Origin of the sequence: Mesorhizobium sp. 1B3, assembly GCF_050958605.1 — a bacterium.
In the GTDB taxonomy this organism is placed as follows: Bacteria; Pseudomonadota; Alphaproteobacteria; order Rhizobiales; family Rhizobiaceae.
On sequence record NZ_JBJHDO010000017.1, the window covers coordinates 1 to 56,093 of the forward strand.

At 63.8% G+C, this 56,093-nt stretch carries 52 protein-coding genes and 1 riboswitch (1 of these 53 running past the window's edge); of the genes, 28 read left to right on the forward strand and 24 right to left on the reverse strand.

Annotation, left to right across the window (positions count from 1 at the left end):
• The first annotated feature begins 564 nt into the window (after positions 1–564).
• Positions 565–2,061 (forward strand): CoA-acylating methylmalonate-semialdehyde dehydrogenase, encoded by a 1,497-nt coding sequence (locus ACCO56_RS29900; protein ID WP_433644597.1) that lies wholly within the window; start codon positions 565–567, stop codon positions 2,059–2,061.
• 185 nt (positions 2,062–2,246) lie between these two features.
• On the forward strand, positions 2,247–2,555 hold the full coding sequence (locus ACCO56_RS29905; RefSeq protein WP_433644598.1) for a hypothetical protein: 309 nt from the start codon (positions 2,247–2,249) through the stop codon (positions 2,553–2,555).
• A gap of 7 nt (positions 2,556–2,562) precedes the next feature.
• Here ACCO56_RS29905 and ACCO56_RS29910 read toward each other — a convergent pair whose 3' ends face one another.
• Positions 2,563–3,222, reverse strand: coding sequence for a GntR family transcriptional regulator (locus ACCO56_RS29910; protein WP_433644599.1), 660 nt, complete (start codon positions 3,220–3,222; stop codon positions 2,563–2,565).
• A gap of 116 nt (positions 3,223–3,338) precedes the next feature.
• Here ACCO56_RS29910 and ACCO56_RS29915 point away from each other — a divergent pair, with 116 nt between their 5' ends.
• The 15 genes from ACCO56_RS29915 (at position 3,339) to ACCO56_RS29985 (ending at position 19,969) form a co-directional block, all read left to right on the forward strand.
• Positions 3,339–3,626: a hypothetical protein gene (locus ACCO56_RS29915; RefSeq protein ID WP_433644600.1), complete on the forward strand. Its 288-nt coding sequence runs from the start codon at positions 3,339–3,341 to the stop codon at positions 3,624–3,626.
• 39 nt (positions 3,627–3,665) lie between these two features.
• A complete protein-coding gene (locus tag ACCO56_RS29920; RefSeq protein WP_433644601.1) occupies positions 3,666–4,916 on the forward strand; it encodes an NAD(P)/FAD-dependent oxidoreductase in 1,251 nt (416 codons plus the stop codon).
• Between the two features lie 38 nt (positions 4,917–4,954).
• On the forward strand, positions 4,955–5,956 hold the full coding sequence (locus ACCO56_RS29925) for a 4-hydroxyproline epimerase (protein ID WP_433644602.1): 1,002 nt from the start codon (positions 4,955–4,957) through the stop codon (positions 5,954–5,956).
• Between the two features lie 328 nt (positions 5,957–6,284).
• Positions 6,285–7,187 (forward strand): branched-chain amino acid ABC transporter permease, encoded by a 903-nt coding sequence (locus ACCO56_RS29930; protein WP_433644603.1) that lies wholly within the window; start codon positions 6,285–6,287, stop codon positions 7,185–7,187.
• Positions 7,188–7,191: 4 nt separating this feature from the next.
• On the forward strand, positions 7,192–8,580 hold the full coding sequence (gene livM / locus ACCO56_RS29935) for a high-affinity branched-chain amino acid ABC transporter permease LivM (protein WP_433644604.1): 1,389 nt from the start codon (positions 7,192–7,194) through the stop codon (positions 8,578–8,580).
• Positions 8,580–9,695, forward strand: coding sequence for an ABC transporter ATP-binding protein (locus ACCO56_RS29940; protein ID WP_433644605.1), 1,116 nt, complete (start codon positions 8,580–8,582; stop codon positions 9,693–9,695). Before livM ends, ACCO56_RS29940 begins: the two co-directional genes overlap by 1 nt.
• Complete coding sequence (locus ACCO56_RS29945; RefSeq protein ID WP_433644606.1) at positions 9,695–10,423, forward strand: ABC transporter ATP-binding protein; 729 nt, start codon at positions 9,695–9,697, stop codon at positions 10,421–10,423. Before ACCO56_RS29940 ends, ACCO56_RS29945 begins: the two co-directional genes overlap by 1 nt.
• Before the next feature lie 19 nt (positions 10,424–10,442).
• Positions 10,443–10,790, forward strand: a complete 348-nt coding sequence (locus ACCO56_RS29950) for a DUF6867 family protein (protein ID WP_433644607.1) — start codon at positions 10,443–10,445, stop codon at positions 10,788–10,790.
• 150 nt (positions 10,791–10,940) lie between these two features.
• Positions 10,941–12,059 (forward strand): branched-chain amino acid ABC transporter substrate-binding protein, encoded by a 1,119-nt coding sequence (locus tag ACCO56_RS29955; RefSeq protein WP_433644608.1) that lies wholly within the window; start codon positions 10,941–10,943, stop codon positions 12,057–12,059.
• 254 nt (positions 12,060–12,313) lie between these two features.
• Positions 12,314–15,769 carry a pyruvate carboxylase gene (gene pyc, locus ACCO56_RS29960; protein ID WP_433644609.1) on the forward strand — a complete coding sequence of 1,152 codons (3,456 nt, stop codon included), beginning with the start codon at positions 12,314–12,316 and terminating at the stop codon, positions 15,767–15,769.
• Positions 15,770–15,810: 41 nt separating this feature from the next.
• A riboswitch (Fluoride riboswitch) is annotated at positions 15,811–15,873 on the forward strand.
• Positions 15,874–15,997: 124 nt separating this feature from the next.
• Positions 15,998–16,405, forward strand: a complete 408-nt coding sequence (gene crcB / locus ACCO56_RS29965) for a fluoride efflux transporter CrcB (RefSeq protein ID WP_433644610.1) — start codon at positions 15,998–16,000, stop codon at positions 16,403–16,405.
• Positions 16,402–16,896 carry a CrcB family protein gene (locus tag ACCO56_RS29970; protein ID WP_433644611.1) on the forward strand — a complete coding sequence of 165 codons (495 nt, stop codon included), beginning with the start codon at positions 16,402–16,404 and terminating at the stop codon, positions 16,894–16,896. The genes crcB and ACCO56_RS29970 overlap by 4 nt, the downstream gene beginning before the upstream one ends.
• A gap of 2 nt (positions 16,897–16,898) precedes the next feature.
• The gene (locus ACCO56_RS29975; RefSeq protein ID WP_433644612.1) at positions 16,899–17,237 is read left to right on the forward strand and encodes a DUF190 domain-containing protein; all 339 of its coding nucleotides are present in this window, start codon (positions 16,899–16,901) and stop codon (positions 17,235–17,237) included.
• Between the two features lie 128 nt (positions 17,238–17,365).
• Positions 17,366–18,703, forward strand: a complete 1,338-nt coding sequence (locus ACCO56_RS29980) for a hypothetical protein (protein WP_433644613.1) — start codon at positions 17,366–17,368, stop codon at positions 18,701–18,703.
• Positions 18,704–18,805: 102 nt separating this feature from the next.
• Positions 18,806–19,969 (forward strand): MFS transporter, encoded by a 1,164-nt coding sequence (locus ACCO56_RS29985; RefSeq protein WP_433644614.1) that lies wholly within the window; start codon positions 18,806–18,808, stop codon positions 19,967–19,969.
• Here the strand turns inward: ACCO56_RS29985 and ACCO56_RS29990 are convergent.
• A complete protein-coding gene (locus ACCO56_RS29990) occupies positions 19,959–20,849 on the reverse strand; it encodes a LysR family transcriptional regulator (protein WP_433644615.1) in 891 nt (296 codons plus the stop codon). The genes ACCO56_RS29985 and ACCO56_RS29990 overlap by 11 nt on opposite strands.
• Before the next feature lie 103 nt (positions 20,850–20,952).
• On the opposite strand from ACCO56_RS29990, the gene ACCO56_RS29995 reads away from it, so the two are divergent.
• On the forward strand, positions 20,953–21,909 hold the full coding sequence (locus ACCO56_RS29995) for an NmrA family NAD(P)-binding protein (RefSeq protein WP_433644616.1): 957 nt from the start codon (positions 20,953–20,955) through the stop codon (positions 21,907–21,909).
• Positions 21,910–21,916: 7 nt separating this feature from the next.
• Here ACCO56_RS29995 and ACCO56_RS30000 read toward each other — a convergent pair whose 3' ends face one another.
• From ACCO56_RS30000 to ACCO56_RS30035, 8 genes are all read right to left on the reverse strand, one after another.
• Positions 21,917–22,075: a DUF3309 family protein gene (locus ACCO56_RS30000; protein ID WP_433644617.1), complete on the reverse strand. Its 159-nt coding sequence runs from the start codon at positions 22,073–22,075 to the stop codon at positions 21,917–21,919.
• 140 nt (positions 22,076–22,215) lie between these two features.
• Positions 22,216–25,368, reverse strand: coding sequence for an efflux RND transporter permease subunit (locus ACCO56_RS30005; RefSeq protein WP_433644618.1), 3,153 nt, complete (start codon positions 25,366–25,368; stop codon positions 22,216–22,218).
• Complete coding sequence (locus ACCO56_RS30010) at positions 25,368–26,501, reverse strand: efflux RND transporter periplasmic adaptor subunit (RefSeq protein ID WP_433644619.1); 1,134 nt, start codon at positions 26,499–26,501, stop codon at positions 25,368–25,370. The genes ACCO56_RS30005 and ACCO56_RS30010 overlap by 1 nt, the downstream gene beginning before the upstream one ends.
• 361 nt (positions 26,502–26,862) lie before the next feature.
• The gene (locus ACCO56_RS30015; protein WP_433644620.1) at positions 26,863–27,987 is read right to left on the reverse strand and encodes a patatin-like phospholipase family protein; all 1,125 of its coding nucleotides are present in this window, start codon (positions 27,985–27,987) and stop codon (positions 26,863–26,865) included.
• Positions 27,984–28,766 carry a 3-hydroxybutyrate dehydrogenase gene (locus ACCO56_RS30020; protein WP_433644621.1) on the reverse strand — a complete coding sequence of 261 codons (783 nt, stop codon included), beginning with the start codon at positions 28,764–28,766 and terminating at the stop codon, positions 27,984–27,986. The genes ACCO56_RS30015 and ACCO56_RS30020 overlap by 4 nt, the downstream gene beginning before the upstream one ends.
• Positions 28,767–28,891: 125 nt before the next feature.
• A complete protein-coding gene (locus tag ACCO56_RS30025) occupies positions 28,892–29,815 on the reverse strand; it encodes a pseudouridine-5'-phosphate glycosidase (RefSeq protein WP_433644622.1) in 924 nt (307 codons plus the stop codon).
• A 77-nt stretch (positions 29,816–29,892) separates the two neighbouring features.
• The gene (gene pyk / locus ACCO56_RS30030; protein WP_433644623.1) at positions 29,893–31,329 is read right to left on the reverse strand and encodes a pyruvate kinase; all 1,437 of its coding nucleotides are present in this window, start codon (positions 31,327–31,329) and stop codon (positions 29,893–29,895) included.
• Positions 31,326–31,811 (reverse strand): DUF1036 domain-containing protein, encoded by a 486-nt coding sequence (locus ACCO56_RS30035; protein WP_433644624.1) that lies wholly within the window; start codon positions 31,809–31,811, stop codon positions 31,326–31,328. The genes pyk and ACCO56_RS30035 overlap by 4 nt, the downstream gene beginning before the upstream one ends.
• Before the next feature lie 240 nt (positions 31,812–32,051).
• Here ACCO56_RS30035 and ACCO56_RS30040 point away from each other — a divergent pair, with 240 nt between their 5' ends.
• Complete coding sequence (locus tag ACCO56_RS30040) at positions 32,052–32,849, forward strand: N-formylglutamate amidohydrolase (RefSeq protein ID WP_433644625.1); 798 nt, start codon at positions 32,052–32,054, stop codon at positions 32,847–32,849.
• 12 nt (positions 32,850–32,861) lie between these two features.
• The gene (locus ACCO56_RS30045; protein ID WP_433644626.1) at positions 32,862–33,170 is read left to right on the forward strand and encodes a DUF1244 domain-containing protein; all 309 of its coding nucleotides are present in this window, start codon (positions 32,862–32,864) and stop codon (positions 33,168–33,170) included.
• 90 nt (positions 33,171–33,260) lie between these two features.
• Here ACCO56_RS30045 and ACCO56_RS30050 read toward each other — a convergent pair whose 3' ends face one another.
• Entirely contained in the window at positions 33,261–34,127 is an 867-nt protein-coding gene (locus tag ACCO56_RS30050; protein WP_433644627.1) for an RNA polymerase factor sigma-32, read from the reverse strand.
• 131 nt (positions 34,128–34,258) lie between these two features.
• On the opposite strand from ACCO56_RS30050, the gene ACCO56_RS30055 reads away from it, so the two are divergent.
• A complete protein-coding gene (locus tag ACCO56_RS30055; RefSeq protein WP_433644628.1) occupies positions 34,259–36,049 on the forward strand; it encodes an acyl-CoA dehydrogenase in 1,791 nt (596 codons plus the stop codon).
• A 101-nt stretch (positions 36,050–36,150) separates the two neighbouring features.
• On the opposite strand, the gene ACCO56_RS30060 is transcribed toward ACCO56_RS30055, so the two are convergent.
• The 4 genes from ACCO56_RS30060 to ACCO56_RS30075 form a co-directional block, all read right to left on the reverse strand.
• The gene (locus tag ACCO56_RS30060; RefSeq protein WP_433644629.1) at positions 36,151–36,732 is read right to left on the reverse strand and encodes a CarD family transcriptional regulator; all 582 of its coding nucleotides are present in this window, start codon (positions 36,730–36,732) and stop codon (positions 36,151–36,153) included.
• Between the two features lie 373 nt (positions 36,733–37,105).
• Positions 37,106–37,444: a ferredoxin FdxA gene (fdxA, locus tag ACCO56_RS30065; RefSeq protein WP_433644630.1), complete on the reverse strand. Its 339-nt coding sequence runs from the start codon at positions 37,442–37,444 to the stop codon at positions 37,106–37,108.
• Positions 37,445–37,583: 139 nt separating this feature from the next.
• Positions 37,584–37,970, reverse strand: coding sequence for an RNA-binding S4 domain-containing protein (locus ACCO56_RS30070; protein WP_433644631.1), 387 nt, complete (start codon positions 37,968–37,970; stop codon positions 37,584–37,586).
• Entirely contained in the window at positions 37,970–41,194 is a 3,225-nt protein-coding gene (locus tag ACCO56_RS30075) for a helicase-related protein (RefSeq protein ID WP_433644632.1), read from the reverse strand. Before ACCO56_RS30075 ends, ACCO56_RS30070 begins: the two co-directional genes overlap by 1 nt.
• Positions 41,195–42,010: 816 nt before the next feature.
• Between ACCO56_RS30075 and aqpZ the strand changes: the two genes are divergently transcribed.
• Positions 42,011–42,700, forward strand: a complete 690-nt coding sequence (aqpZ, locus tag ACCO56_RS30080) for an aquaporin Z (RefSeq protein ID WP_433644633.1) — start codon at positions 42,011–42,013, stop codon at positions 42,698–42,700.
• Between the two features lie 79 nt (positions 42,701–42,779).
• Here the strand turns inward: aqpZ and phbB are convergent, their stop codons facing one another.
• Together phbB and ACCO56_RS30090 are read right to left on the reverse strand one after the other, a co-directional pair.
• A complete protein-coding gene (gene phbB, locus ACCO56_RS30085; RefSeq protein ID WP_433644634.1) occupies positions 42,780–43,502 on the reverse strand; it encodes an acetoacetyl-CoA reductase in 723 nt (240 codons plus the stop codon).
• A 120-nt stretch (positions 43,503–43,622) separates the two neighbouring features.
• Positions 43,623–44,807 (reverse strand): acetyl-CoA C-acetyltransferase, encoded by a 1,185-nt coding sequence (locus ACCO56_RS30090; protein ID WP_433644635.1) that lies wholly within the window; start codon positions 44,805–44,807, stop codon positions 43,623–43,625.
• A gap of 293 nt (positions 44,808–45,100) precedes the next feature.
• Here ACCO56_RS30090 and phaR point away from each other — a divergent pair, with 293 nt between their 5' ends.
• Positions 45,101–45,703 carry a polyhydroxyalkanoate synthesis repressor PhaR gene (gene phaR / locus ACCO56_RS30095; protein ID WP_433644636.1) on the forward strand — a complete coding sequence of 201 codons (603 nt, stop codon included), beginning with the start codon at positions 45,101–45,103 and terminating at the stop codon, positions 45,701–45,703.
• 290 nt (positions 45,704–45,993) lie between these two features.
• Here phaR and ppa read toward each other — a convergent pair whose 3' ends face one another.
• The 5 genes from ppa to ACCO56_RS30120 all read right to left on the reverse strand — a co-directional run bounded on the left by ppa (position 45,994) and on the right by ACCO56_RS30120 (position 49,428).
• Entirely contained in the window at positions 45,994–46,527 is a 534-nt protein-coding gene (gene ppa, locus ACCO56_RS30100; RefSeq protein ID WP_433644637.1) for an inorganic diphosphatase, read from the reverse strand.
• Positions 46,528–46,674: 147 nt separating this feature from the next.
• Positions 46,675–47,181, reverse strand: a complete 507-nt coding sequence (locus ACCO56_RS30105) for an N-acetyltransferase family protein (protein ID WP_433644638.1) — start codon at positions 47,179–47,181, stop codon at positions 46,675–46,677.
• A gap of 82 nt (positions 47,182–47,263) precedes the next feature.
• Positions 47,264–47,902, reverse strand: coding sequence for a TPM domain-containing protein (locus ACCO56_RS30110; protein WP_433644639.1), 639 nt, complete (start codon positions 47,900–47,902; stop codon positions 47,264–47,266).
• A 6-nt stretch (positions 47,903–47,908) separates the two neighbouring features.
• A complete protein-coding gene (locus ACCO56_RS30115) occupies positions 47,909–48,754 on the reverse strand; it encodes a TPM domain-containing protein (protein ID WP_433644640.1) in 846 nt (281 codons plus the stop codon).
• 44 nt (positions 48,755–48,798) lie between these two features.
• Positions 48,799–49,428, reverse strand: coding sequence for a LemA family protein (locus ACCO56_RS30120; protein ID WP_433644641.1), 630 nt, complete (start codon positions 49,426–49,428; stop codon positions 48,799–48,801).
• Between the two features lie 213 nt (positions 49,429–49,641).
• Here ACCO56_RS30120 and ACCO56_RS30125 point away from each other — a divergent pair, with 213 nt between their 5' ends.
• From ACCO56_RS30125 to ACCO56_RS30140, 4 genes are read left to right on the forward strand one after another with little or no spacing between them, the layout of a single operon-like run.
• A complete protein-coding gene (locus ACCO56_RS30125) occupies positions 49,642–49,890 on the forward strand; it encodes a hypothetical protein (RefSeq protein ID WP_433644642.1) in 249 nt (82 codons plus the stop codon).
• 10 nt (positions 49,891–49,900) lie between these two features.
• Positions 49,901–50,785, forward strand: a complete 885-nt coding sequence (gene pdxY / locus ACCO56_RS30130) for a pyridoxal kinase PdxY (protein ID WP_433644643.1) — start codon at positions 49,901–49,903, stop codon at positions 50,783–50,785.
• Complete coding sequence (locus ACCO56_RS30135) at positions 50,782–51,546, forward strand: DUF429 domain-containing protein (protein ID WP_433644644.1); 765 nt, start codon at positions 50,782–50,784, stop codon at positions 51,544–51,546. The genes pdxY and ACCO56_RS30135 overlap by 4 nt, the downstream gene beginning before the upstream one ends.
• Positions 51,547–51,599: 53 nt before the next feature.
• A complete protein-coding gene (locus ACCO56_RS30140) occupies positions 51,600–52,244 on the forward strand; it encodes a carbonic anhydrase (RefSeq protein ID WP_433644645.1) in 645 nt (214 codons plus the stop codon).
• Between the two features lie 24 nt (positions 52,245–52,268).
• Here the strand turns inward: ACCO56_RS30140 and ACCO56_RS30145 are convergent, their stop codons facing one another.
• Positions 52,269–53,507: a multidrug effflux MFS transporter gene (locus ACCO56_RS30145; protein WP_433644646.1), complete on the reverse strand. Its 1,239-nt coding sequence runs from the start codon at positions 53,505–53,507 to the stop codon at positions 52,269–52,271.
• Complete coding sequence (locus ACCO56_RS30150) at positions 53,504–53,980, reverse strand: MarR family winged helix-turn-helix transcriptional regulator (RefSeq protein WP_433644647.1); 477 nt, start codon at positions 53,978–53,980, stop codon at positions 53,504–53,506. Before ACCO56_RS30150 ends, ACCO56_RS30145 begins: the two co-directional genes overlap by 4 nt.
• Before the next feature lie 129 nt (positions 53,981–54,109).
• On the opposite strand from ACCO56_RS30150, the gene ACCO56_RS30155 reads away from it, so the two are divergent.
• Positions 54,110–56,093 carry the 5' portion of a M3 family metallopeptidase gene (locus ACCO56_RS30155; RefSeq protein ID WP_433644648.1) on the forward strand. Its footprint extends 68 nt past the window's final position, so 1,984 of the gene's 2,052 nt are visible here — the first part of the coding sequence; it begins with the start codon at positions 54,110–54,112; its stop codon lies off the right edge, out of view.

The window sequence follows — 56,093 nt, forward strand, 5'->3', positions numbered from 1 at the left end:
AACAATCACTTTCACATCATCCGAAGCAGATGTGTGCGCACGCTAGCCCACAAGGGGAGAAGGGGGAGTTTTGCAGAAGCGCTCCTGCCAATCGCCAGCGCTGGCGATTGGCGTTGGCGTTGCGACCGTCTCCCCTTCTCCCCTTGTGGGAGAAGGTGGCCGACAAGCTTGTGACGCGGCCAAGCCGCGGCACAAGCGCCGGAGGTCGGATGAGGGGTGTTCCAGAGACCGCCGACGATCCGTGAGATGTGTGAATGTCGTAGCCTACAGATGGGGAGATGGGCAGTTTCGACGCGGGCGCTTTCCCTACTATTGACGATTGGCGAAACTCGAGCGGCCGTCCAATCTCCCTCCTTGTAGGGGAGATGTCCGGCAGGACAGAGGGGGGTGCTGAGAGACGCAACATCGGACAACCTCCAACTTCTCGTAGTTCTACTATTTGCGATATTTCATGCACAGATACCACCAGCCTATTATTTTGCGCACAACGGATGAGATTCCCCTCGCGTTGCCAAGAGGGCCCGCCGGCGCGACAATGAGGAACACCAATCAGGGAGAGAAACCATGGTCGAATACGGTCATTTCATCGGCGGCAAGCGGGTCGCCGGAACGAGCGGCCGCAGCCAGGACGTGATGCAGCCGATGGATGGCACGGTGCGCGGCACGGTCGCGCTGGCCTCCGCGGCGGAGCTGCGAGCGGCGGTCGAGAATGCCAAGGCGGCCCAACCTGCCTGGGCCGCAACGAACCCACAGCGGCGCGTCCGCGTGCTGATGAGGTTCCTCGAGCTCGTCAACCGGGAATACGATTCCCTTGCCGAACTGCTCGCTCGCGAGCACGGCAAGACCATCGCCGACGCGAAGGGCGACATACAGCGCGGCCTGGAGGTCGTCGAGGTCTGCATCGGCGCGCCCCATATGATGAAGGGAGAGTACACCGACGGAGCCGGGCCCGGCATCGACGTTTTCTCCATGCGCCAGCCGCTGGGCGTGGTGGCCGGCATCACGCCCTTCAACTTTCCGGCGATGATCCCGCTCTGGAAGATCGCCCCGGCGATCGCCTGCGGCAACGCCTTCATCCTCAAGCCGTCCGAACGCGACCCCGGCGTGCCGCTGCGCATCGCCGAGCTCTTCGTCGAGGCCGGCCTGCCCGCCGGCGTGCTCAATGTCATCAATGGCGACAAGGAAGTGGTCGACGCGATCCTCGACGACCACGACATCAAGGCGGTCGGCTTCGTCGGCTCGACGCCGATCGCGCAGTACATCTATGCGCGCGGCTGCGCGGCGGGCAAGCGCGTGCAGTGCTTCGGCGGCGCCAAGAACCACATGATCATCATGCCCGACGCCGATATGGATCAGACCGTCGATGCCCTGATCGGCGCCGGCTACGGTTCCGCGGGCGAACGTTGCATGGCCATCTCGGTCGCCGTGCCGGTCGGCAAGGAAACGGCGGATCGGCTCGTGGAGCGGCTTATCCCGCGCGTCGAGAGCCTGAAGGTCGGCCCTTCGACCGATTCCTCCGCCGATTTCGGCCCGCTGGTCACCCGGCAGGCGCTGGAGCGCGTGAAGGGTTATGTCGATATCGGTGTGAAGGAAGGCGCCAAGCTGGTCGTCGACGGCCGCGGCTTTACCATGCAGGGCTACGAGAACGGCTTCTACATGGGCGGCTGCCTGTTCGACGACGTGACTCCGGAGATGCGCATCTACAAGGAAGAGATCTTCGGACCCGTCCTGTCGGTGGTCCGCGCGCCGAACTACGAGAACGCCATCAAGCTCGCCAACGATCATGAATACGGCAACGGCGTCGCCATCTTCACGCGCGACGGCGATGCCGCCCGCGACTTCGCCAGCCGCGTCCAGGTCGGCATGGTCGGCGTCAACGTGCCGATCCCGGTGCCGATCGCCTACTACACTTTCGGCGGCTGGAAGGGCTCGGGCTTCGGCGACCTGAACCAGCACGGATCCGACGCCTTCCGTTTCTACACCAAGACCAAGACGGTCACATCGCGCTGGCCGTCCGGAATTAAAGACGGCGCCGAGTTCGTCATCCCGACGATGAACTGAACTGACCGCCAGTCGGTCCTGCAACGGCCCGGGGCATCCGCCCCGGGCCGTTTTGCGTCCCCCTCATGACGGACGCTAAATTATTCGTGATGGAACGGCATCCCTGACGGAAGGATTAAGTCGCACAGGGCTTTTGCATCGGTAGGTCTGTGCGGGGAAGGCAACCGCGCGCGAGGAGATGTCCCATGGCACGAGCAATCACCCTTTTCGGAACCGTCAGCGCCGCGGCACTGGCCCTGTCCGTCCACTCCACCGCTGCCCAGGGCCCCTCTTGCGGGCCATATAAGGCCGTGGTGAAGAGCCTTGCCGAACAGTATCGCGAGAAGCCCCAGTCGGTTGGCGTCATAGACAACAACACCGTGCTGGAGGTGTTCGTTTCCGATGCCGGCACCTGGACGATCGTCGTGACCGATACCGCCGGACGCAGCTGCGTGCTTTCTGCCGGCGAAGGCTGGGACAACAACACGGTGATAGCGTCGCTGCCCAAGCTATGATCAGGCATCAGCGGCCGTCGGCGACCTCGGCGTGGAGGCGCAACAGCGCCATCAAATGCTCGGCCGCAAGCCCGGCACCATTTTCATCACCATCGACGATCGCCCGGATGAGGGCGACATGTAGCTCGGCCGATTCGGCAAGACCGGTCTCGGCCTTGTAGCGGAACCAGAACCGGCGGCTGTGGGTCTGAAGCGGCGCGGCCATGCGTGCGGCGAACGGGTTGTCGGCGGCCCGCGCCATCACCTCGTCCAATACCTTGTCCGCTTCCAGGAACGCGACCACGTCCCCGGCCACCACCGCATTGTGCATCAGAAGCGCCGCGCGTTGGAATTCGGCGGTGGCCTCTCGCCGAACGAAGCGGGCGGCTGAGCGGGCGAGCACGATTTCAAGTCCGCGGCGCGCGTCGAGCACCCTCAGCCAGTCGCTGGCATGAAGCGGCGATATGGCGAGGCCTGCCCGCGGCCGGATGTCTATCAGGCCTTCCCAGGCGAGCCTCTGTAGCGCCTCCCGCACCGGTGTCCGGCCCAGCCCGACGCGCTCGATCAGCGCCGCTTCCGTTGCCACGCTGCCGGGAGCGAGCTCCAGGGTAACGATCATGCGCTCAAGCGCTCGATAGGCTTTCCCCGCCGCCGGTTCGAAAACCACTGTTTGAATGTTGTCGGCCAAGTGGTTCGTTCCACACGGTATATTCTTGATATATCAGGCCTATATAGGGGCCCGTCGAGATTGACAACGATTCCCCGATTTGGAATATCACTGATATATCAGCCGGAGATCAAATCTTGGAGTTCGATATACTCCCCGCAGCAATCACGAAATTCACTGCGGACCACTGCCTCGATCAAGGCGAGATAGAGCGCCGTTTCGGGCTGACGAAGGAGGTCGGGTACGGTGGTTTCATCGTCGCCCGTCCGCTCGGGAAGGCACTCTCGCCTCACGCGAATCGCGACCTGCCTGCAACCAGATGCAAGATCGCCTCGGACAAACCGGTCCTCCTCAACATCAACGAGCAGGCACGCGTCAGGCGGCCGCTCTCGCCAAACGCGGACAAGGCTCAGGCGAAGGGCTGAGGTGCGAGCAGAGCGAACCTCGAAGGACGCACAAGACCGATGACATCCGACAACCATATCGAGATCGCAATCATCGGTGCCGGCATCGTCGGCATCTGCAGCGCCGCCTTCCTCGCCGAGGCCGGCCGGGATGTCATGGTGATCGACCGGACCGGCATCTGCGAGGAGACGAGTTCGGGCAATGCCGCCGCCTTCGCGTTTTCGGACGTGCTGCCGCTTGCCCACAAGGGCATGGCCGCGCAGGTGCCGAAATGGCTCGCCGATCCACTCGGCCCCCTTTCCATTCCGCCGGCCTATCTGCCGAAACTCCTGCCCTGGCTCTACCGTTTCTGGCGCGCCGGCGCAGCCGGCCTCTACGAGAAGAGCCTCGTCGCCCAGGCCGCGTTCATGAAGCTCGCGGAGATCGAATGGATGGGCCTGATGGAGCGCTCCGCCACCCGGCCGATGCTGCGCGAGGACGGATCGCTGGAACTCTATGAAAGCGAGACCGAGTTCCGGTCGTCGTTGCCCGGCTGGGCGGCACGCGACCGGTTCGGCATCGCCTATCGGCATCTCGCCGGTAATGAGCTGGCCGAATATCAGCCGGGGCTCTCGTCGGATTTCGTGCGCGGCACCTTCGTGCCCGGCTGGAAGACGGTCTCCGATCCCCGGGATCTCGGCAAGGCGATCTGGCGATTCGCTGAGGGAAAGGGCGCCACCTTTCTCAAGGGCGACGTCGCCCTCGCCATGCCGTCCGGTGACGGCATCGTGATCCAGCTCCGCCAAGGCCGCACGATCCATGCCCGCCGATTGATCGTCGCCGCCGGAGCCTGGTCACATCTCCTGGCTCGTCGGTTCGGAGAAAAGGTGCCGCTCGAAACCGAGCGCGGCTACAACACGACGTTGCCGACGGACGCCTTCGATGTCCGCCGTCAGCTGATCTTCTCCGGCCATGGCTTCGTGATCACGCCGCTTGCCACGGGGTTGCGTGTCGGCGGCGCGGTCGAGCTCGGCGGCCTCCGCCGACCTCCCAACTTCGCCCGCTCCAAGGCCATGCTGGAAAAGGCGCGGCGCTTCCTGCCGGGGCTCGATGCCGACGGTGGGCGTGAATGGATGGGCTATCGCCCATCCCTGCCGGATTCCCTTCCAGTGATCGGCCGCTCGGCCGGCCACGCCAATGTTCACTACGCCTTCGGTCACGGACATCTCGGCTTGACCCAGTCCGCGGCCACCGGCCGGTTGATCCGCGATCTCGTCCTGGGGCAGACTCCCCCTATCGACCTCTCGCCCTTCGACGCAGCACGGTTTTGAGGCAAGATAGCCAACCACGAAAGCGGACACCTCTCTATATGGCACGGCATACCTTCACCTGCATCGACGGCCACACCTGCGGCAACCCGGTCCGTCTCGTCGCCGGCGGCGGCCCTCTGCTTCAGGGCTCGACCATGATGGAGCGACGAGCGCATTTCCTCGCCGAATACGACTGGATCCGGACCGGCCTGATGTTCGAGCCGCGCGGACACGACGTCATGTCGGGCTCCATTCTCTATCCGCCGACACGCCCCGATTGCGACATCGCCATCCTGTTCATCGAGACGTCGGGCTGCCTGCCCATGTGCGGGCACGGCACCATCGGCACCGTGACGATGGCCATCGAGAACGGGCTGGTGAAGCCGAAAACGCCGGGCGTGCTGCGTCTCGACACGCCCGCCGGGCTGGTCGTCGCCGAATACAGCCAGGTGGGCGAATATGTGGAGGAGGTGCGCATCACGAACGTGCCTTCGTTCCTCCATGCCGAGGGCCTGACCGTGGATTGCCCTGTGCTCGGCGAGATCCGCGTGGATGTCGCCTATGGCGGCAACTTCTACGCCATCGTCGAGCCGCAGGAGAACTACCGCGACATGGCCGAGCACGCGGCAGGCGATCTCATTGCCTGGAGCCCGATCGTGCGCCAGCGGCTGAACGAGAAATACTCCTTCGTCCACCCGGAGAATCCGGCGATCAACCGGCTCTCCCATATGCTGTGGACCGGCAAGCCGGTCCATCCGGATGCGGATGCCCGCAACGCCGTATTCTACGGCGACAAGGCGATCGACCGTTCCCCCTGCGGCACGGGCACCTCCGCGCGCATGGCGCAGTTGCATGCCAAGGGCAGGCTCCAGGCCGGTAACGATTTCGTGCACGAATCCATTATCGGCTCGCTCTTCAAGGGCCGCGTGGAAAGCGAGACCACGGTCGCCGGAAAGCCTGCCATCGTCCCGTCCATCGGCGGCTGGGCGCGGATGACCGGCCTGAACACCATCTTCATCGACGATCGAGACCCCTTCGCGCACGGCTTCGTCGTCAAGTAGAATGGCGGCCCTTATGTCTAGACATAGACTATCGTATGATAGCGACTTGAACGCAAGAATTCCGTATGAAACGGGCTATGCACGCAAGAAGCTTCCAAAAGCGTCGGGAAAACGGCCTTATTCGTCAAGGACATTGCGTTAGGCCAATGATAGCTTCCCGCCTAGTCCAGAAGAAAGCCGCCAAGAACAGCCGGACTATCTGTCGGCTTGGAATGCGTTCATCGACACAAAAAATGACGTTGCATTCCAGGCTCGGAACTTTAGGACTAGAGGGAACTACGAAAGGAATGCGACCGAAAGGCGACATTCCCAGGGGAGCCGCGCACACATGGAATATTTTGTCCAGCAGCTTATCAACGGGCTGACGCTGGGGTCGATCTACGGGCTGATCGCGATCGGCTACACGATGGTCTACGGCATCATCGGCATGATCAACTTCGCCCACGGCGATGTCTTCATGATCGGCGCCTTCATCGCCCTCATCGTCTTCCTCATTCTGCTCAGCCTGTTCTACACGGTGCCGGTGGCCATAGCCCTGCTGATCATGATGATCGTGGCCATGCTGCTCACGAGCCTTTATAACTGGACCATCGAGAAGGTGGCTTACCGGCCGCTACGCGGTTCGTTCCGGCTGGCGCCGCTGATCACGGCCATCGGCATGTCGATCGTGCTGTCGAACTTCGTCCAGGTGACCCAGGGGCCGCGCAACAAGCCGATCCCGCCCATGGTGTCCCAGACCTATAGCTTCGCCGGCGTCACCGTCTCGCTGAAGCAGATCATCATCGTCATCGTCACCGCCACGCTGCTCGTGCTGTTCTGGTATCTGGTCAACAAGACCGCGCTCGGCCGTGCGCAGCGTGCCTGCGAGCAGGACCGCAAAATGGCGGCGCTGCTCGGCATCGACGTCGATCGCACCATCTCCATCACCTTCATCATGGGCGCCGCGCTTGCCGCGGTCGCAGGCACCTTGTTCCTGATGTATTACGGCGTGGTGGTTTTCTCCGACGGTTTCGTTCCGGGCGTCAAGGCGTTCACGGCGGCGGTCCTGGGCGGCATCGGCTCGATTCCGGGCGCGGTGCTGGGCGGCCTGCTCATCGGCTTCATCGAGAGCATGTGGTCGGCCTATTTTTCCATCGACTACAAGGACGTCGCGGCGTTCTCGATCCTCGCCATCGTGCTGATCTTCCTGCCCTCCGGCATACTCGGCCGGCCCGAAGTCGAAAAGGTCTGAGGCCATGGTCGCCATCCCTGCCGCCCGCGAAGAAACCGCCAGCGTCTATGGCCGCGCCTTCCGCGAGGCGTTCTATGCCGGCGTGATCTCCTTCGGCCTGTTCGTCCTGCTCATTGGCCTCAAGACCGATCAGAACATCCGCAACGAGCTCATTCTGGTCCAGCGCTGGGGGCTGCTCGCCGTCGTCGTCGGGCTGGTCATGGTCGGCCGTTTTCTGGCCGTCGCCTATGTCCAGCCGGCGATTGCCCGGGCGCGGGCGGAGAAGGCGAAGGCTCCTCCCGTCGTTGCCGAGCCTGGTTTCGTCCGCCGCAACTTCAACTCGATCGGCATTACGGCCCTCCTGGTTTACCCCGTTCTCATGGTCGCGATCTTCGGCCTGCAGGGCTCGCTGAAATATGTCGACAATTTCGGCATCCAGATCCTGATCTATGTCATGCTGGCCTGGGGCCTGAACATCGTCGTGGGCCTCGCCGGCCTGCTCGATCTCGGCTACGTCGCCTTCTACGCTGTCGGCGCTTATGCCTATGCACTGCTGGGCACGCATTTCGGCTGGTCGTTCTGGATCCTCCTGCCGCTGGCCGGCATCATGGCTGCCTTCTGGGGCGTTATCCTGGGCTTCCCCGTGCTGCGCCTGCGCGGCGACTATCTGGCAATCGTGACGCTCGCCTTCGGCGAGATCATCCGCCTCGTCCTGATCAACTGGCGCGAGGTGACCAACGGCTCGGCCGGCATTTCCGGCATCCCGAAGGTCAGCTTCTTCGGGCTCTTCACCTTCAACGTGTCCGACCCGAACTACGTCGCCAAGGTGTTCGGCCTCGCGACCTCCGGCGTCTATTACAAGATCTTCCTGTATTACTTGGTCCTGCTGCTCGCCTTGCTGACCGCCTTCGTCACCATCCGGCTGCGCCGCATGCCGGTGGGGCGCGCCTGGGAAGCACTGCGCGAGGACGAGATCGCCTGCCGCTCTCTCGGCATCAACACCACCAACACCAAGCTGACTGCCTTCGCTATCGGCGCTATGTTCGGCGGGTTCGCCGGCGCCTTCTTCGCCGCGCGCCAAGGCTTCGTCAGCCCGGAATCCTTCGTGTTCCTGGAATCGGCGATCATCCTGGCCATCGTGGTGCTCGGCGGCATGGGCTCGCTGCCCGGCATCGCCATCGCGGCGGCTGTCATGATCGGTGGCACGGAAGTCCTTCGCGAACTCCAATTCCTCAAGGTGATCTTCGGCCCAGGCTTCACGCCCGAACTCTATCGCATGCTGCTGTTCGGCCTCGCCATGGTCATCGTCATGATCTGGAAACCGCGCGGCTTCGTCGGCAGTCGGGAGCCCACCGCCTTCCTGCATGAGCGAAAGGCCATATCGAGCTCGTTCACGAAGGAAGGCCACGGCTGATGAACGCAACACCTTCCATGACCGCGCCCATTCTCAAGGTCGAACATCTGTCGATGAAGTTCGGCGGCCTGGTGGCGATCGGCGACCTGTCCTTCGAGGCCAGCCGCGGCGAGATCACCGCGCTGATCGGCCCCAACGGCGCCGGCAAGACGACCGTGTTCAACTGCATCACCGGCTTCTACAAGCCGAGCGAGGGCATGATCACGCTCACCGGCAGGGAAGGCGGGCAATACCTCCTGGAACGCATGGCCGATTACCAGATCACGGCCCGCGCCAAGGTGGCCCGCACCTTCCAGAATATCCGCCTGTTCTCCGGCATGACGGTGCTCGAGAACCTTCTGGTCGCGCAGCACAACACGCTGATGACCGCCTCCGGCTTCACCGTGCTTGGTCTGCTCGGCATCGGCAACTACCGCAATGCGTCGCGCGAAGCGATGGATCTCGCTCGTTACTGGCTGGAGAAGGCCAGCCTGATGGACCGTGCCGACGACCCGGCCGGCGATCTGCCCTACGGTGCGCAGCGCCGCCTCGAGATCGCCCGGGCAATGTGCACGAAGCCGGAACTGCTCTGCCTCGACGAGCCGGCGGCCGGCCTCAATCCGCGAGAATCGCACGCGCTCAACGAGCTTCTCAACGATATCAAGGACAATACCGGGACCTCGATCCTGCTGATCGAGCACGACATGTCCGTGGTCATGCAGATCTCCGACCACATCGTCGTCCTGGAATACGGCCAGAAGATCTCCGACGGCACCCCTGAACAGGTCAGGCAGGATCCGCGCGTCATTGCCGCCTATCTCGGCGTCGAGGACGAGGAAATCGAAGAGGTTCTGGTCGAGGTCGGGGACGAGCACGTGATTCAGGAGCTCGATGTCGAGCCCGATCCCGCGCACGGTCCCGGCGCCTCGTCCTCATTCCTGGCAGGCTCGGTCGCCGATACGATCGGCCACAGCGATCCACAGGGCGAGTTCGTCAAGATATCGCCCGGTGCATCGCGCGCCGCCCGGAGCGACGAGCGCATCCGTCGGGAGGCAGAAGCGAAGAAAGCCGCCCCGCCGGCTTCGAAGAAGAGCAGGCCCAGAAGCGGATCGCCGAAGCGCGGGAGTAAGAAATAATGGCCGCTACACCGCTTCTCGCCGTCAAGGGCGTCGAGACCTATTACGGAAACATTCGTGCGCTCAACGGCGTCGACGTCAGCGTCAACGAGGGTGAGATCGTGGCCCTTATCGGGGCCAATGGCGCCGGCAAGTCGACCCTCATGATGACGATCTTCGGCAACCCGCGCGCCCGGTCCGGCACCATCACCTTCGCCGGCACCAATATCACCGAGCTGCCCACACACGAGATCGCCCGGCTGCGGATCGCGCAATCGCCGGAAGGCCGGCGCATCTTCCCGCGCATGACCGTGCTGGAAAATCTGCAGATGGGCGCGAGCCTCGACAACCTCAGACATTTCAACGAGGACGCCGAGAAGATCTTCCATCTCTTCCCGCGCCTGAAGGAGCGCATTTCGCAGCGCGGCGGGACATTGTCGGGCGGCGAGCAGCAGATGCTGTCGATCGGCCGCGCGCTGATGGCGCGTCCGAAGCTTCTGCTTCTCGACGAACCGTCGCTGGGCCTGGCGCCGCTGATCGTCAAACAGATCTTCGACGCGATCAAGGGGCTCAACAAGACGCAGGGCCTCACCGTTTTCCTCGTCGAGCAGAACGCATTCGGCGCGCTGAAGCTCGCCGACCGCGGCTATGTGATGGTCAACGGCCGGGTGACCATGAGCGGCAGCGGCAAGGAACTCCTGGCCAATCCCGAAGTGCGAGCCGCCTATCTGGAAGGCGGACGCCATTGATCGAGCGAGGGACCTGATCATGCAAGGCATTCTCTACGAGGAACCCTCGGTCTGGCAGTTCTTCTTCGTCACCTGTCTTCTCGGAGGCTGGGCCGCATGGATGACGGGCCGCGCCTGCGCGCAGACATGGCGCCCCTATGCGAGCCTCGTCGTCTACCTTCTGGTCCTCGGTATAGCGGTCCGGTTCATCCATCATGCTCTCTTCGACGGCACGATGTTCACGGCGCAATATTATGTGGTGGACACGATCGTCCTCTTGATCCTCGGCTCGCTCGGCTACCGCTATACGCGCACCAACCAGATGGTTACACAGTATAACTGGCTCTATGAGCGCTCTTCGTTGCTTAGCTGGAAAACAAAGGGCTGAGGGAGAACCCGCCAAACAGAGTTCGCGCCGGTACAACGAAGGTGAATCGGCGTGACAACTGCCTGAAAATCGGCAAACTACCACTTCTGCGATAAGGGTGGGCATCGCATGAGTGACTTTCACGCCCACTCAGCCAATGGGAGTGTATCAATGAAAAAATCACTGTTGTCCGCAGTTGCCCTGACCGCGCTGGTTGCGTTCGGCGGCAGCGCGTGGGCGGACATACTGGTGGGCGTCGGTGGACCGGTCACCGGGCCGAACGCCGCCTTCGGAGCGCAGCTCCAGAAGGGAGCCGAGCAGGCCGCGGCCGACATCAACGCCGCCGGTGGCATCAATGGCGAGCAGATCAAAGTCGTCATCGGCGACGACGTGTCGGATCCCAAGCAGGGCATCTCGGTAGCCAACAAATTCGTCGCGGACGGCGTCAAGTTCGTGGTCGGCCACTTCAACTCCGGCGTGTCCATCCCGGCCTCGGAAGTTTACGCTGAAAACGGCCTCCTGCAGATCTCGCCGGCCTCGACCAACCCGACCTACACCGAACGCGGCCTCTGGAACACCTTCCGCACCTGCGGACGTGACGACCAGCAGGGCATTGTCGCCGGCGCCTATCTGGCAGCCAATTTCAAGGACGCCAAGATCGCCGTCATCCACGACAAGACGCCGTACGGCCAAGGCCTCGCCGATGAGACCAAGAAGGCGCTCAACGCCGCCGGCGTCACGGAAGCCATGTATGAAGGCATCAACACCGGCGACAAGGACTTCTCGGCCCTTATCGCCAAAATGAAGGAGGCCGGTGTCTCGGTCGTCTATTACGGCGGCCTGCACACCGAGGCCGGCCTGATGATGCGTCAGCTCGCCGACCAGGGTCTGAAGGCCACCTTCATGTCGGGCGACGGCATCGTGTCGAACGAGCTCGCCTCGATCGCCGGCGACGCCGTCAACGGCACGCTGATGACCTTCTCGCCGGATCCGCGCCGGAACCCCGCCGCCAAGGACATCGTGGAGAAGTTCCGCGCGGCCGGCTTCGAGCCGGAAGCCTACACGCTCTACGCATATGCGGCGCTGCAGGTCATCGCCGAGGGCGCCAAGGCCGCGGGCAGCACCGACCCGCAGGCGGTTGCGGAAGCCATCAAGGCCAAGGGGCCGTTCAAGACGGCCATCGGCGATCTCGGCTTCGATTCCAAGGGCGACATCACCCGTCCCGACTATGTGATGTACACTTGGAAGAAGGGCGACGACGGCAAGTACAATTACTTCCAGAACGAGTAGGCTTCTCCGGAACGGCCCGCCGACAAGCAATGTCGGCAAGAACGCCCGGCGCCAACGCGCCGGGCATTTTTTTGCGGATGCGCTGACGCCCGCACGGAAAGCGGAGGCAGGCATCGGCGAAATCCGTGTGAAAACAGGTAGCTGGGAGAACTATCCTGTCGCGCGATGCCGCGAGCTCATTATCTGTTTTTGTTTGCGCTGCAGCATTTTCCGGCTAATCATGCGCCCTCCACTTTCCGCCCCTGGAGTGTTTCGTGCCGATCAGCAAGATCCTCGTCGCCAATCGTTCCGAAATCGCCATCCGCGTCTTCCGCGCGGCCAATGAACTCGGGCTGAAAACGGTCGCGATCTGGGCCGAAGAGGATAAATACTCACTGCATCGCTTCAAGGCTGACGAATCCTATCAGGTGGGCCGTGGCCCGCATCTGCTCCGCGACCTCGGCCCGATAGAGAGCTATCTCTCGATCCCCGAGGTGATCCGCGTGGCTAAGCTCTCGGGCGCGGACGCGATCCATCCCGGCTATGGCCTCCTCTCGGAGAGCCCCGAATTCGCCGAGGCCTGCGCCGAGAACGGCATCGTCTTCATAGGGCCGAAGCCGGAAACGATGCGTCGGCTCGGCAACAAGGTCGCCGCACGCAATCTGGCCATAGAGGTCGGCGTTCCCGTTGTGCCTGCCACAGAGCCGCTGCCGGACGACATGGAAGCGGTGCGCGAAATGGCGGCCGAGATCGGCTATCCCGTCATGCTCAAGGCATCCTGGGGCGGCGGCGGCCGTGGCATGCGCGCCATCCGCGACGAAGCCGATCTGGCACGCGAGGTGACCGAAGCCAAACGCGAGGCGAAGGCCGCCTTCGGCAAGGACGAGGTCTATCTGGAGAAGCTGGTCGAGCGGGCCCGCCATGTCGAAGTGCAGGTGCTCGGCGACATGCATGGCAATGTCGTGCATCTGTTCGAACGCGACTGCTCGATTCAGCGCCGCAACCAGAAGGTCGTCGAGCGCGCGCCGGCGCCTTACCTCGACGATGCGCAACGCCGCGAACTGTGCGGTCATGCGCTGAAGATCGCCGAGAAGACCAGCTATATCGGCGCCGGCACCGTCGAGTTCCTGATGGATGCCGATACCGGCAAGTTCTATTTCATCGAGGTCAATCCGCGCATCCAGGTCGAGCACACCGTCACCGAGGAAGTGACCGGCATCGACATCGTCAAGGCGCAAATCCACATTCTCGACGGGTTTGCCATCGGCACGCCCGAATCCGGCGTGCCCCGGCAGAAGGACATCCGGCTGAACGGCCACGCCTTGCAGTGCCGCATCACCACGGAAGATCCCGAGCAGAATTTCATCCCCGACTATGGCCGCATCACCGCCTATCGCGGCGCCACCGGCTTCGGCATCAGGCTCGATGGAGGCACCGCCTATTCCGGCGCCGTCATCACGCGCTACTACGATCCGCTGCTCGAGAAGGTGACGGCCTGGGCGCCGACGCCCCAAGAGGCGATCGCGCGCATGGACCGGGCGCTGCGCGAATTCCGCATCCGTGGGGTGGCGACCAATCTGACCTTCCTCGAAGCAATCATCACGCACCCGGCTTTCCGGGACAATTCCTATACGACGCGATTCATCGATTCGACGCCCGAACTCTTCGCGCAGGTCAAGCGGCAGGACCGCGCCACGAAGCTCTTGAACTATCTCGCCGACGTCACGGTGAACGGCCATCCGGAAACGCGCGGCCGGCCCGAACCGAGTCCGGAGGCCGCGCCGCCCATCGTGCCCTATATCGACGCGACCGTGCCTCACGGCAGCAAGCAGCGGCTCGACGCGCTGGGTCCCGAGAAATTCGCGGCGTGGATGCGCGCGCAAAGCCAGGTGCTCGTCACGGACACGACCATGCGCGACGGACACCAATCGCTGCTGGCGACCCGCATGCGCACCCACGACATCGCCGCCATCGCCGGCGTTTATGCGCGGGCCCTGCCGCAGTTGCTGTCGCTCGAATGCTGGGGCGGCGCGACCTTCGATGTCGCCATGCGGTTCCTGACGGAGGATCCGTGGGAGAGATTGTCCAGGGTGCGCGACGCCGCCCCGAACCTGCTGTTGCAGATGCTGCTGCGCGGCGCCAACGGCGTCGGCTACACCAACTATCCCGACAACGTCGTCCAGCATTTCGTCAAGCAGGCTGCCCGCGGCGGCATCGATCTCTTCCGCGTCTTCGATTGCCTGAACTGGGTCGAGAACATGCGTGTGGCGATGGACGCCGTGCGCGCCGAGGGCAAGCTGTGCGAGGCGGCGATCTGCTACACCGGCGACATTCTCGACCCAAGCCGCGCCAAATACGACCTGTCCTATTATGTCGGACTCGCCAGGGAGCTGGAGGCGGCGGGCGCCAACATCATCGCGGTCAAGGACATGGCCGGCCTGCTGAAACCCGCCGCTGCCCGCGTCCTCTTCAAGGCGCTGCGCGAGGCGACCGACCTGCCCATCCATTTCCACACACACGACACTTCCGGCCTCTCCGCCGCGACCGTGCTGGCAGCGGTGGAGAGCGGCGTCGATGCGATCGACGCGGCCATGGATGCCTTTTCCGGTAATACTTCCCAGCCTTGCCTCGGCTCGATCGTCGAGGCGCTCAAGGGCAGCGAGCACGATCCGCGCCTCGATACCGAATGGATCCGCAAGATTTCCTTCTATTGGGAGGCCGTGCGCAACCAGTATGCCGCCTTCGAAAGCGACCTGAAGGGGCCGGCATCGGAGGTCTATCTCCACGAGATGCCCGGCGGCCAGTTCACCAATCTCAAGGAGCAGGCGCGCTCGCTCGGACTGGAGACACGCTGGCACGAAGTGGCGCAGACCTATCACGACGTGAACCTGATGTTCGGCGACATCGTGAAGGTCACCCCCTCCTCCAAGGTGGTCGGCGACATGGCGCTGATGATGGTCAGTCAGGACCTCACGGTGGCCGATGTCGAGAACCCCGCGCGCGACATCGCGTTCCCGGACTCCGTCGTTTCGATGCTGCGCGGCGATCTCGGCCAGTCGCCCGGCGGCTGGCCGGCGAAGCTGCAGAAGAAAGTGCTGAAGGGCGAAAAGCCGATCACGGTGCGGCCCGGCTCGCTGCTTCCCGCCGCCGACCTTGCCGGCAGCCGCAAGGAGATCGAGGAAAAGCTCGGCAGGAAGCTCAGCGAGTTCGAATTCGCTTCCTGGCTGATGTATCCGAAGGTCTTCACGGACTTCGCCGGTGCTCAGGAAAGTTATGGCCCGGTCAGCGTGCTGCCGACGCCGGTCTATTTCTACGGCATGAAGCCCGAGGACGAGATCTTCGTCGACATCGAACGCGGCAAGACGCTGGTGATCCGCTGCCTGGCTGTCGGCGACGTGGACGAAAAGGGCATGGTCACCGCGTTCTTCGAGCTCAACGGCCAGCCGCGTCGCATCAAGGTGCCCGACAGGGCGCATGGAGGGTCGGCAAAGGCAAGGCGCAAGGCGGAAGCCGGCAATGAAGCGCATGTCGGCGCTCCGATGCCGGGCGTGGTGTCGACGCTCGCCATCGCCGCAGGGCAGGCAGTGAAGGCCGGCGATGTCCTGCTCTCGATCGAGGCGATGAAGATGGAGACGGCGCTGCACGCCGAACGCGACGGGACGGTAGCCGAAGTGCTGGTGCGTGCCGGCGACCAGATCGACGCCAAGGACCTGTTGGTGGTCTTCACCTGACCACCGCCATGCTTGCCGATCTGACGTTGCTCCCCTATTCTACCGGCGAAGGGGATGGAGTCCCCCAAAACCGCCCATGAAGGGATGATGACTCCTGCTGTGTGGAAACGCGCTGCGGGAGTTGGATGTCCGGAAGGCCGACCCGCAGCGTTGCGGGTTTTTTTGTTTTCTTTTCGGGCGGTGATCTGGCCGGACCGCGCTGATCATGCTGAATCGGGTAGGTCGAACATGCAGGACATGCTTCATATCGTTATGTGGGTGGCGCTCGGCAGCGCCATCGGAGGACCCGCGCGCTATTTCGTATCCGGCCTCGTCGGGCGGCGTGTCGGCGAGACGTTTCCCTGGGGCACCATGGTGGTCAATATCAGTGGCGCCTTCTCGATCGGTGTGGCAGCGGGTGCCGCGACGATCGAGGGCCTGCTTCCCATGCCGGCCGGATGGCAGCTCATCGTCACCGGCTTTCTCGGAGCCTACACGACGGTTTCCTCGTTCAGCCTGCAGACCATGGCCCTTGCCCGTGACGGCCAGGTCCTGAAGGCTGGTGGAAACGTGGCGCTATCTTTGTCTTCGTGCCTTTCCGCCGTGGCGCTCGGATACGGTGTCGCGATGCTTCTGTGGGGAGCGAGCCAGCCATGACGGAGGCGGATGAGGCCCCTCCCGACGAACATGTCCGGCCGGCAAACGTGACATTACAAGCCAAGGCCTGGTGGCGGCGGCTCCGCGAGACCGCGTTTCTCTACCTCGCCGTCTCGGTCGGCTCCGTCATCGGCAGCGTCTTGCGCGCGCTCGCCTCGCTCGCCGCCCTCACCTGGATCGGGCCAGCGTTTCCGTGGGGAACCCTCTTCGTCAACATCGTCGGCTCGTTCGTGATCGGCTTCTATGCCGCCATCACCGGTCCGGGCGGAAGGATATTCGCGGGAACCTATCAGCGTCAGTTCGTCATGGCCGGCATCTGCGGCGGCTTCACGACTTTTTCCGTGTTCAGTCTCGAAGTGTTTCGGGCGCTCCACGCCGGCATCGTTGCGCTTGCCGGGCTTTATGTCGCCGTTTCCATCGTCACTTGGCTTGCATCGGCTTGGTTCGGCCATGCGCTCGCTTCCCGCCTCAACCGTTTAGGAGGAACATGATCATGCAGATACCGCGCCATGCCACGCTTCTGAGAATATTCATCGGCGAGGATGACCGCGACGACGGACGTCCCCTTTATGAAGCGATCGTGCTCAAAGCCCGTGAGATGCAGCTAGCCGGCGCGACGGTCGTGCGCGGAGGGATGGGTTTCGGCCAGTCGAGCCGGCTTCACACGACCAAGATCCTCCGCCTGTCCGAGGATCTTCCCCTGGTCATCGAGATCGTGGACAGCGAAGAAAAGATCAACGCCTTCCTGCCTGCCCTGGAGGCCCTCATGTCGAGCGGCCTGGTGACGCTCGAGAAGGTGCAGGTGCTGCAATATGGAGCGAGGCATCCATGAATATCGGACCTTGTGATGGGCGAAAAACGGGGTGAAGATCGCACAAATTCGCTTTGTCCGCGCAGCCTTGGTCGAAGATGACCGAAGCTTGTGACTCGGCTGACTCAGATCTCTGACAGGAGGAAATCATGGCCAGCAGCAGCAATCTCGATGGCCTGATAAAGTTCCTTTCACGCGACGAGTGGGAGGATTGTTTTCAAGAGATCTTCGACGATCATTTCAGGGAGATCCTCGACGACGGCGATCTTGATTTCGAGGATCTCGCCGAGCTTTTCGGCGATCACTGGGCGATGACGCTCTGGGGATGCGCCTTCGAGGATTTCCTCACTCAGGATTTCGACGTCCGGGGCGGAAACATTGTCGACGAATACCTGAAGCGGCGTGGGTGGAAGGAAACCGCACAGGCAAAGGCTTATATGAAGGCGCTACGGACGTCCGTGATGAGCCTGTACGAAGTCAGCGACGTGGTTCCGGGAAAATCTCTGATGGCCCGCGATCTTATCCGCGGCGGCGATCCCGTCCTGGTCAGCGAAGGGAGCGCTACGAAATCGCTGCGGCAGTGGGACCGAATTGCAGCGAGAATTGTCGATGTCGGAGGCAAGAGCGTGCTCAGCGGTGGGCTTTTGCCTTACACGCTAGCGGCATCGGACGCCGTCTTCGATGCTCTGCGGGAGACATTCGGAAAGAAACGTTCCAAGAAGCTGCCGACCCTGAGCGGCGATGAACTTCGATCCGTCGCTTGGTTTTTCAGTATCTGCTGGCAGGCCGATACGCTGAAACGGTTGATGCTGCCGGATCTCAAGAACAGCGATGGCGACGACGTCGTATTCCATGATGCCCGGTTTCCTCTTGCCGCCGGTGTCACCCAGAAGACTATCGCCACACGGCTCAACGAAGTCCCGAACCTAAGACAGGACAACGATAAGGTTTGGATCTGGCAAAGCATCCCGCGAGAACCGGGCTCCGACAGCCATCCCGGTGAACTCGCCACCGAAACCAGGCCGGATGATGGCGAGTACGTGATCCTGGGCAATGTCGAGTTGAAAGGCCGCGCCCTGCATCTCACGACCAATTCGGCCATGAGGGCAGAAAAAGGGGCGGCGATGATAACGGCCGCGCTCGGCGACCTCGTTGGTGTGCCGCTGACCGAAATTCGCACCATAGAACAGTTAATGGCCGAAAAGCCGGTTCAACAGCGCAAGAGCAGCCACGATCCCGATATGCCGCCGGAAATTGCCGAGGAGATCGCTCAGGCGTATCTCGACAGGCATTATCGAGAAACGCTCGACGTTCCGGTTCCTGCTTTGGGCAACATTTCGCCGCGTAACGCGATCAAATCAGCGAGTGGCCGCAAAAATGTCTCCCAATGGCTGAAGTATCTGGAGAACCAGTCTGAACGGACGAACGGGACGTATGATTTTCGATGGATGTGGAAGGAACTCGGCATAGAGTATCTGCGACGTTGACCCTTCCGCACCATACTACCTGGTCCAACAATCTCTTTTTCCCGCTCGGTTGACTCGGCGTTTAACCGATTTAGTCTCGCCGGCGCCAAACGAGAACCCCCAATGGATGCTTCCACCCGACTTGGTCAGGCCGTTCGCGGCCGCTGGGCCGTAGCCGCGATGTTCTTCGTGAACGGCTTCGTGACCGGCAGCTGGGCACCGCAGATCCCGGTCTTCCTGACCCGTCTCGGCATCACCGAGTTCACCCTCGGCCTGCTGATCCTGCTGTTCGGCGTGGGCGCGCTGATCGCCATGCCGGTTTCGGGTTATCTCATGTCGCGTCACGGCTCGCGCCAGGTGACGCTCGGCTTCGGCTGCATCGTCGTCTTCGCATTGGTCCTCGTTGCACTTGCGCCCAACGTGCTTGTGGCTGCCCTCACGTTGCTGATCTTCGGCGGCGTCATCGGCGCCATGGATGTCGCCATGAACGCTAATGCCGTGGCTGTCGAGAAGAAGCTGTCGCGCGCCGTCATGTCCTCCTCCCATGGTTTCTGGAGCCTGGGTGGCTTCACCGGTGGCGGCATCGGCGGTCTCGTAATCCAAAGCTACGGCCATCTCGCTCACGCCGTCGGCGTAAGCGTAATCGCGATTCTCATTCTGGCCGTCGCCGCCCGCCACCCTGTGACGGAGGACAAGCCGGTCGAGCACGAACACCATAAATTCTCCCTGCCCCGAACGGCGACCGTCTATCTGATCGGCGTCATGGCGCTGTTCTCCATGGTGCCGGAAGGCGCCGTGCTCGACTGGGCAGCCCTCTACATGAAGCAGGATCTCGGCACCGATCTCGCCACCGCCGGTCTCGCCTATGCCTTTTTCTCCGGCGCCATGGCGCTTATGCGTTTTGCGGGCGACGGGGTGCGCAACCGCTTCGGCGCGGTGAAGACGATGCGGGTTTCCGTCCTTGTCGCGGCCGCCGGCATGTTCGTCGCGGCCCTCTCGCCTTCGCCGGTGCTGGCCATCTGCGCCTTTGCCGTTTGCGGGCTGGGAATTGCCAATGTCGTTCCCATCATCTTCTCCGCTGGCGGGAACCAGCCCGGCATGTCGCCGGGCACCGGCATGAGCGTCGTCACCACGATGGGCTATTCCGGCATCCTGCTGGCCCCGTCGGCCATCGGTTTCGCCGCCGAGCATGTAGGCTTCACGCCCGTCTTCATCACCCTGTCCGCGCTGCTCGTCGTGGTGAGCCTGATGGGCGGGCTCGTGCGCACGGCCGATTTCAAGGCGTGAGGGCGTAGCGCTTCAGCTCAGAAAAGAGAAAATCGGCCACACGCCGAATGCGCGGGCTCGTCCGCACGTCGCGATGCATGGCGAGCCACATCGGCAGACCCGGCAGGGCCAGGGCGGGCAACAACGGTTCGACCGTGGGATCGCGGTCGACAAGCGACTTCTGCATGAAACCTATGCCGTTGCCGGCCCGCACGGCCTCCCAGGCGACGATTTGATTGTCCGTGCGAATGCGGAAGGCGTGGCGGTCGACAATGGTTCCCAGAATCGCGAAGCCGCGGATAATGTCGTCGCTCCGGTCGTAGCCGACAAGGTCGTGGCAAAGCAGGTCCTCTGCTCGTTCCGGCCGCCCCCGGCGGTCGAGATAGGCGCTGGCCGCGCAGACCGCCAACGGCAGGTCGGCGACCTTGCGCGCCACGAGCTCGTTCTGGACGGGCTTCACCATGCGCACGGCGATGTCGGCGTCCCGGCGGAGGAGATTTTCGACCAGGTTGGATGCGACGATCTCCACCTCGATGCCAGGTTCTTCCACGCCGAGGCGGGCAAGCATAGGCGGCAGAACATAGGCGGCGACGATCTCGCTGGCGGCGACGCGCACCGTGCCGGCGATGGTTTCCGCCGTTCCGAAGGCCAGCCGCGAAAATGCGGTGGCCTGCTCGCTGACGCCACGCCCGCGTTCCAGGAGCGCGGCACCACCGTCGGTCAGTTCATAACCTCTGCGGCCTCGCCGGAACAGCGCGACGTCGAGGGTGGCTTCCAGCTCGGCGATGTGCCGCCCGATCGTCGGCTGGCTTGACGCGAGCCGCCTTGCGGCGCCGGAGAGACTGCCGGTTTCCGCAACCGCCACGAAACTCTTGATCAGGTTCCAGTCGAGATCAGCCATCGTCATTCAATTTTGAATATCAATCCGCCAACCTTAGGCGATTTCCATTCGGCCATAAAGGAACGATCTTCTGCCCGTCAATTCGCTCAGATGGAGACGAGAGATGAAAACAGTGATCGTGCTTGGCGCTGCCGGCCGCATAGGCGATGCAGCGGCGCGCTCTTTTCTGGCCGCCGGCTGGCGGGTCAAGGGCCTTGTCCGGAACACCGGAGCCGGCCGGCTCCCGGCCGGCGTCGAACCGGTGAAAGGAGACGCCGGCGAGAGGGCCGGGCTCATCGCGGCCTGCAAGGGCTCCGACGTGATCCTCAATGCGCTGAACCCGCTCTATACGGAATGGGCGGAGAAGGTGATGCCGATGGCGGAGAACGTCGCCGCCGCCGCGGAAGATGCGGGGGCAATTCATATGTTGCCCGGCAATGTCTACAATTTCGGCTACGGCATCCCTGTCGGCGCCAATGAGGACACGCCCGAAATGCCCTCGACAGAGAAGGCAAGAATCCGCATCGCGATGGAAGGGCTTTTCCGCAAGGCTGCCGAGGAGCGCGGCGTGCGGACCATCGTGTTGCGCGCCGGCGATTTTTACGGAGGTTCCCGGCCGGGGAGCTGGCTCGACCTGATCATTCTCGCCAGGCTTCGCAAGGGCATCTTCACCTGGGGCGGTCCCATGGACGTCCCGCATGCCTTCGCCTATCTGCCGGATCTCGGTCGCGCCTTCGTCGCGCTGGCCGAAAAGCGCCATGAGTTCGGGGCTTTCGAGCGCTTTCACTTCGCCGGGCACACGCTGAGCGGCAATCAAATGAAGCAGGCGACCGAGGCCGCTATCGAACGAGGGTTGGCAACCAGAACGGTTCCCTGGATCGCGCTCCGTGCGGCCGGGCTGGTCAGCCCCATGATGCGCGAAGTCGTCCGGATGTCCTATCTCTGGCGCACACCGCATTCGCTCGACGGCGGAAAGCTCGAGCAAGCCGTCGGCGAGCTGCCCGTCACCGACCCTGTCGAGGCCATCAGGCAATCGATTGCGGATCTCGCCCTGTGTGACGATAGCCGCATGGCGGCTTGAACGTTGGTCAGATGCGGCCGAGAAGGACGAGAATCAGCAGGACGACAAGGATGACGCCGACGATGCCGGACGGGCCGTAACCCCAGCCGCGCGAATAGGGCCATGCCGGTATCGCACCGAGCAGGATGAGGATGAGGATGATGATCAGTATTGTGCTGAGCGTCATGGCTGCTCCCCTGGAAGGCTTCGGATCAATGACAACAATGTCCAATGCCGGGGTTTGTTCCGCAGCCGTATCGAAAAGACGGCGAATGCCGAGCGCTTTCCGGATGTGAAATACATCCGGGCCGGCACTGGTTGTCTGTCCTACTCAGCCGCCTTGGGGAATGGCAACGCCGCGGCGACGGGCTCTTTCGCCTCGATATCCTCCTTGGCGCCGCGACGGAACAGCCGGCTCCACCAGCTTCTCCTGCCGGCGACGCGCTTGTCCCGCGTGAAGACCATTAGCATGGCCGGCGTCACCACCAGCGTGAGAAGCGTCGCGAAGGACAGGCCGAACACGATCGCCGAGGAAAGCGAGATCCACCATTGCGTCGACGGCGCGTTGATCGTCGTCTCGTGATGGAAAATCTCGAGACCCAGGCCGAAGGCGATCGGCAGCACGCCGAGAATCGCCGACAGCGCCGTCAGCACCACCGGCCGCGCCCGTTCCCGGCAGGTCTGGAGCACCGCATCGAGCTTGTTCGATCCCTCTTCGCGCAACCTGTCATAGGTGTCGATCAGCACGATGTTGTTGTTCACCACCACGCCGGCGAGCGCGATGACGCCGATACCGGACATGACCACGCCGAAGGGCTGCCCGGTGATCAACAGCCCGAGGAAAACCCCGATCGTCGACATGACCACGCAGGACAATACCAGCCATACGCTGGTGAACTTGTTGAACTGGGCAAGCAGCACGATGAAGATCAGGAAGATCGCCGCCCCGAAGGCCTTGGACAGGAAGTCCTGCGCGGCCTTGCTCTCCTCGTCCTCGCCGGCGAGCTTCCAGCGGATGGCGCCGAGGTCCTGCTTGGCCATCATCTCGTTGACCTGCGCCTGCACGGCCGCAGGCTGGTAGGAGCTGGCGATGTTGGCCTGAACGACGACGGTGCGCTGGCCGTCGATGCGGTTCAGCACGCCCACCCGCTGCTCGGGCTTGCGGTTGACGAAGTTCGAGATCGGCACCGAGCCCTGCGCCGTGACCACGCGCAACTGGTCGAGGGTCGCCAGCGTGCGACGGTCTTCCGGCAGGCGCAGGCGAATGTCGACGGCGTCGTCGGCACCCGCCGGGCGGTAGTCCGAAAGCTTCAGGCCGTTGGTGACGAGCTGCACCACGGATCCCACCGCGAAGGGGCTGATGCCGTATTGCGCGGCCTTGCCGCGATCGACCTCGATCGCCCAGTCCACGCCGGGCGGGGGCAGCCCGTCGGCGATGTCGATGACGCCGGGAATCTTGGCGAGTTCGGCCGCCACCTGTTTGGCCTTCTCGTTCAGCCCTTCCGGGTCGACGGCGGAGAGGCGGAGCTGGATAGCCTTGCCGGTCGGCGGACCCGCTTCGGGCACCAGCACCTCGATATCGACGCCCGGCATGCCGGCCATGGCGGCGCGCAGGTCGTCCAGCACCTCGTGGGCCGGTTTGCGCTGACGCCAGTCGATGAACTCGTACTGGATGACGCCGACGACATCCTCCGCCACGTTGTTGGCGCTCCCGGTCGCCTTGCCGGCCCTGGTGTAGACGGACTTCACGCCCGGCCAGCCCAGGATCCGGTCCTCGGCGAGCTTCACCGCGAGGTCCATCTCGGCGAGCGAAAGATTGCCCCGCGCATGCACGTAGAGCAGCCCGTATTCCGGCTCGACATTCGGAAAGAATTCGACGCCGGAACCATATTTCGAATAGGCGAACTGGACGCCGACCAGCAGGCCGACGGTGAGCAGCAGCACCGTCTTCGGAAAGCGGACCGCCATCTTGACCGTCTTCATGTACCAGCCGTCGCGATGCTCCGGCTCCGGATGCGGCTTGCCGAAGATAGCGCCCAGCGTCGGAGTGAAGACCAGCGCATAGAGCATGGAGGCCGACAGCGTCACGATCAGGGTGATCGGCATGTATTTCATGAACTCGCCGACGATGCCCGGCCAGAAGAGCAGCGGCGAGAAAGCGGCGACGCGCGTCATCGTCGCGGCGATCACCGGACCAGCCATGCGCTTGGCGGCAAGCGCGTAGGCATCCTCCTTGTTCATGCCTTCCGACATGCGACGCTCTGCGAATTCGGTCACGATGATGGCGTCGTCCACCAGCATGCCGACCGCCAGGATCAGGCTGAACAGCACCACGATGTTGACCGTGTAGCCGGCCAGCGACAGCATCAATATGCCGAGCAGGAAGGAGGTGGGGATGGCCAGGCCGATCAGCATGGAGGCCCGTCCCGACAAGGAATAGAGGATGACGATGAAGACCAGGATGACTGCGATCATCACATGGTTCTGCAGATCGCTCAGCAACTGGCGGATCGTCGTCGACTTGTCCTGGCTGAAGGATACGACGGTGCCTTCGGGCAGGCGTTTGCCGAACTCGCTGGCCACGACCTTCACGGCGTCGACCGTCTCGACGAGATTGGCGCCGGTGCGCTTTTTCACCTCGATGGCGATGGCCGGCTTGCCGTCGAGCCGGGTGACGGTCTCGGCGTCCTTGTAGGTGGCGCGGATCGTGCCCAGGTCCCTGGCTCTCACCACCGCGTTCGGGGTCGCCACCACCGGCAGGTTCGCCACGTCCTCCGGCGTCTCGATCAGCGACGGCACCTTGACCGCATAGCGGCCTTCCGAGCCTTCGATATTGCCCGCCGCGACCAGACTGTTGCCGGCGACGACGCCCTGAATGAGCTGCTCCAGCCGCAGCCCGTAGGAATTCAGCTTCACGGGGTCGATGATGACCTCGACCAGATCCTCGCGCGCCCCCTGCAGGTCGGCCTCCAGAACGCCCGGCACTTCCTCGATGCGGTCACGCAGCTCGCGCGCGGCAGCCGTCAGCGCCCGCTCGGGCACATTGCCGGCGAGCGTCACCACGAGCACGGGGAATTCGGAGAGGTTGACCTCGTTGACTGTCGGCTCCTCCGCGTCCTGCGGGAGGTCGCGCTTGGCGTCCTGCACCTTGGCGCGCACGTCCTCCAGCGCCGTCGAAAGATCGGCGCCGGCATTGAACTCGATCAGCACGAAGCCGCCGCCCTGATAGGCTGAAGAGCGCATCTCCTTGACGTTGGAAAGGCTCTTCATGCGTGTCTCGACGGGCCTCAGAAGAAGCCGCTCGGAATCCTCCGGCGAGATGCCCTGATAGACGAGGCTCACATAGATGATCGGGATCTGGATATCGGGCTCGGCTTCCTTGGGGATCGACTGATACGCCAGCGCGCCGGCGATCAGGAAGAACACCATGATGGACAGCGTGAGACGTGCGTTCCGGATCGCAACGCGGACGATATCCATCAGAGCGCCCCGTCGCTGCTGCTGCTCACCAGCCGCTTGATGATCTCCGGATCGGCTTCCTGCGCGTTCACCACGTCGCCTTCGGTGACGAGATCCTGGCCCGCCACGATGATTCGAGCATCGGCCGGAATGCCCCCGAGCACGAGGCCTCTGGGCGTGTCGTCGACGAGATCGATCGGGTAAAAGGCGACCTTGTTGTCCGGGCCGACTGCGCGAATGCCGAGATCGCCGCTGACACTGAGCGTCACCACCGAACGCGGTAGCGCGACGGCCTCCACCGGCTGGCTGCGCAGGATGATCTCGGCCGTCATGCCGGCCGGTATGGCGCGTTCGGGGTTGGGGATCGCGACTTCGACGCGGAAGGTTCGCGTCGCCGCCGAGGCATCCTGGCTGATGTAGCGCAGCGTGCCCTTGACCTTTTCGCCGTTGACGAGATGGACTTCCGCTTCCTCGCCCTTGCGCAGCTGGCGCAGATCCCGCTCGCTGACCTCGCCCACCCCGATGATCGGATCGAGCTTGAGGATCGTCGCGACCGATGCGCCCTGCATGATCATGGATCCTAGCTCGACGTCGACGCGGTCGACCAGACCATCGAATGGAGCGCGCACCTCGTTGCGGGCGAGCTCGGCGCTGGCCGCCTCGAATTGCGACTTGGCCGTGGCGAGCGCGGAGCGGGCGATCTCGAGCTGCAGTTTGGGGGTGCTGCCGGTCTTGGCGAGCCGCTCCGCGGCGTCCCATTCGGCCTGACGCTGGGCGAGCACCGCCCGGGCCATCTCCACGGCGGCGGTCTTCTCCTCGGCGGCGAGCATCAGGATGAGGTCGCCCGCCTTGACCCTGTCACCTTGTTTCACCGGCAGCCTGTCGATGATGCCGCCAGCGCGCACGGCAAGCGTGGCGCGTTGGTCGGCCTCGGTCTGGCCGGAGATGCGGATCGCCCTGGCGTGCATGATACGCGGCGGCGTCGCGACGGCGACGGTCCTCGTCACCGGCTTCGGTTCTTCGGCCGCGGCAGCCTTGGCTTCCGCTTCGGCCTGGGCACTGCCCACAGAGGAGAATTTGCCAGTAGCAATCCAGGCAGCAAAACCGATCGTCACGGCGAGTGCCGCAAACTTGTGGAACCTGATCTTCGACATGCGTCGTTTTCCCAACCCCGGCCCCGTCCAGACCGCTTTCCCCTGCGTCAGGCGCGAGCTCGATATGGGCGCGCGCAATAGCGTCTTCAATCTTGTTCAATCGTTTTATTTTCCGCATGCGGCGCGGAGCGGCGTCTTCTACCCTAAAGTCAACCCGCAAAATAGTCGGAAATGCGTCGCGCATGGCGCCGTGCCGCTATCAGTGCCGCGCCCGACGCCTTGGCCCCTTGCCCGCATTGGGAAAGGTCGCATGGCAGCAGGCGTCAGCAGTGTTGCTGCGGCTCTCACGCAAAAGCGATTTCCCGAAGACGGAAGCGGGGACGCTACAGCAGGTATCCGGTCGTGATCGATGACGTCGACATCATCCGCCCCGCGCCGCGGCAGGCTTCTGCCGTGTCGCCAGGAACTCGCGGACCCGCGTGCCGAGTCTGGCTCCGGCTTTCGGCATCAGGCCGGGCGCCAGCATGTCGGAGAGGTCGAGGGTCGGCTCGCAGCCGACCTTATCGAAATGCTCCTCCAGCCAATCGCTGGCGGCGGAGCGGCCGAGATCGCGCAGATATTCCAGGAAAGCCCATTCGGCATTGAGCTTCGACGAGGCCGAGAGGTCCCTGAAGGCTTCGTCGGCGTCGATCCGGTGCATGCGAATGTCGCGATATTCGCCGTGCTGGATCTGGCCGGCGCGGATCAGCTCCTTGATGAAGGCGATCGAACGGAATTCGCGCAGCAGCGCCGAGTTGAAGGTGATCTCGTCGATGCGGTTCTGGATCTCGTTGGCGGTCTTCGGCACGCCCTCGCGGGTGACCGGATTGATCTGGACGAGGAGCACATCTTCGGTCGGACTGGCGTAGAAGAACGGATAAAGCGCGGGATTGCCGCCATAGCCTCCGTCCCAGTATGGCGCGCCATCGATCTCCACCGCCTGGAATATCTGCGGCAGGCAGGCCGACGCCATGACGACGTCGGCCGTCATCTCCGCCGTCTCGAAGACCCTGAGCTGGCCCGTCTCGACATTGGTCGCCGAAACGAAGAGCTTCATGTCATGGCAGGAACGCACCCGGTCAAAATCGATCTCGGCCTCGACGACGTCGCGCAGCGGATTGAGGTTGAACGGATTGGCGGCATAGGGCGAGAACAGCCGCGACATGGCGTCGAACCAGAGATAACCAGGTGTGTTCTCGATCGACCAGTTACCCCAGGCGATGTCCCAGGGCAGGCGCTGCACGGGGCTGAAACGGCCGGTGCGGCCGACAGCGCGCCAGAAATCCTCGAGCTTGCGCCTAGCACCCTCGGCTCCGCCGCGCACGTGCCCGTCGGCAAGCGCCACCGCGTTCATGGCCCCGGCGCTCGTGCCGGAAACAGCCTTGATGCCGAGGCGGCCATCCTCGAGCAGCCGGTCGAGCACGCCCCAGGAGAAAGCGCCGTGCGAGCCGCCACCCTGAAGCGCGATGTTGATCGGCTTTCGGCTCTCTCCGTTCTCTGAACTCATTCGGCCGTCCAGCCGCCGTCGACCGAAATATGCGTGCCGTTGATCTGGGCAGCATTCTCGGAGCACAGGAAAGATACGGCGGCGGCGATCTGATCGACGGTCACGAACTGCTTGGTCGGCTGCTTGGCGAGCATGACCTCGCGGATCACCGTATCGCGGTCCATGTTGTGCGCCTTCATCTGATCAGGGATCTGCGCCTCGACCAGCGGGGTCAGCACATAGCCCGGGCAGACTGCGTTGCAGGTGATGCCGGAGCGAGCGACTTCCAGCGCCACGGTCTTGGTGAACCCCATGATGCCATGTTTGGCCGCGACATAAGCCGATTTGAACGGCGAAGCGACCAGCCCGTGCGCCGAGGCGATGTTGACGATGCGTCCCCAGCCGGCCGTCTTCATCAGCGGGATCGCCGCCGCCGAGGTGTGGAAGGCCGAGGTGAGATTGATCGCGACGATGGCGTCCCACTTCTCCGTCGGGAACTCCTCGACGGGCGCGACATGCTGGATCCCGGCGTTGTTGACGAGGATATCGACGCTGCCGAACTCCTTCGCAGCGCGCGTAACGAGGGTTCGGCATTGATCGGCCTTCGACATGTCGGCCTGCACGTAGAGCGCGCCGACCCCATGCTCGCGCGCCACGCTTTCCGCAATGGCGTGATCCCCAGGCCGGTCGGAGAAGGAGTTGACGACGATGTTGCAGCCTTCGGCTGCAAGCCCATGGGCAATGGCAAGGCCGATGCCGGAAGTGGAGCCGGTAACGACGGCGGTTCTGGTCGAGGTCATTGCTTTATCCTTTCGCCCTTATTTTCGCGCCGCAGCATCAATATTGCAATGCAGCATAAATGTGAGATGGGCAGGACTGTAGCGATGCGGTCAAGAGGATGTGAAGGGGCCGATGCCCCTTCAGCTCAGGACCGTCTCAGCCGCGCATGCGCCGCCGCGATCCGAGCAGCGAGAGCCGCATTGTTGCGCACCAGCGCGATGTTGGCCTTCAGGCTGCGGCCGTCCGACAGTTCGTTGATCCGGGCCAGCAGGAACGGCGTCAGTTCCTTGCGTGAGATGCCCTGGGCATCGGCTTCCTTCACGGCGGCCGCAATCGTGCCGTCTATGAAGGCGGGATCAAGTGACTCCGCTTCAGGGATCGGGTTCGCGACCAGGATGCCGGTACCGGACCCCATGCGCTCATGAAGCAGCATGGCGGACGCGATCTCCTCCGGCGTATCGAGCCGGTGGTCGGCCTTTTCGCCGCTCGAGCGGGTGAAGAAGGCTGGGAAATCGTCGCTTCGATAGGCAATGACGGGCACGCGCTGCGTTTCCAGGAACTCCAATGTCTTCGGAATGTCGAGGATGGACTTGACGCCGGCGCAGACGACCGTCGTGCCGGTATGGCCCAGCTCGGTGAGATCGGCGGAAATGTCGAAAGTCTGCTCGGCGCCGCGATGCACGCCCCCGACACCGCCTGTGGCGAAGACGGGGATGCCGGCCAGGGCGGCAAGCCGCATCGTCGCCGACACGGTCGTGCCGGCCGACCCCTTGCGCACCATCACGGCTGCCAGATCGCGACCCGAAGCCTTGACGACATCCTTGGCGGCGGCGAGCCCTTCGAGATCGGCGGTGTCGAGGCCGACGCGCAGCGTGCCGGAAACCAGGGCGGTCGTAGCCGGCACGGCGCCGCTTTCCCGCACCACGGCCTCGACACCGAGGGCCGTCTCCAGATTGGCCGGATAGGGCATCCCATGGGTGATGATGGTCGATTCCAGCGCCACGACGGGCCTGCCTTCGGCAAGCGCGGCCGCGACCTCGCCATTCACCTGGAGAAGCGTCTTGTCCATGTCGTCCTTCTCCCGCCGGGTACGGGTTGTCTTGCACCGGGTCCCGCGGGCCGCGAGCAATCGCTAGCCGCAAAGGCCTACAGCCCGCCGAGACCGTCTGTCCCTATATAGGCGATGCGCAGCATATTCGTCGCGCCTGGCGTTCCCAAGGGCACGCCGGCTGTAATGATGACCCGGTCCCCAGGCCGTCCGAACCCTTCGTTGAAGGCGATGCGGCAGGCACGGTCGACCATGTCGTCCAAGTCTCGGGCATCCTCCGTGACCACGCAATGCGTACCCCAGAGCAGCGACAGACGCCTCGCCGTCGCGAGGATCGGAGAGAGGGCGACGATCGATACCTGCGGGCGCTCGCGGGCTGCTCGCAGGCCGGTCGTGCCGGAGCTCGTATAGGTGACGATCGCCGACAGTTTAAGAGTTTCGCCGATCTGGCGTGCCGCGGCCGAGATGGCGTCGGCGCCCGTCGCCTCCGGCTCGGAGCGCTGGGCGTTGATGATGCCGGGATAGACGGGATCCTGCTCGACGCGTTCGGCGATCTTGTTCATCATCGCGACCGCCTCGACCGGATACTGGCCCGCCGCCGATTCGGCCGAGAGCATGATCGCGTCGGCGCCTTCGAACACCGCGATCGAAACGTCCGACACCTCCGCCCGCGTCGGCACCGGCGCGGAGATCATCGATTCGAGCATCTGTGTGGCTACGACCACCGGCTTCCCGGCGCGGCGGGCGGCGCGGGTGATCTGCTTCTGGATACCAGGCACCGCCTCGAGCGGCATCTCGACCCCGAGATCGCCGCGCGCCACCATGATGGCGTCGGAAAGCTCTATGATCTCCGGCAGCCGGGCGACGGCCTGCGGCTTCTCGATCTTCGACATCAGCGCGGCGCGTCCGCGCGCGATCTTTCGGGCTTCGGCCAGATCCTCGGGCCGCTGGATGAAGGACAGCGCGATCCAGTCGACCCCGGTCGCCAGCACGGCGTCGAGGTCGCGGCGGTCCTTTTCGGTCAGCGCGCCCACCGGCAATTCCGTGTCGGGAAGGCTGACGCCCTTCTTGTCGGAGATCCTGGTGCCCACGACGACGGTCGCGACGATCGACTTGCCGTCGACCTCGACGGCCTTCAGTTCCAGCCGGCCGTCGTCGATCAGCAGCCTGTCGCCGGGCTGGACCGACCTCAATATCTCGGGATGCGGCAGGTGGACGCGCTGGGACGTGCCAAGCTCCGGATTGTCGTCCAGCGTAAAGGTCTGGCCAGGCTTCAGCTCGACCTTGCCGTCGGCGAACTTGCCGACCCGGAGCTTCGGCCCCTGGAGATCGGCGAGGATGCCGATCGGCCGGCCGATCGCCTCCTCGACCGCTCGGATACGCGCAACCAGAGTGCGCATAAGATCGTGGTCGGTATGGCTCATATTGATGCGGAAAACGTCCGCGCCGGCTTCGAAGAGCTTGCGGATCATCGCCTCGTCCGACGAGGCCGGACCGAGCGTGGCGAGGATCTTGACCTTGCGGCTGCGTCTCATTGGGCTCCTGCTCCCGTCACGGCGGCGCCGCTCGTTCCTGGTTGGTCGGTGAGTTGCACCATCCAGCTTGCTTGCTCGCCCGTGTCGTATTCCTGGAAGCCGGCGCGCTGGAAACCACGAGCGACGCAGTCGCTGACGCCTGCTATCTTGAATTGCTTGTCGGCCACGCACATGCTGATCGGCCCGTCCCAGCGCCCGCCGCGCTCGGCGTCCTCCGCGTAAAGATAATAATAACGTGACGACAAGGGCCCCTCGATCAACGTCTTGCAGGTCGAACCTTCGACATGCCACCAGCCTTCCGTGATCCAGCCGGCCTTGGCGCGATAACCGATCGATACGCCGATCAAGCTCTGGGTCGCGTTGCAGACACGGAAATCGGCGCGGGCGGGCGTGGCTGATATCGCGGCTACGATAGGGAGGACGGCGAAGAGCGTGAACGCGGCGATTGCGTGGCGAAGGCGCGGCCTGCCGGCAACATTCATCCTCGAGCCCCTCGACAGTGAAATCAGCATGATTTGAGGCCCCTTTTCGGAAAAGTCCGGGCGCATGTCAACGCGCGCCGAGACACGAACCCAATCGATTAGAATCGATGGGAGCGTCTTTTGGCGCTTGTAACCCTGCTTTAGCGGTTTCGATGAAAAGATTGACCAAACAACGGCATTGCAAGGCCGGCCCACTCATGGAATGACGGAAACCTCCTTCCGATATGGACCGACCGCCGCATGACACGTTCAGCAGTCTTCGCCCCCTTCGAAATCATCGAGGGCTCGCGCAAGCGCGGCCTGGTGCTGATCGCCGACCACGCCCGCCGCGATCTGCCCGAGGAATATGGCGATCTCGGCCTTCCCGCCACGGAGTTCGAGCGCCACATCGCCTACGACATCGGGGTCGAAGCTGTGACCCGGAGGCTTGCCGCGGCGCTCGACGCACCTGCGGTCATGGCCAGCTTTTCGCGCCTGCTGATCGATCCAAATCGCGGCGAGGAAGACCCGACGCTGATCCGCCAGCTTTACGACGGCACCGTCGTGCCCGGCAACTATCCGATGTCGGGCGAAGAGCGCCAAAGAAGGCTCGGCCGGTTCTACCGGCCGTACCACGACGCGGTGGACGCGGTCATCGCCTCCGTTGCCGAGGCTTCCGGCCGGGCGCCATTCATCCTGTCGGTGCATTCCTTCACGCCGGTAATGCGCGGTTTCGTCCGGCCGTGGCATGCGGGGGTTCTGTGGGATATCGACCCCCGCGCGCCACTGCCCCTGATCGAGGCGTTGTCGCGGGAAACGGGCCTCGTCATTGGCGACAACGAACCCTATGACGGGGCGCTGCGCGGCGACACCATGTTCCGCCATGCCATCGTCAACGGCTTCGCCCATGTTCTGATCGAGATCAGGCAGGATTTGATTGCCGACGAAAGCGGCGCCGAAGAATGGGCGGCGCGGCTCGCCCCCATCATTGACGCCATCAACCGGCGCCCCGATATTCATCAGGTGCGGCGCTACGGTTCACGCACCGGCCCGGTTTGAAGGATCACATCCATGACGAAGCTCACCGAAGAGCAGAAACGCGATTTCGAAGCGGCCGCGTTTCGCAAGCTCGTCGCGCATTTGCGCGAACGCACCGACGTCCAGAACATCGATCTGATGAATCTCGCAGGCTTCTGCCGCAACTGCCTGTCCAACTGGTATCGGGACGCGGCAAGCGCGGCCGGGCTCGAGATGAGCAAGGATGAATCGCGGGAGATCGTCTACGGCATGCCTTACGCCGAGTGGCAGGCGCGCTACCAGAGAGAGGCCTCCGACGCCCAGAAAGCCGCGTTCGAAGCCAACCGCCCGAAGGATCATTGAGGATCGTGCTTACCCCTCGTCCGACCGCGCGGTGACCCCTGGCGTGTTTGTTTAGCGGCTATCGCGCGTAGCGATGGTTGCTAGCGCCGGCTAGGCTGCCCGCGATTCGAAGGAGGGGTTGGCCTTCACCAAGGCGACCTTGAGCTTCTCGAGCGCACGGTTCTCGATCTGGCGCACGCGCTCCTTCGAGATGCCAAGCGCTTCGCCCAGTGCCTCGAGCGTGGCACCCTCGTCGCAAAGGCGCCTTTCCCTGATGATGCGCAACTCGCGCGCATTGAGCACCTCGAGCGCGCTGTTGAGCCAGAAGGAGCGACGCTCGTCATCGATCGTGTCTCCGACGACCTCGTCGGGCAACGGGTCGTCGGAGACAAGGAAGTCCAGCCGATCGGATGCGCCGCCGCCTTCGTCGGCCAGGGGCGCATTGAGCGACGTGTCGGGACCGGAGAGCCTGGAGTCCATCAGCGCCACGTCGGCCTCGGAAACGCCCAGGGCCAACGAGATCTCACGATAAGCGGCTGAGCTCGACAGAGGATCGGTGCCCTGCGCCAGGCGCGCTCGCAATCGCCGCAGATTGAAGAACAGCGCCTTTTGCGCCGAACTCGTCCCGCCGCGCACGATCGACCAGTTGCGCAGGATGTAATCCTGGATCGAGGCGCGGATCCACCACGTCGCATAAGTGGAGAAACGGACCTCGCGCTCCGGCTCGAAACGGATGGCCGCTTCGAGCAGCCCGACATGGCCTTCCTGGATGAGATCCCCCATGGACAGCCCGAAATTGCGAAACTTCGCAGCCATGGAGATGACCAGCCGCATGTGGGCGGTCGTGATACGATGCAGCGCCTCCTGATCCCCTTCTTCGCGCCAACGTATCGCCAGCGCCAGTTCCTCTTCCCTTTCGAGATAGGGCGCCTTCATGGCCGCCCGGATCATGGTCCGTCTCGCCGCTTCGTCCGTCATCGTGCGCTCCGCAATATGGATGTTCACGATTGGTCCGCACTGGACCGCCCCTGTCGCGGCCAACGCCGAGGCTTGAACCTGTGGCATCGCCCGCTAAAACCGGAATAACGTGCCGGCAGGGAGAATGTTCCATGATCACCATCGACCGTGCCGATCTGGCCTTCCAGCTTTTCGACGTGCTCGGCGCCGAGAGGCTGGCCGAGAACCAGCGTTTTTCCGACTACGACCGCGCGGCGATCGAGGCGGCGCTCGACACGGCCGAACGCATCGCCATCGACCATTTCCTGCCGCATGCGGCCGATCTCGATCAAAACGAACCACGCTTCGTGGACGGCAAGGTGGTGATGGACAGCAGGGTCGGCGAAGCGCTGGCGGTCTATCGCGATGCCGGATTCTTCGGTGCCGGCTTCGACCATGAATGGAGCGGCGGGCAAATGCCGGAGACGATCCGCAGCGCGTGCTCCTTCATCTTCTCCATGGCCAATAGCGGCACGGCCGGCTATCCGTTCCTTACCGTCGGGGCGGCGAACCTGATCGCTGCCTTCGGCACGCCCGAGCAGAAGGAACGATTCCTGCGGCCGATGGTCGGGGGACGGTTCTTCGGCACCATGTGCCTGTCGGAGCCGCAGGCCGGCTCCTCGCTTTCCGATATCATCACGCGCGCCGAGCCCCAGCAGGACGGAACGTTCCGGATCGTCGGCCGTAAGATGTGGATCTCGGGCGGAGACCAGGAGATCTCAGAGAACATCGTCCACATGGTCCTGGCCAGGATTCCCGGCAGCCCGCCCGGGGTGAAGGGCATCTCGCTGTTCATCGTGCCGAAATACCTCGTCGACGAGAGCAGCGCCATCGGGGCCCGCAACGGTGTGGTGCTTGCCGGGCTGAACCACAAGATGGGATATCGCGGCACCACCAACGCGCTGCTCAATTTCGGCGAGCAGGAGCCCTGCACCGGCTATCTGGTCGGCGAGGAGCACAAGGGCCTCGCCTATATGTTCCAGATGATGAACGAGGCGCGTATCGGCGTCGGCATGGGCGCCACGGCCTTGGGCGCCGCCGGTTACCGCGTTTCGCTCGCCTATGCCAGGGAACGTCCCCAGGGCCGCCACCCCGGCGATAAGGACCCGGAAAGCCCTCAATTGCCGATCATCGAGCACGCCGATGTCCGGCGGCTGCTGCTGGCCCAGAAGGCCGCCGTGGAGGGAGCGCTCGCACTGCTGCTCTATGCCGCCCATGTGGTCGACAAGATCCGCCTGGAAAGCGACGAGGCGAAACGTCGCGAGATGGAGCTGCTGCTCGATCTCATCACCCCGATCGCCAAGTCCTGGCCTTCGGAATTCTGCCTGGAGGCCAACAAGCATGCGATCCAGGTTCTGGGCGGCTATGGCTACACGCGCGACTATCCCGTGGAACGGCTCTATCGCGACAACCGACTAAACCCGATCCACGAGGGTACGCACGGTATCCAGGGGATCGACCTGCTCGGCCGCAAGGTCGCTCAGGCCGGCGGCGCGGGGATGAGGACGCTGGCGGCCCGCATCATGCACGACATCGCGGAAGCGAATGCGGAAGATCCGCTGCGCAGCCATGCTGCCGAACTCGCCGGGCATCTTTCGGAAACGGTGGCAACGACAGGCAAGCTCGCCGGAGCGCTCGCCGACAACCCTCGTCTGGCGCTCGCCAACGCCACGCTCTATCTCGACATGCTTGGCCATGTGACGATCGGGTGGATGTGGCTGCGCCAGGCGACGACGGCCGTGCGCAAGCTGCGCTCGAGCGAGGGCGACGCCGATTTCCTGAAAGGCAAGCTTGTCGCCTGCCGCTATTTCCTGTCCTACGAACTGCCGAGGACCCGCGTGCAGCGCGCCCTGCTCGATACCCTCGACGACACGACGCTGACGATGAAACCGGGATGGTTCTGAGCGGCACGGCCCGGAACGGACCCTGCCGTGCCACCGAAGGCAGGTATCGACAAAAAAACCCGGCGCGAGGCCGGGTTTTTCGATTCTTTGAAGACGTCGGCTTACGCCGCCTCTTCCTGCTCGGCCTCGACTTCCTCGTTGTCGGCCTTGGCACCGCGCTTGGGGCCCTTCGCGAGATTGGCTTCGATGAGGCGCACCGCCTCGGTCTCGGACATCTTGTTGACGGCCGCGATCTCGCGGGCCATGCGGTCGAGCGCGGCCTCGTAGAGCTGCCGCTCGGAATAGGACTGCTCGGGCTGGTTCTCGGCGCGATAGAGATCGCGAACCACCTCCGAAATCGAGATCAGGTCGCCGGAATTGATCTTTGCATCATATTCCTGGGCACGCCGCGACCACATGGTGCGCTTCACGCGAGCGCGACCCTGGACCACTTTCAGCGCGCGGTCGACATAGTCGGTCTCGGAAAGCTTGCGCATGCCGATCGATGTCGCTTTCGCGACCGGCACCTTGAGCCTCATCTTGTCCTTCTGGAAATCGATGACGAAGAGTTCCAGCTTGTGACCCGCCACTTCTTGTTCATCGATCGACACGATCTGGCCGACACCATGTGCCGGATAGACGATATACTCGCCGGTCTTGAAACCGTGACGCGTCGCCGCTGTCTTCTTCTGGGGGGTTGCCATTACGCCCTGCACTCCTGTTGCGGACCGGCGGGATCGCCGTCCAAACCAGACACGGCCGCCGACATGGTGGCCCTATGCCGCACAAACAGGCGCCACATTCCGGCTAGGCGGAGCCATGGGGCAAGTCGCAAAACGAACCCGCCAGGCCCAGATCGCTCTGGTCCGGAGTGTGGATATCGCCTTTCAATGATTTAGAGGCGTCTGCGCCATCAATCGACGTTGTGTCACCGGCATGTTTTTTTACGCATAGCACAAAAAGTCGACAGAATCAACAAATTGCTGCACATGCAAAGAATCGGCCGCAATGCAAATTGCGGAACCGTTCGACAAGTCAAGAGAAATTGGCTCGCGCCAGGCTGTTTTCAAGCCTCGATCAATCCCCTTCGCCCGGCTCCGGCGAAAAGTATTTCTCGAACTTGCCTTCGATGCCATCATATTCCTTGGCGTCGGCCGGCGGTTCCTTCTTGGCGGTAATGTTCGGCCAAGCTTCCGAATATTGGGCGTTGATTTTCAGCCAGTTGTCGAGGCCGGGCTCGGTGTCCGGCTTGATGGCATCGGCCGGGCATTCCGGTTCGCACACCCCGCAGTCGATGCATTCGTCGGGATGGATGACGAGCATGTTGTCGCCTTCATAGAAGCAGTCGACCGGACAGACCTCGATACAATCCATGTACTTGCATCTGATGCAGTTGTCGGTGACGACGTAAGTCATTGCGCCTGCTCCGGGAGTTCCCGACTTCGATTGATGTCGTGAGGTAGCTCCTTTGACCGGTCGTGACAAGGGCGGCCATTACGCGCAGCCGCGGCGATAGGGAAAACGATTTGCGCCGACGTCGAGTTCCCGCAATCGACTACTCTTCATCACGCAGCCGGTCGGTTTCGCGGCGCTCCTTTTTGGTCGGCCGGCCCGAGCCCGCCTCCCGGTATGGCGGCAGGGCGTCGGGCAAAGCCTTGTCGCGCGGCGCGGCCGGAGGTGTCAGATCTTCGTAAAGCGTGCGCGCTTCCTCGGCAGGACCGCGGCGAGCCCCGCCGCCGAGCACCTTGAGCACCAGAATGCGACGGTCGAGCGTCACCGTGAGCACGTCGCCCGGCTTGACCATATGCGACGCCTGGTCGGCCTTGTCGCGATTGACGCGGACACGTCCCGCCTGGACCAGCTTGGCGGCGAGCGATCTCGATTTCACAACCCGCGCGAAGAACAGCCACTTGTCGAGCCGTTGTCGCGCGGCGGCTTCCATTACTTCTTCAACTGGTCGCGCAACGCCGCAAGCTTGGCGAATGGCGAATCCGGATCGAAGCGTGGCGCGCGCTCTTCACGCGGCGGCCGTTGGAAGCGCTGATTGTCGCCCTTGCGCTGATCGCGGTCACGACGGTCCGGGCGCTCGCCGTCCATCCGGCCTGACGGCTTGCCGCCGAATTTCTTCTCGAAACGCTCCTTGCCCGCGGTGCGTCCTTCCCCGGCCTTGCCCTTGTTGGGCGCCGGCCGGCCGTGACGCTGGCCGGCGGTACGCTGGCCTTCCCCAGCGCGCGGACCCTGCCTGTGACGCTGGCGATGCTCGAAACGGGCCTGACGCCAGAGCATTATGGGCTTGGGCGCTTCGGCCTCCGCCTCAGGCGCGCTGTCCTGAACGATGCCGTCCGGCTTGGAAACCGACTCCGTGGCGACCGTCTCGGCAATGACCTGCGTCTCCTGCGGCTGGTCTTCCGCCATAACGGGCTGGGCTATGTCGGCCTCCTGGGGAACCGCCCCGGCTTCCTCGCTCGAAGCGTGCTCGCGGCCTTCGTCGGCCGATGCCTCAACCGCTTCCGTGCCAACCTCGCCACTCGAGCCACCGCCGACGGCAGGCTCCTCGCCGGCCTGCGTGTCCTCGACGCTCGTCGCCTCCTCGGCAACGCCGCCGGCCTGCTGCAGGTCCGGGGCCGTAGCAACGGCTTCCTCCTTGGCCTGCGCGGCCGCGTTCGCCGCCGCGTCGAGCTCGGCCAGCCGGGCCTTCACTTCCGCGGCCGGCTTCGGCTCGCCACGATAGCCGAGGCCCCTCAGGATCTCCTCCATGTCGTCGGCCGTCGCGCCGAGGATCGACATCATGGCAGGCGTGACCAGGAAGGCACTGCCGTCCCATGCTCCGTCCGGCCGCGCTCCGGTCCCGGCCCGCCAGCCGAGCGCCGGGCGGATCAGGTCGGCCAAGCGCTCCAATATGTCGACGCGCACGGCGCGGCGGCCGAGAATGCGGAATCCCGCCAGCTTGTAGAAGGCACGATCGAAACTCTGATTGACCACGACCGACGTGCGGCCTGCGGCCAGCGCATGCACGATGTCGCCGAAGCCGGGCTTGTCCTTGCCGTCATGGATCAGTGCCCACAGCAGCGTGACGAGGCTCGCCGGGCCGGGTTTCAGCAGCGCCGGGACGAAAACATGATAGGCGCCGAAGCGCACGCCGAGCTTGCGCAGTGCCGCCCTGCCCTCCTGATCGAGCGATTTCACGTCCTCGGCGATTTCGCGCCGGTTGATGAGGCCGTACTCCTCGACCAGCCGGAAGGCGATGCCCTTGCCTATGCCGGTCAGTTGCTCCGCCCCCTTCAGGTCGACCAGCGGCTTCAGCAGGCTCTCGATCTGATAGTTGACGAAACGTTCGGCGCGGGCTGCGACCTTGTCGCGCGCCGGGCCGGTGAGCTGCTCGTCGGCAAGCAGGATGACGCGCGGGCGCAGCGGATCCTCTCCCGCCACAAGCGTCGCGATGGGCGCACCGATCCAGCGCAATATGCCGTCGGAAGCCAGCGCGATATCGCCGTTGGGCGAGATCGCGAACTTGTCCGCGCGCGCTTCGAATTCGGCGGCGAGCGCCTTCTGGGCGGCGGCGCGCACCGCCTTGGCATCCTCTCCGCCGGCGCTTTGGTCGGCGGTGAAGCGGAATCCCTGCAACTCGCCAACGTGATGACCTTCGACGGTCACCGTCCCGGCAGGGCTGATCTCTGCTTCCAACATCGTATTCTCTCTCAGGCGCCTCATCAGCACGGATGTCCTGCGGTCTACGAAGCGTTTCGTCAACCGGTCATGAAGAGCATCCGACAGTCTGTCCTCGATCTCGCGCGTTTTTTCTTGCCAGTGTGCCGGATCGGCAAGCCATCCCGGCCGGTTGGAGACGAACGTCCATGTCCTTATCTGTGCGATGCGATGGGACAAGGTGTCGATGTCACCCTCGGTGGAATCAGACCGCCGCACCTGCTCGGCCATGTAGTTCTCGTCGACATGACCGTCGCGGGCGAGATCGAGATAGATCGAGCCGATGAGATCGGCATGCTGTGCGGGCGCTATCTTGCGATAGTCGGGCAGCGCGCAGGCTTCCCATAGCAAAGCCACTCTCTTGTGACCGTGGGCGAGGCCGCGGATCTCGGGATCGCGCGAGAGCTGCTCGAGCGCCTGCTGGTCGACGGCCGGCAGCGCCCGCGTCAGTCCTTCTACCGGCGAGACGGCGTCGATCGAGCGTTTCAGCGCGTCCACGCTCGAGAAATCGAATACCGCTGTGCGCCATTGCAGCACCTTCACCGGATCGAAATCATGGCTTTCGATCTTCTCGACCAGTTCGTCCGGGAACGGATCGACCTGACCGGTGACACCGAAGGTGCCGTCGCGAAGGTGGCGGCCGGCACGGCCGGCGATCTGGCCGAGCTCGGCGGCGGTCAGATCGCGATACTGATAGCCGTCGAATTTCCGGTTCTGCGCGAATGCGACATGGTCGACGTCGAGATTGAGACCCATGCCGATGGCGTCGGTGGCGACGAGATAGTCGACGTCGCCGCTCTGGTAGAGCGCCACCTGCGCGTTACGGGTGCGCGGCGAAAGAGCCCCGAGCACGACGGCCGCGCCGCCGCGCTGGCGGCGGATCAGTTCGGCGATGGCATAGACCTCGTCGGCCGAGAAGGCGACGATGGCCGAGCGGCGCGGCAGACGCGTAAGCTTCTTTGAGCCGGCATAGGCGAGATGCGAAAGCCGCGGGCGCGTCACCACCGAAACCCCCTTGAGCAGGCGTTCCAGGATGCCGCGCATGGTGGCTGCCCCCAGCAGCAACGTCTCCTGGCGGCCGCGCAGATGCAGGATACGGTCGGTGAAGATGTGGCCGCGCTCGAGATCGCCGGCTAACTGCACCTCGTCAATCGCGACAAAGGCCGCATCGGTCTCGCGCGGCATGGCTTCCACCGTGCAGACCGAGTATTTCGCGCCGGCGGGCACGATCTTCTCCTCGCCGGTGATCAGCGCGACTTTGTTTGCACCGACCTTCTCGCAGACACGGCCATAAACTTCGCGCGCGAGCAGCCTGAGCGGCAGGCCGATCAGCCCGCTTTCATGCGCCACCATCCGCTCGATGGCGAGGTGCGTCTTGCCCGTATTGGTTGGACCGAGCACTGCAGTGACGTCCCGGCCGGAGAGCACGAGCGGTTCATTCTGTTTCGGCTGGATGTTCATTAAAGGGTTCAGGCCTTTCGGCTGTCACGCGGCTTCCCGCTCCGGCCCGCCTTCAGCGGTGTCCGGCTCTCATCGTCTCTTCGGCGAGGCTTCGGATTCCGTGCACTTGCATTCCCTGCTCCCTGCCGAAGCGAGGCCATCAGCCCCACGCGGGAAGCCCATTTCCGGTCTTCGCCGCAACCCGCCCCTCGTCGGACACATATAGGAACTTGCGGCGCCTGCAACAGGCAAAATCTTGTCGAGTTAAGCATTGGAACGAGTCTGGAACGAATCGGCGACGAATCGCTGACTCGCGATGATTCAGCTTTTGTTCACCCCTAGATATAGTTTCCATCATCCCGATTCTAACCAGATGCTGAATCGCGTCCTGCGTGTATCCACCAAATCCGGCGCAATGGTTAACAATCTGGCGCGTCCGGATCGCAGACAACCGTCCGGCCTTTCCCAAGATTATGAAATCCTTCATCTTTCTGAACCCGGGATTAACTTTCCGGCAAAGACTGCCGGCTGCTTCGTTAAGATTCGGGCCAAAGCCGGAACGAATCAGCGACGAATCACCGATAAGCGCTTCTTCCGCTTTTGTTCACCGCTAGATGTTGTGTCTGCAAGCTCCGGCGGCCATGCAAGATACCCCTCGACGGATGGACCTCCCCAAAAAGGCTGATCGCTCGTTAATCATTTTGACCTGTTTTGGGACATGCGCGAAAAACTCTGTGACTTTCGGTTGAAACACGCTCGACGATATTGCCTTAGGTCGTAGGCAGCGCTGTTCTCTGCCGACCTGATCAAGACATCGGTGCAAGGAGGGAATTGCCAATGTCCAAGAAGCTGATCGCGGAATTCATCGGCACGTTCTGGCTTGTCTTCGGGGGCTGCGGCAGCGCTGTGCTGGCCGCCGCCTTTCCCGAACTCGGCATCGGGTTGCTCGGCGTGGCGCTGGCCTTCGGTCTCACAGTTCTCACAGGCGCCTATGCCTTCGGAGGCATTTCCGGCGGTCATTTCAATCCGGCCGTTTCGATCGGTCTCGCCGTGGCCGGCCGGTTTCCCGCCAGGAATCTCATCCCCTACATCATCGTCCAGGTGGTCGGCGCCGTTGTCGCGGCCGCGGTGCTCTACCTCGTCGCTTCCGGCAAGTCGGACTTCGCCGGCATCGGCGGCTTCGCCGCGAACGGTTTCGGCGAGCATTCTCCGGGCGGCTATTCACTGACCGCCGCGTTGGTCATCGAGGTGGTGCTCACTTTCATGTTCCTGATGGTTATCCTCGGCGCCACGACGGGGCGCGTGCCGGCCGGCTTCGCGCCGATCGCCATAGGCTTGGCGCTGACGCTGATCCACCTGATATCGATCCCGGTGACGAACACGTCGGTCAACCCCGCACGTTCGACTGGCCAAGCACTTTTCGTCGGCGGCTGGGCTATCCAGCAGCTCTGGCTGTTCTGGCTGGCGCCCATCGTCGGCGGCGCGCTCGCCGGCATCGTGCACAAGGCGGCGCTAGGCGACGATTGATCCATTTCGGCATGCTCGCCCCCTGTATGGAAACGGAGCCTTCGAGCGCCGTTTCCATACAATCCAAATGGGTGGCGTCTCAGGCCAGGTATTGCCCTCCATTGGCCGTGAGGGTGGAGCCGGTAATGAAGCCTGCTTCGTCCGAGGCCAGGAAGACCACGCAACGCGCGATCTCGGCCGCTTCGCCGAGCCGGCCGACCGGGATCTGCGCGACGATCGCCTCGCGCACCTTTTCCGGCACCGCCATCACCATGTCGGTGGCGATGTAGCCCGGGCAGATCGCGTTGACGGTGATGCCGGCTCGGGCGCCTTCCTGGGCGAGTGACTTGGTGAAGCCTAGGTCCCCTGCCTTGGAGGCAGAGTAGTTGACCTGCCCGAACTGGCCTTTCTGGCCGTTGATCGACGAGATGGTGATCACCCGCCCGAACTTGCGCTCGCGCATGCCGTTCCACAGCGGGTGAGTCATGTTGAAGACGCCGTTGAGATTGGTGTTGATCACCTCTGTCCACTGCTCGCGCGTCATCTTATGGAAGGGCGTATCGCGGGTGATGCCGGCATTGTTGACCAGAATGCCGACGGAACCGAGTTCGTCCTCGACCTTGCGGATGCCGTCCACGCAGGCGTCGTAATCGGCTACCGACCATTTGTAGACGGGGATGCCCGTCTGGTCCCTGAACGTCTGCGCCGCCTCGTCATTGCCGGCGTAGTTCGCCGCGACCCTGTAGCCAGCCTCCTTCAGCGCGACGGAGATAGCCGCGCCTATACCGCGAGATCCACCGGTGACGATTGCCGTTCTTGACATGGACGCTCCTCCCGTGATGGCGAAATAGTGGACGGTGAATGGTGAAATGGCAAATAATCTTTAGAGGGCGTCTGCCATCCAAGTATTACAACCATTTTACCATCCACCCCTTTTCGCCACTCAGAGCGCCTCCACGCACATGGCGACGCCCATGCCGCCTCCGATGCAGAGTGTCGCGAGCCCCTTCCGGGCGCCGCGGCGACGCATCTCGAAGACGAGCGTGTTGAAGACGCGAGCCCCCGATGCGCCGATCGGATGGCCGATCGCGATGGCGCCGCCATTGACGTTGACGATGGACGGATCCCAGCCGAGCCCTTTGTTGACTGCGCAGGCCTGGGCGGCAAAAGCTTCGTTGGCCTCGACGAGATCGAGGTCACCGACCGACCAGCCGGCCTTCTCCAGGGCCTTCTTGGAGGCGGGGATCGGCCCGGTGCCCATGATCTGCGGATCGACGCCGGCCGTCGCCCAGGAAACGATGCGGGCAAGCGGGGCGACACCGCGACGCGACGCTTCCGCCTCGCTCATCAGCACCACGCCGGCCGCGCCGTCATTCAGGCCCGAAGCGTTGCCGGCCGTAACGGTGCCGTCCTTGTCGAAGGCAGGCCGCAGCTTCTGCATGGCGTCGAGAGTGGCGCCATGGCGGATATATTCATCCTGGTCGACGACGGTGTCACCCTTGCGTCCCTTCACGGTCACGGCAACGATCTCGTCCTTGAACCTGCCAGCCTTCTGGGCAGCTTCGGCCTTGTTCTGCGAGGCCAGCGCGAAGGCATCCTGGTCCTCGCGTGTGATCTGGAACTGACGGGCGACATTCTCGGCGGTATTGCCCATGTGGTAGCCGTTGAAGGCGTCCCAAAGGCCGTCCTTGATCATCGTGTCGATGAGCTTCACGTCGCCCATCTTTGCGCCGGCGCGCAGATGCTGGCAGTGAGGTGAAAGCGACATCGATTCCTGTCCACCGGCGACGATGATCCTGGCATCGCCGGTCGCGATCTGCTGCATGCCGATCGCTATGGCGCGGAGGCCTGACCCGCAGACCTGATTGAGCCCCCAGGCCGTGGTCTCCTTGGGCAGACCGGCGCCGATGGAGGCCTGGCGCGCGGGGTTCTGGCCCTGGCCGGCAGTCAGCACCTGGCCGAGAATCACTTCATCGACTTCTCCGGCGTCGACGCCGGCGCGAGACAGCACCTCCTTGACGACCACGGCGCCGAGTTCATGGGCAGGCGTGTTGGCGAAGGAACCGTTGAAGGAGCCGACGGGGGTGCGGGCGGCGCTGGCCACGACGATGGCGTTGGAAGCGGACATGCTCATCTCCAGGAATCGGGAAATCGGGACATTTCTGCGATGTTTCCCGAACTTTCTTGCCCTTTCCGGACCCCGAGTCAAACCGGAAATGACCGGCTGGCGGGGCAGCACGGTCTATGCTGCACCCATGCTGCAGTCATGCTGCGCAGCATTTTTCCGGGCCGCGCTGCGGCATTGCTGTTCCGCACCGCACAAAGCGCTTGGAACGCCGCGCCTTTTGCGCATATCCTCCGAAAAACAATCAACGGCACGACGCGCGGCCGCGTGTCGTGCCAAACGCCGGGAGGATGAGAATGCCCGCTAAAGACGAACCGGTGGTCATCAAGAAATACGCCAACCGCCGTCTCTACAATACGGGCACGAGCACGTATGTGACGCTCGAGGACCTCGCCGAGATGGTGAAGAAGGGCGAAGACTTCACCGTGCAGGATGCCAAGACGGGCGAGGACATCACCCATCCCGTGCTCACCCAGATCATCTTCGAACTGGAGAACAAGGACGGGCAGAACATGCTGCCCATTCCGTTCCTGCGCCAGCTCATCGCCTTCTACGGCGACCAGATGCAGATGATCGTGCCGAGCTTTCTCGAGCAGTCGATGATCGCCTTCGCCAAGGAGCAGGAGCGGCTGCGCGAGCAGATGAAGACCGCCTTCGGCAAGAGCCCGATCGACGTGATGAAAATGACGCCGATGAAGGCGATCGAGGAGCAAACCCGCCGCAACATCGAGATGTTCCAGAATGCCATGCGCATGTTCACCCCCTTCCCGCAGTCGGGCGGATCGAACGGCGCGCAGGCCGAGACGGCGAAGAAGGATACGTCCGAGACGTCGAGCGAACTCCAGGAACTCAAGGAACAGATCGCCGCGATGCAGCGCAAGATCGATTCGCTGGGGTGAGGAGTGGTCGCCGAAGGCGACGAAAAGCCAACGATTTGGCTTTTCGAACGACGAACGCCCGAAGCGTAAGCGCAGGGCCGCCGCGGGCGGCATACCCCTCATCCGGCCTCGCTTCGCGAGGCCCCCTTCTCCCAGAAGGGGGAGCTTGACAGAAGCGCTCCTGCCAGTCGCACACGCTGGCGATTGGCACCGGCGTTGCGGCCGGCCTTGCCTTCTCCCCTTGTTGGAGAAGGCGGCCTCGCAAAGAGAGGTCGGATGAGTGGTGCGCTTGGCGCGAGGCCGAAGCTGCTCTACTTCGCCTTCCCTGCCCGTTCGATTGCTTCCACGATCATCTTCTTGGCATAGGCCGCGTCGTGCCAGCCGCCGATCTTGACCCACTTTCCCGGCTCGAGATCCTTGTAGTGCTCGAAGAAGTGCTGCACCTGCTCGCGGGTGATCTCCGGGAGTTGCGTATATTCGAAGACGTTCTCGTAGCGCCGCGTCAGGTTCGGCGACGGCACTGCGATGACCTTCTCGTCCTCGCCCGCATTGTCCTCCATGATGAGAACGCCGATCGGCCGCACGTTGATGACGCAGCCCGGCATCAGCGCGCGGGTATTGCAGACGAGCACGTCGATCGGATCTCCGTCCCCCGACAGCGTGTGCGGCACGAAGCCGTAATTGCCGGGGTAGCGCATGGGTGTGTAGAGAAAGCGGTCGACGATCAGCGTCCCGGCTTCCTTGTCCATTTCATACTTGATCGGCTCCCCGCCGACCGGAACCTCGATGATGACGTTGATGTCTTCCGGCGGGTTCTTGCCGGTCTTGATCGCATCGATGCGCATTGCTGGTACCCCTATTTTCGGGCGAGACCGATAGCGCCCGCGGCGTCTCAGTGCAATGCACGAATGTGCTTCGCCATGTTACCCGGAAAATGCGCAAGAGCATTTTGCAGCCGCGTGTAATCACTTGGCGTCGCGGCGTTCTGGGCCTCAGTCCCAGACGAAGGCGACCTTGCGCAGCGCCTTCTGGTCGAAGACCTCGACGCCTTCGGCAACGTCGCGCCCGCCCGCGCCTGCATAGAATTGCAGCGCGTTGACGTTCTCCTCCAGCGCCCAGACCACGAGCCCATGTAGCCCATGGTCGGCAAGGCGCTGCCGGGCCGCGGCGAAAAGCCGGCTGCCCAGCCCGATGCCCTGATATTCCGGCCGCAGGTAAAGCTCGTAGATCTCGCCTTGCTGCCTGAGTTCGCGCGCGCGGTTGCGTCCCATTGTAGCGTAACCCGCCACCACGCCGCCGATCTCGATGACGAGCACCGACGCGGCGCGGCGAATGGCGTTCGCCCACCAGTCGCGGCCCCGCCGGCTGATCATTACGTTGAGCGCCTTATGCGGAATGATTCCCGCATAGGCACCGCGCCAGGCCTCGTGATGCACGTCGGCGATGGCGGCAGCGTCACGCGGCTCGGCCTTGCGTATGTCGATCGAAAGCGTCGTCATGGTCTGTTAACCATAAACGCTTCGTCGGGCGCTGCGCAAGCGATGGAAAGAGAACATCCTGCCATCTGGAAGGTGCCGCGGATCAAATCTCCACGACGTGATCGTCAAGCTCGTTCACATCCAATTCACCGGCGGGGAAATGCTGTTCGAGCAGTGCGCCCACCGATCCGACAGCCGCGACGAAGCCGTCCGCCAGGCGATCGCCTGCGGCATGTTCGACCAGTGTGCTGACGACACCGTCCCAGGCGGACTGATCGACGCGCCGGTCGATCCCGGCGTCGGCGACCACCTCCGCGTAACGCTCTGCCAGCGAGACGAAGAGCAGCACACCCGTGCGGGCCTCGGTAATGTGGACGTTGCGCGCCAGGAACTGCTTGACGGCATTGGCATGTGCGTGACGGTAGCGGAGCCGCCTCGGCACGAACCAGATGCGCATTGCGGGAAGGAACCAGAGCAAGGCGAGCCCGCAGGCGACCGCCGCGAGCTGGGCGAGCACCACGGTCGTCGGTCTCGGATCGAACCACCAGTGATGCAGCGCCCAGGCGACGGCCAGGCTGATCAGCAGCATGGCAGCGGTCACGAAGAAGGCGGCCGGGAACAGATAGCTGTCGCTCGAACGCGCCACGACGCAGTAGATCTCGCCAGCAGTGCGCTCCTCCGCAGCCCTGATCGCCTCGGCGATGCGGGAATGTTCCTGCCGCGTCATCACGTTTCCTGTCATGCCGCCCTACCAGCTTCCCGACGCACCGCCGCCACCGGACGACCCGCCTCCACCCGAGAATCCTCCGCCGCCCGACGACCAGCCGCCGCCCGAACCCGATGACCAGCCGCCGCCGCCCCCACCCCCCCAATAGCCCCCATTCGACGACCGGCGGCGGCCATAGCCGTAACCGAAGTCCATGCCGAGCCAGCGGTAGCGGCCCGGCCCGATCTTCCTGCCGAAGATCGGCGGGAGGATCGCCATAGCGAAGCCGCCGACGAAGATCGCGGCCCAGATGGCGAAAAAGATGAGCTCGGCAAGCTCGGCCTCGTCCAGCGCCGTCTGCTCGTTTCGCCTGGCGCGCGCCTCGAGCTCGGCGCCGTCGCCTTCGAGCACCATGATGATGTCGTCGACCGCCTTCGAGACGCCGCCCGAATAGTCGCCGGCGCGAAAGGCGGGCACCATCGTATTCTCGATGATCAGCTTGGAATGGAGGTCCGTCAGCGACCCCTCCAGCCCGTAGCCGACCTCGATGCGCATCTTGCGGTCGTCTCGAGCTACGAGCAGCAGGACGCCATTGTCCTCGCCCGCCTGGCCCAGCCTCCAGGCGCGGAACAGCCTGTTGGCGTAGGATTCGATGTCATCGCCGTCGAGATCGGGAACGGTGGCCACGACGATCTGATCGGAGGATTTTTTCTCGAAATCCTCGAGCTTGCGGGTCAGCGCCGCCTCGGCAGGGCCATCCAGCATACCGGCGTTGTCGACGATGCGGCCGGTGAGCGCGGGCAATTCGGCGGCAAAGGCCAGCAATGGCAAAAGGACGACGAAAAGGGCCGCTGCCAATACGCCTCGGCCGCCTGCACGGATCGCCATCGGGATTCTACGCCGCATGATCGGACCGGAACGATCGCTAAAGGCTACCCGCCTTGCTTACCGGCGCCGAAATCGATCTTCGGCGCCTCGATCTTGTCCTCGGCGACGGTGAAGTTCTGGTAGGGCTTGGCGTCGCGGAACCAGAACGTCGCCCACAGGATGGACGGGAAGGTGCGCAGGGTGGTGTTATATTGACGCACGGCCTCGATATAGTCGCGGCGAGCGACTGCGATACGGTTCTCCGTGCCTTCGAGCTGCGCCTGCAGGGCGAGGAAATTCTGGTTTGCCTTGAGGTCGGGATAGTTCTCCGCGACCGCGAGCAGGCGAGAGAGCGCGCCGGTCAAACCCGCCTGATTCTCCTGGAACTGCTTGAACGCGTCGGGATCAGAAAGCGTCTCGGGCGTGACCGTCACCTGCGTGGCCTTGGCACGCGCCTGGACGACGGCCTCCAACGTATCCCTTTCATGCGAGGCATAGCCTTTAACGGTCTCGACCAGGTTGGGGATCAGGTCGGCCCGCCGCTGGTATTGGTTCAGGACGTCGCTCCAGGCGGCCTTGGCTTTTTCGTCGGCGGTCGGAATGGTGTTATAGCCGCAACCCGACAGGAAAGGCAGGACGAGCAGGAGGAGCAGCGACAGCAAACGTGTCGGCCGCGAAACGGATCGAGCGAACATCGGAATCCCCTCATGACAGGATCGTCTTCGTCAAGGATAGAGCATCGGCCCTGAAAGAAAACCAGGTTGCGCGAAAATCCCGCGCTAAACCAAGGCACTAGCGCTTTCCGGCTCGGATTGTGGTGCGGAACACCCACGGAAAGACGCGCCCTGGGCGAATTCGACCATCCCGCCCCTGTGACAGCCAAGACGAAAGCGGTAAGCTTGTCCGGGATGGCGGACGACGCGGAAAGACAGACGGAATCGAAAAATATCCTGGATCGCGTAGCGCGCGAGGCGGGCAGCGACGCTGCGACCTTTCTCAGCGGGACGGTGCGGCGGACCGGTGAGCATCTGGCCGCCCGGGACGCCGACTCCAAAGATGCAATCGAGGTGTGGGGCACCCGCATCGGTCGCATGCTCGGCCTTGTCATAACGATCGGCCTGTTTGTATGGCTGGTCCTCTATCTCTTGCGCGGATAAAGCAACGGACATGGGCGAGCAGGAAACCGACGCGCCGCGGGCCGTCATCGTCATCTCCAGCCATGTGGCGCGCGGTTCGGTCGGCAATCGCGCCGCCGTCTTCGCGCTGGAAACGCTGGGTTTTCCCGTTTGGGCCGTGCCGACGGTGATCCTGCCCTGGCACCCCGGCCATGGCCGCGCAACCCGCATCGTTCCCCCGCCCGACGAGTTCGCCGCGCTTCTGAAGGACCTCGAGAACGCCCCCTGGCTCGGCGAGGTCGCCGCGGTGCTGTCCGGGTATCTCGGAGACGCAGGTCAGGCCGAAGCGGTGGCCTCGCTGGTGCGAGCGGTCAAGGCGAGGAACTCCGAGGCACTATATGTCTGCGACCCCGTCATGGGCGATGTCGGCGGGCTCTATGTGCCGGAAACCACCGCCACGGCTATTCGCGACAGGCTGATACCGCTCGCCGATGTCGCCACGCCGAACCGCTACGAACTCCAATGGCTGGCCGGGGCGGAATTACCGGATCTGCGCTCGACCATCGCGGCGGCACTGCATGCCGGTCCGCGCATGATGCTCGTCACCTCGGCGCCTGCCCTGATCTCGGGCGGAACCGGTAATCTCCTCCTGACCGCAAATGACGCGCTGCTTGCCGAACACCGCTCGATCGAGCGTCCGCCCAACGGGCTCGGGGACCTGACGGGCGCGGTGTTCCTGGCCCGCCTCCTGTCGGGCGTGCCCGCGGGCAAGGCGCTGCAGTCGACGACGGCGTCGGTATTCGAGATTCTGGCGCGGACGGCCAAGCGGGGCGCCGACGAGCTGACCCTCGAAACCGATGCGCAGAGCCTCTCGCATCCCATGGCGATGGTCCATCTGCGCCACCTCACCCATCCCGGAAGGGACAGACGCGCTTGACGGCGCGCACCGCCGCCGGCGTCGACGGCTGCAAAGCCGGCTGGATCGCCGTGATCGGGAAGGCTGGCGGCCCGGCCGAAGCCTGCATCTTCGACAGTGTCTCCGCCCTTGTCGCGACCTTACCCGCTGACGCAGTTGTCGCCGTCGACATGCCGATCGGCCTGCCCGACTTCACGCATCATGGCGGGCGCGGCCCGGAACGACTGGTACGCCGCTTCCTCGGTGAACGACAATCGAGCGTCTTCTCCATTCCTTCCCGCAAGGCCGTCTACGCAGCCGAAGAAAATGTCACGACGATCGAGCGCTGGTACGAAGCTCACCGCGAGGCGAGCCGGGTGGCGCGAGAGACCTCCGATCCGCCACGCGGGGTTTCCATCCAGGCATTCGGTATCTTCTCCAAAATCCGCGAGCTCGACCGCCTGCTGATCGCACGGCCCGAGCTGCGCAAACGTATCGTCGAATCCCATCCGGAAGCCGCCTTCTGGCGGCTGAACGGCGGAAGCGCGATGGCCTTGCCGAAGAAAATCAAAGGCCGGGTCAACCCCGCCGGCATGGAGGAACGCAAGGCGCTCCTCGCCCGCTGCGGCCATGATCGCGCCTTCCTCGACCGGCCGGCGCCCCGCGGCGCCGGAGAGGACGACTTCCTCGACGCGGCCGCCGTGATGCTGGTGGCGGAACGTTTCGCGCGGGACGAGGCCGTCAGCTTTCCCCATCCGCCAGGCGTGGACGGCTTCGGCAACCCCGTCGCCATCTGGACCTGAGCTCCGATGCAAAAACGATTTTGAATCCGTCACCAATGTTGTAGTTAGGCGCCATGACGTATCTCCCCGAACGGCTCATCGCGGGCTACCGCAACTTCATAAACGGCCGCTATGCATCGGAGAGCGACCGTTATCGATCGCTTGCCCGCGAAGGACAGGCGCCTCAAACGATGGTCATCGCCTGTTGCGATTCCCGCTCTGCGCCTGAGACAATCTTCGATGCCGGTCCCGGTGAGCTGTTCGTGCTGCGAAACGTCGCGAATCTCGTGCCGCCCTACGAACCCGACGGCGAATTCCACTCCACCTCGGCAGCGCTCGAATTTGCCGTCCAAAGCCTCAAGGTCAGCAACATCGTGGTGATGGGCCATGGCCGCTGCGGGGGCATAAAGGCGGCCCTCGACCCTTCTTCCGAACCGTTGTCGCCGGGCGACTTCATCGGCAAATGGATGAGCCTCGTCGCCCCCGCCGCCGACGCCGTTGCCGGCAACAGGCTGATGACGACCACCGAGCGCCAGACGGCACTGGAACGCATCTCCATCCGCTACTCCATCGCCAATCTCAGGACCTTCCCTTGTGTGAAGATCCTCGAAGCCAAAGGCCGCCTTACGCTGAGTGGCGCCTGGTTCGATATCTCGACCGGCGAATTGTGGGTGATGGATCCCGCAACCGGCGATTTCCACCGGCCGGAGCTCGACTGATCCAACCATTGAACAGAACCGTTGCTATCCGTGCCCTCCATGGGGCGGGCGGACCGTCGGTTCGGGCAGCATCCGCCAGGCGAGCCACGATATTATCGCCATGACGCCCAGCGCCGGGATGACTGTCGCCATGGCGCTGACCGGCTCGGCCATCAAGGCGCAGACCATGCCGCCCAGTAGCCCGCCGCCCATCTGAAAGAAGCCGCTCATCGACGAAGCAGCCCCCGCGATATGCGGGAAGGGGGCCAGCGCGGCAGTCAGCATCGCCGGCATGACGAAGGCGATGCCGAAAGCATAGAAGCCGACCGGTCCCATGACGCTCAAGAAGGTCGGTTCGTAGAGACGCAGGCTCACCGCGAGTGCCGCGGAGCCGATCGCAATGCAGCCGAGGCCGACCGGCACGAGGTTGGCCGAGCGGACATAGGGCATCAGCCAACGCGCTACGAGAGCACCGATGAAGAACATGCCGGACTGCATCAGCATGCCCATGCCGAACTCCGTCGGCGTCAAGCCGACCCGCTCCATCAGGATGAAGGGCAGCACCGTTGCCTGGGTGTAGAGCGCCCCGACCGTGCCCGCGAGCACGAGGCTGCAAAGGACGAAATAGGGCGTGGTCAGCAGCGTGCCGTAGGATCGCATCAATGCCTGGGGCTTGATGCGCGACAGATCGCGCTCGACCGTCTCGACCATGAAGAAATGCACGATGACCATGATGGCCACCGCCGCCGCGAACATGATCATGAAGATCGCGTGCCAGCCGGCGATCTCCATGGTGATGCCGCCGATGGTCGGCGCCGCGGCGGGTCCGATGCCGAGGATAAGCCCCATCAGGTTCATGATACGGGCGGAGGTCTCATGGGTGAAGAGATCGCGAACCAGCGCGCGCGAGATGGCGAGCCCCACCGCCGCGCCGACCCCCTGGAAAAACCGCGCCGCGATCAGGAACTCGATGCTGGGCGCGACGAGAGCCAGCAGCGACGCCGCGAGATAGATCGAGAGAAAGGCGAAGGTCACCGGCTTGCGGCCGAAGCCGTCGGACAATGGGCCGCAAATGAGCTGGGTGAAGGCGAAGCCGGCGAAATACAGCGACAGCGTCATCTTGACCGCCGCTTCGGTCGTGCCGAACGCCTTTACGAGTTCGGGCATGGCCGGCGTGAACAGCGCCATCGAGATCGGCCCGATGGCGATCAGCATCGCGCCGATCAGGCTGACGCGCCGCTCGCTCATGACCAGCGGCGGCGGAAGGGGAAGCTGCATGTTCATACGGCAGCGCTTTCCCGGCGGACAGCTTTGCAGCGAACTTCCGTCAGATTGGCGCGGACCTGCTTGAGCGTGTCGAGGAAACGCTGCCAGTCGGCCGGCGTGATGCCTTTCGACGCGTCGGCGCGAAGCCCCGCTGCGATGGGCTGTATTTTCGCCAGGACCGACTCGCCCTCGGGCGTGAGATGGACGAGCTTGGCCCGGCGGTCGTCGGGATCCTGACGGCGTTCGATCAATCCGCGCGACTCCAGCCGGTCGAGGGCGGAGCTCAGCGTCATCGCCTCGACCGCCATGCGTTCGGCGAGCACGTTCTGGCGGACCGCGCCGGCACGCGCCGCATGGGAAAGTGTTCTGCCTTCACCCGGCGTGAGGCCAAGCCCGGCCTCTTCGGTGCGGCGGTCCATCTCGGCGCGGGTAAGACGCGTGACGTCGGCGATCAGGAAACCAAAGCTGTCGGGATCGGGGCGTTGCGGCATAAACTAAGCCTTCCTTATAATAAGTGTGGCTTACTGACGGCTGCCTGCTCCGTCAAGCGATTGCACGTGCCCCTCCCGCGGCCTACATGGTTGCATGAAGTTCCCGCCGCCCAGTTTTCGGAAATCCCAATGACATCGACCCCGATCGACCTGACCAGCCATCCCTTGACCTGTTGGAAGGGCCCGCTCCGCATGCCCGACTTCGCGGCAATCCGGGACGATCAGTTCGGGCCGGTGTTCGATGCCGCGATAGCCGCGCATCAGGCCGAGATCGATGCGATCGCAGCCGGCGGGGAGCCCGCCACCATCGAGAACACGCTGGCCGCTCTCGAACTCGCCGGCGAGCCCCTCGACCATGTCTCCGCGATCTTCTGGTGCCTGGCCGGCGCTCACACCAACGACACGATCCAGGCCCTGGAGCGCGAGATCGCGCCGAAAATGGCGCGCCACTATTCCGGCATTTCGATGAACGCGGCGCTGTTTTCCCGCATCGATGCGCTTTACCAGGGCCGCGCCGCACTGAAGCTCGACGCCGAAACCCTGCGCGTCCTCGAGCAGACCTGGAAAGGTTTCCTTCGTTCCGGCGCAAGGCTCGACCAGGCCGGCAAGGAGCGGCTGGCAGCAATCAATGAGGAGCTCGCCGGCCTCGGCGCGCGTTTCGGCCAGAACGTGCTCGCCGACGAAAGGGACTGGGCGCTGTTCCTCGACGAAAGCGACCTTGCCGGCCTGCCGGACTTCCTCAGGAGCGCCATGGCGGAAGCCGCGGAGTCTCGGGGGCAGAAGGGCAAATATGCCGTCACACTGTCGCGCTCCATCTATGAGCCCTTCACGACCTTTTCCGAACGCCGCGACCTGCGCGAGAAGGCGTTCAAGGCATTCACAATGCGCGGCGAAAACAGCGGCGCCACCGACAATGGCGACGTCGTGAAGCGCACGCTTGCCTTGCGCGCCGAGAAGGCCAGGCTGCTCGGCTATGGCAGCTATGCCGCGCTGAAGCTGGACGACACCATGGCCAAGACGCCGGAGGCCGTATTCGGCCTGCTCGACCCCGTCTGGGACAAGGCTCGGGAGAAGGCGGCCGCGGACCAGGTCGAATTGGAGCGGCTGGCCGCAGCCGCCGGCGGCAACGAGCCTTTCGCGGCCTGGGACTGGCGCTACTACCAGGAGAAGCTGCGCGCTGAGAAATACGCCTTCGACGAGGCAGAGCTGAAGCCCTATCTCCAGCTCGAGAAGATCATCGAGGCCTGCTTCGACGTGGCCACCCGGCTCTTCGGCATCCATTTCGAGGAGAGGAAGGGTATCGCCGCCTGGCATCCGGACGTGCGCGTCTTCGCGGTGAAGCATGCCGACGGCTCGACGCTGGGCACCTTCCTGGCCGACTATTTCAATCGCCCGTCAAAGCGCTCCGGCGCATGGATGAGCGCGCTGGAATCCGGCTACCGTCTCGGCAAGGGCGCGAAGCCCGTCATCTACAATGTGATGAACTTCGCCAAGCCGCCGGCAGGCAAACCCGCTTTGCTCTCCATGGACGAGGCCAAGACGCTGTTCCATGAATTCGGCCATGCCCTGCATGGGATGCTGAGCGAGGTGACATGGCCGTCGGTCTCCGGAACCTCGGTCAGCCGCGACTTCGTCGAACTGCCATCTCAGCTTTACGAGCATTGGTTGACCGTTCCAGCGGTGCTCGAAAAGCACGCTCTGCATGAGAAGACCGGCAAACCCATGCCGAAGCTGCTCATCGACAAGATGCTTGCCGCGCGCAATTACGATGCCGGCTTCGCCACCGTCGAATTCGCCTCGTCCGCCCTTGTCGACATGGCCTATCATGCCCGGACCGACGCCCCGGCCGACCCGCTGCGCTTCGAAGCCGAGACGCTGGAAAAGCTCGGCATGCCGGACACGATCGCCATGCGCCACCGCACGCCGCATTTCACCCATGTCTTCGCCGGCGACGGTTATTCCGCCGGCTACTATTCCTACATGTGGTCGGAAGTGCTCGACGCCGACGCCTTCGCCGCCTTCGAGGAGACGGGCGATCCGTTCAATGCGGATCTCGCCACCAAGCTCAAGAAGCACATTTACGCAGCCGGCGGTTCGCGCGACCCGGAAGAGC

What these genes read in the sequence shown, in the direction of transcription:
- pyk (WP_433644623.1), bottom strand. Translation starts at nt 31,329, where the DNA reads ATGAGACGCAGCCGCAAGGTCAAGATCCTCGCCACGCTCGGTCCGGCC.
- pdxY (WP_433644643.1), top strand. Translation starts at nt 49,901, where the DNA reads ATGGGCGAGCAGGAAACCGACGCGCCGCGGGCCGTCATCGTCATCTCC.
- ACCO56_RS30060 (WP_433644629.1), bottom strand. Translation starts at nt 36,732, where the DNA reads ATGGCAACCCCCCAGAAGAAGACAGCGGCGACGCGTCACGGTTTCAAG.
- ACCO56_RS29925 (WP_433644602.1), top strand. Translation starts at nt 4,955, where the DNA reads ATGGCACGGCATACCTTCACCTGCATCGACGGCCACACCTGCGGCAAC.
- ACCO56_RS30125 (WP_433644642.1), top strand. Translation starts at nt 49,642, where the DNA reads ATGGCGGACGACGCGGAAAGACAGACGGAATCGAAAAATATCCTGGAT.
- ACCO56_RS29975 (WP_433644612.1), top strand. Translation starts at nt 16,899, where the DNA reads ATGCAGATACCGCGCCATGCCACGCTTCTGAGAATATTCATCGGCGAG.
- ACCO56_RS30145 (WP_433644646.1), bottom strand. Translation starts at nt 53,507, where the DNA reads ATGAACATGCAGCTTCCCCTTCCGCCGCCGCTGGTCATGAGCGAGCGG.
- ACCO56_RS30115 (WP_433644640.1), bottom strand. Translation starts at nt 48,754, where the DNA reads ATGGCGATCCGTGCAGGCGGCCGAGGCGTATTGGCAGCGGCCCTTTTC.
- ACCO56_RS30090 (WP_433644635.1), bottom strand. Translation starts at nt 44,807, where the DNA reads ATGTCCGCTTCCAACGCCATCGTCGTGGCCAGCGCCGCCCGCACCCCC.
- livM (WP_433644604.1), top strand. Translation starts at nt 7,192, where the DNA reads ATGGTCGCCATCCCTGCCGCCCGCGAAGAAACCGCCAGCGTCTATGGC.
- ACCO56_RS30070 (WP_433644631.1), bottom strand. Translation starts at nt 37,970, where the DNA reads ATGGAAGCCGCCGCGCGACAACGGCTCGACAAGTGGCTGTTCTTCGCG.
- ACCO56_RS30120 (WP_433644641.1), bottom strand. Translation starts at nt 49,428, where the DNA reads ATGTTCGCTCGATCCGTTTCGCGGCCGACACGTTTGCTGTCGCTGCTC.
- ACCO56_RS30075 (WP_433644632.1), bottom strand. Translation starts at nt 41,194, where the DNA reads ATGAACATCCAGCCGAAACAGAATGAACCGCTCGTGCTCTCCGGCCGG.
- ACCO56_RS30035 (WP_433644624.1), bottom strand. Translation starts at nt 31,811, where the DNA reads ATGAATGTTGCCGGCAGGCCGCGCCTTCGCCACGCAATCGCCGCGTTC.
- ACCO56_RS29920 (WP_433644601.1), top strand. Translation starts at nt 3,666, where the DNA reads ATGACATCCGACAACCATATCGAGATCGCAATCATCGGTGCCGGCATC.
- ACCO56_RS29940 (WP_433644605.1), top strand. Translation starts at nt 8,580, where the DNA reads ATGAACGCAACACCTTCCATGACCGCGCCCATTCTCAAGGTCGAACAT.
- ACCO56_RS29950 (WP_433644607.1), top strand. Translation starts at nt 10,443, where the DNA reads ATGCAAGGCATTCTCTACGAGGAACCCTCGGTCTGGCAGTTCTTCTTC.
- ACCO56_RS30045 (WP_433644626.1), top strand. Translation starts at nt 32,862, where the DNA reads ATGACGAAGCTCACCGAAGAGCAGAAACGCGATTTCGAAGCGGCCGCG.
- aqpZ (WP_433644633.1), top strand. Translation starts at nt 42,011, where the DNA reads ATGTCCAAGAAGCTGATCGCGGAATTCATCGGCACGTTCTGGCTTGTC.
- ACCO56_RS29995 (WP_433644616.1), top strand. Translation starts at nt 20,953, where the DNA reads ATGAAAACAGTGATCGTGCTTGGCGCTGCCGGCCGCATAGGCGATGCA.
- ACCO56_RS29930 (WP_433644603.1), top strand. Translation starts at nt 6,285, where the DNA reads ATGGAATATTTTGTCCAGCAGCTTATCAACGGGCTGACGCTGGGGTCG.
- ACCO56_RS30055 (WP_433644628.1), top strand. Translation starts at nt 34,259, where the DNA reads ATGATCACCATCGACCGTGCCGATCTGGCCTTCCAGCTTTTCGACGTG.
- ACCO56_RS30140 (WP_433644645.1), top strand. Translation starts at nt 51,600, where the DNA reads ATGACGTATCTCCCCGAACGGCTCATCGCGGGCTACCGCAACTTCATA.
- fdxA (WP_433644630.1), bottom strand. Translation starts at nt 37,444, where the DNA reads ATGACTTACGTCGTCACCGACAACTGCATCAGATGCAAGTACATGGAT.
- ACCO56_RS30005 (WP_433644618.1), bottom strand. Translation starts at nt 25,368, where the DNA reads ATGGATATCGTCCGCGTTGCGATCCGGAACGCACGTCTCACGCTGTCC.
- ACCO56_RS29955 (WP_433644608.1), top strand. Translation starts at nt 10,941, where the DNA reads ATGAAAAAATCACTGTTGTCCGCAGTTGCCCTGACCGCGCTGGTTGCG.
- ACCO56_RS29985 (WP_433644614.1), top strand. Translation starts at nt 18,806, where the DNA reads ATGGATGCTTCCACCCGACTTGGTCAGGCCGTTCGCGGCCGCTGGGCC.
- phbB (WP_433644634.1), bottom strand. Translation starts at nt 43,502, where the DNA reads ATGTCAAGAACGGCAATCGTCACCGGTGGATCTCGCGGTATAGGCGCG.
- ACCO56_RS29905 (WP_433644598.1), top strand. Translation starts at nt 2,247, where the DNA reads ATGGCACGAGCAATCACCCTTTTCGGAACCGTCAGCGCCGCGGCACTG.
- ACCO56_RS29970 (WP_433644611.1), top strand. Translation starts at nt 16,402, where the DNA reads ATGACGGAGGCGGATGAGGCCCCTCCCGACGAACATGTCCGGCCGGCA.
- crcB (WP_433644610.1), top strand. Translation starts at nt 15,998, where the DNA reads ATGCAGGACATGCTTCATATCGTTATGTGGGTGGCGCTCGGCAGCGCC.
- ACCO56_RS30110 (WP_433644639.1), bottom strand. Translation starts at nt 47,902, where the DNA reads ATGACAGGAAACGTGATGACGCGGCAGGAACATTCCCGCATCGCCGAG.
- phaR (WP_433644636.1), top strand. Translation starts at nt 45,101, where the DNA reads ATGCCCGCTAAAGACGAACCGGTGGTCATCAAGAAATACGCCAACCGC.
- ACCO56_RS30020 (WP_433644621.1), bottom strand. Translation starts at nt 28,766, where the DNA reads ATGACCTCGACCAGAACCGCCGTCGTTACCGGCTCCACTTCCGGCATC.
- ACCO56_RS30025 (WP_433644622.1), bottom strand. Translation starts at nt 29,815, where the DNA reads ATGGACAAGACGCTTCTCCAGGTGAATGGCGAGGTCGCGGCCGCGCTT.
- ACCO56_RS30000 (WP_433644617.1), bottom strand. Translation starts at nt 22,075, where the DNA reads ATGACGCTCAGCACAATACTGATCATCATCCTCATCCTCATCCTGCTC.
- ACCO56_RS29990 (WP_433644615.1), bottom strand. Translation starts at nt 20,849, where the DNA reads ATGGCTGATCTCGACTGGAACCTGATCAAGAGTTTCGTGGCGGTTGCG.
- ACCO56_RS30050 (WP_433644627.1), bottom strand. Translation starts at nt 34,127, where the DNA reads ATGACGGACGAAGCGGCGAGACGGACCATGATCCGGGCGGCCATGAAG.
- ACCO56_RS30040 (WP_433644625.1), top strand. Translation starts at nt 32,052, where the DNA reads ATGACACGTTCAGCAGTCTTCGCCCCCTTCGAAATCATCGAGGGCTCG.
- ACCO56_RS30010 (WP_433644619.1), bottom strand. Translation starts at nt 26,501, where the DNA reads ATGTCGAAGATCAGGTTCCACAAGTTTGCGGCACTCGCCGTGACGATC.
- ppa (WP_433644637.1), bottom strand. Translation starts at nt 46,527, where the DNA reads ATGCGCATCGATGCGATCAAGACCGGCAAGAACCCGCCGGAAGACATC.
- ACCO56_RS30015 (WP_433644620.1), bottom strand. Translation starts at nt 27,987, where the DNA reads ATGAGTTCAGAGAACGGAGAGAGCCGAAAGCCGATCAACATCGCGCTT.
- ACCO56_RS29980 (WP_433644613.1), top strand. Translation starts at nt 17,366, where the DNA reads ATGGCCAGCAGCAGCAATCTCGATGGCCTGATAAAGTTCCTTTCACGC.
- ACCO56_RS29945 (WP_433644606.1), top strand. Translation starts at nt 9,695, where the DNA reads ATGGCCGCTACACCGCTTCTCGCCGTCAAGGGCGTCGAGACCTATTAC.
- ACCO56_RS30105 (WP_433644638.1), bottom strand. Translation starts at nt 47,181, where the DNA reads ATGACGACGCTTTCGATCGACATACGCAAGGCCGAGCCGCGTGACGCT.
- ACCO56_RS29900 (WP_433644597.1), top strand. Translation starts at nt 565, where the DNA reads ATGGTCGAATACGGTCATTTCATCGGCGGCAAGCGGGTCGCCGGAACG.
- ACCO56_RS30150 (WP_433644647.1), bottom strand. Translation starts at nt 53,980, where the DNA reads ATGCCGCAACGCCCCGATCCCGACAGCTTTGGTTTCCTGATCGCCGAC.